The sequence below is a fragment of the Photorhabdus aegyptia genome, assembly GCF_000612035.1.
Lineage (GTDB): Bacteria > Pseudomonadota > Gammaproteobacteria > Enterobacterales > Enterobacteriaceae > Photorhabdus > Photorhabdus akhurstii.
Window position 1 is genome coordinate 1 of the sequence record NZ_JFGV01000002.1, and the last position, 57,671, is coordinate 57,671.

Consider the following 57,671-nt stretch of genomic DNA (forward strand, 5'->3'; position numbering starts at 1 on the left):
CCTTCTATATTTATAATCCCGCCACTCTTCTGGAATAATTCAGGTATATCCCAAGTCACATTTTTGAATGGATTATCAGATTGAATTTGTATTGGTTTAACTTCACCACCGTAACCACTAATTTCTAATACAGGAACCAGTAACCTAAAACGTTGCGGTTTTTTCAGATAATTCAAAATAATATTATTATTTCTTTCAACTAAGTCGTAACGATTTCCAGCCAAACTTCGTAGTGAAGAAACATTTTCTGGTGATAGTTGTTCTGATAACGGAACACCAAATCGATAGTTCACATTGAATGAAAATATGCCATCACTCTTTCCATCTTTCCCTAATTTATAGTCAACTCCCGCAGTGATCAGTGGAATCGGGGTATAATTTACCCCAATAGTTGCTGCATAGGGATCTTTTTGCCTATTGTCCTTTCCGAATAACGCAACATTATCACCAAAATATTGTTCATATTTTATTTTGGCGCCGAGTGACGGCATTGCAGGTAAATACATGTCGGCAATAAGGTCATAACCATTTGCAGGGCGCTCATAATAATTGGTTAAATCACGAGAGTTATGCCAATCACTCAAGCGAAAATATGCGTTAGCAGACATTTTTAGGTAGTTAGTCCACAATTCACCGCCCAGGCTAAATCGGCTGTTATTACCGGTTAAATCATTATCGTAAAAAGTGTTCGCCCCATACATCCAATTGTTTATGAATAAACGGGTTCCAATGCCTAAATTCACAGTGTCACGGCTATCTTTATGACGATATCCATATTGACTATAAATAAGCCAGTGATCTTTATCATCATAGAAAGGGACGAGTAAGTCTACAGAACTTTCATCCAAGCGCCCATGATGGTCAACATTTAAATTAATTTTAGCTGTACCAAACTGGGATAACCATTTCTGAGTATTATTTGTTATCTGATTATTTAACTTGTTGACAATATAATCTTGCGCCAATTTTTTTGGATCTTGATTTAATAATCCAAGGAATTCAGGGCCACGAGAGAGGATTAAAGGCGGGAGATTTTGATTATCATCTTTAGGATCATTTTCATGTAACTGGGGTATTTTTGGTTTTTCACCGCTATCGTTTTTTCCTATTACGCTTTTCTTTGATAAAAATTTACCACACCGCCTCTGCTCTGATCGCTTTTTCTCTTTATGAGTAACGTTTTCGTGTAATTTCTTACTAACCTGATTTTGCTTCATGGCGGATTCTGGGTAATCCTGACAATTTTCAACACCAATCAAAGAGTTTCCTAATTCAGGTAACGCAGTATAACTTTTCAGTGGCATAAACGCGGCAAATAAAAAACAGGCCATGAGTACACGCTTATTTACTTTATAACTTATTACGTTACGAAAAATACGATTGATGTTCATCAGTATTACCATAAAGTTTCCGCCGTTATATTCATTTATAGCTACTGAGCACATTAAATGACTTTTTATAGCTTTGTATAATGAAAATAAATTATCAGCCGATAACTATTAGTAATCACTTAGCAAAACCATCGTAAATTCTTATCCAATGTGACATTAAGTACCTACGCAATTTTCATCAAAACGTAAGAAAAAACCCGTTGTGCAAATAGTTCAACGGGTTTTCTGCTTATTTGTGATTATGAGTTAGCACTTAATTATTATGATTTTTCAGGCCGTTGAACTCTAACATTAATCACTCGGCCATCGGGGATATCACATAGTTCACCATCATGGTAATAAACGACTTCCCCGCCATCGCTAATACTCTTAACACGTTTATTTTGAGCAAATATCGGCGCATCTCTATTTTGACGATGATAGCATTCAATAGTTATATCGCCACTAGGCATATCTACTGATTCATTAACCCAAATCAGATTTAACCCGTTACTGTCTGCCGGAACAATGGTACCACCATGAATTCCCCATGCCCCATCTTTAGCAAAACCGTTGCAGCCGCTGATGCGATATTTCCCTGTCTCTATCCGCTCGACAGTCATACCCTCCGCTTCACGAGTTAGCTCATAAGTTCCGTCTGGATAAATACTTACTACGGGGCTGGATACTTTGAGATTGCCGTTAGTGTCAGCGATACAGTTATTATTCAGGATGGCAATAGGATTACCGTTATATTGCAATTTATCGCCGCCGATTGTCAATCTGCCGTATCTTTTTTCATTGCAAATATCAAAATCCTGTAATCCATCACCTGGAACCCCAATGTAGGCGGTTCTTTTTCCCCCCTCAAAAAACTGAAAATATGCGTGTCTACCCGCGTCATATGTTATATTAAAAACACCTCCAGCCCCCTTTAAATTTGCCGACCCGGCATTAATCCGCCCCTCAGGAGAAACAGAGAAAACCCGATTGTTATTAATATATGCAACCAACTCACCACCAATTGTTAATTTGCCAGATTTTTTTTCGTTACAAATATCAAAATCCGGTGAGCCGTCACTCGGGAATCCAACATAGGCCGTCCTTTTTGCTTCCTCAATAAACTGAAAATAGGCATGTTTACCCGTATCATGGGTTATGTTAAAAACCCCCGCATTCCCCCGTATATTCGCTGACGCGGCTTCAATCAGACCCGCAGGAGAAACAGAGAAAACCCGTTTGTCATTAATATCTATCGCATATCCGTAGGTATTAACACTACCACCACGCACAATACCGGCTTTAGCATAATTGTCATACCAATTGTAAAGTGTATACGAGACTATTGTACCCGCCGGTCTTCCACCAGATTCAGAAGCTAACACAACCGCATTACGTTCGTTTGGAATTGTCTCGACTTGTTTAAACCTAGCGTTCCCATTTATATTCGCTGACGCGGCTTCAATATGACCCGCAGGAGAAACAGAAAAAACCCGTTTGCCATTAATATCTATTGTATATCCGTAGGTATCGACGCTACCGCCACGCACAATCCCCGTTTTAATATAATTGTCATACCAGTTGTAAAGCGTAAACCCAACTATCTCATTTGCCGGTTTAGCCCCCTGTAAAGAAACTAACATCGTCGCATTACGTTCAGTGGGAAGCGTTTCAACCTGTTTAAATCTAAAATACTGTGGATAATTCCCCCCGTTGGCCGATACTGCATTTTTCGCCAATTCCACAGTTTCCGATAAGCCGAGGTTTTTCACAAATGCGTTTTTATCAGGAATATCTGCGCCATTTTGATTTTTTGCCAATCGGTTATTAGCATTATCATTTACATCAGAAACTAGCTTCTGAGTGACGGCGAGAGTATTACTATTACCTATTTTATCTGTGAGCTGAGTAACACCTTTTTGTGTTAATGAGGCATCTGGTACTTGTATTGCGATTTTTTGTTCTAACGCTTTATTTAATTGGACAATCAGTTTAGCTATATCCCCATCATCCAGAACATCATTGTCAGAATATGTCGCAATAAAATTAGCTACAACAGATGTTATTGTCGACGACTGACGTAATACCTTGTTGAGTAAATGAGTGGTAATATTTTCCGGGGGAAATCCTGTTTTTAAACTCGAGCTATCTTCATATCCTTCTTGACTGACTACATTGGCATTATTACTAATGGAAAAAGCTTTAAAATCGTTCTTGAGTTTCATATATTCTCCTCAAATTAAATAATATCAATTTATAATCAATAAGTTATTTCAATTATATTCTAGCCTAGAAGAAGAATAATGGAACATTCTTAAAACTTAGGTTGACAACTATTTTTTATAATTATTCCTTACAATTTCACATCCTAAAAATAACTTATTGTTCAATAACCATCAGTAATCACTTAAAGGAAAGAATAATCAAACTGAACTTTGTACTCGTCGTACCCGGCAGGTAAACTATCCTCCTTGTTGTTTTACTGCCAAAAGTGAAGAAAAATAGTGAGTAACATAAAATTAATCGTCGGTCTGGCTAATCCCGGTGCTGAATATGCTCAAACCAGACACAATGCCGGAGCCTGGTATGTTGACCTGCTCGCTCGGAGCCACAATCAATCACTGAAAGAAGAGAGTAAATTTTTCGGTTATACCGCCCGGATTAATATCTGCGGTCACGATGTTCGTCTGTTAGTCCCAACGACGTTTATGAATCTCAGTGGTAAATCTGTCGCTGCCCTCGCCTCATTCTACCGCATCCAACCGGATGAAATTCTGGTGGCCCATGATGAGCTCGATTTACCGCCAGGGGTGGCAAAAATGAAACTGGGCGGCAGTCATGGCGGTCATAATGGCTTGAAAGATATTCAGAATAAATTTGGCAATAATCCTAACTTTCACCGCTTACGTATCGGTATCGGCCATCCCGGCGACAAAAATAAGGTGATTGGCTTTGTGCTAGGCAAACCACCAGCCAGTGAACAAAAGCTGATCGATGATGCCATTGATGAAGCACTGCGTTGTACTGACATCCTGATGAAACAAGATATGGATAAGGCAATCAATCGCTTACATAGCTTCAAAGCCAGCGCTTGATGACATGAAGTTGATAAATCTTGTCTGTAAGATCGTGATAGCCCGCCATTCCGTGTATAATGGCGCCAATTTTTTTGACTCATCAAACAGGCTAACACAGCCTTTTGATTTATAAGTAATTTAAGGTGAAAATCATGGGATTCAAATGCGGTATCGTCGGCCTGCCTAACGTCGGAAAATCAACATTATTCAATGCGCTGACTAAAGCAGGTATCGAAGCAGCAAACTTCCCGTTCTGCACTATTGAACCCAATACCGGTGTCGTCCCTATGCCAGATCCACGGCTTGAACAACTGGCGGAAATTGTGAAACCTCAGCGAATCCTACCGACCACAATGGAATTCGTCGATATCGCGGGTCTGGTAAAAGGCGCATCAAAAGGTGAAGGTTTGGGCAACCAGTTTCTGACCAACATTCGTGAAACAGAAGCTATCGGCCATGTTGTGCGCTGTTTCGTCAACGACAACATCATTCACGTTTCCGGTCAAGTTGATCCTGCTGCGGATATTGAGATCATCAATACCGAACTAGCCCTTTCCGATCTGGACACCTGCGAACGAGCCATTCATCGTGTCCAGAAAAAAGCCAAAGGCGGCGATAAAGATGCTAAAGCAGAACTGGCAGTACTGGAAAAATGTCTGCCTCATCTGGAACAAGCGGGTATGTTGCGGGCGTTGGATCTCAGCACCGAAGAGAAAGCGGCTATTCGCTATCTGAGTTTCCTGACGCTGAAACCCACCATGTACATCGCTAACGTCAACGAAGAGGGTTTTGAAAATAACCCACATTTGGATGCTGTTCGTGCGATCGCAGAACAAGAGGGTTCGGTGGTCGTTCCGGTTTGTGCTGCGGTAGAAGCGGATATCGCCGAGCTGGAAGATGATGAACGCGAAGAGTTTATGGCTGAACTTGGGCTGGAAGAGCCAGGTTTAAATCGTGTTATCCGCGCTGGCTATCAGTTACTGAATCTGCAAACTTACTTCACTGCCGGCGTGAAAGAGGTTCGGGCATGGACCATCCCAGTTGGCGCCACCGCACCACAAGCAGCCGGTAAGATCCATACTGATTTCGAAAAAGGTTTTATCCGCGCACAAACCATCGCTTTTGAAGATTTCATCACTTACAAAGGTGAACAAGGTGCAAAAGAGGCCGGTAAAATGCGTTCAGAAGGTAAGGATTATATCGTTAAAGATGGCGATGTGATGAACTTCTTGTTTAATGTTTGATACTTTCTGCTGCTCCGCAACATCTCAACGTCTGACGGCGTTTCAGGAAACGCCGTCAACCTCAGAAAGAGTCCAAGATCAGGCAGCTTGACTCTCGGCGCCTGCACCGACGGCCCCTTACTTAATGAAGCCGGAGAATGGGGCACAATCTCCGGCCACAGTAGCGAGTTATTTATCAACGAGCGCCAGGAATCGTAAACAATGGTATTCGCCCTTCCATTCGCCAGTTACGCACAACACTCTGGCCGCTGTTTACGATTCGATAACGATATGAACCTGTCGCAGTCGGGAAAAAAGTACGAGTAACGGAACGTTGACCGTAGCTGGTAGTTTGGGAGACGACCTGCCACGATCCACCGACCATCCTTTCAATGAGGTGATTAATGGTGCTTGTAGGGTTATTGCCGGACAGATCCTCGAACGTGAAGGAAACCACTCCCAAGCAAGAAATAGAGAATGGACCATACACATCGCTAGACCCGTTAACTGCCACGCTTGCTCCACTGTTATGTACATTCATGTAAGCACAAGCGGCGGAAGCAATATTACTGGTACCCAACAACAGCAACACAAATAACGAGAAAAACAATTTTTTCATAATCAACTCCTTTCTTTATTAAGGTTTTATTAAGGTTTTCTTTCCATCTCCTTGCTCAGCTTTTCAACTGAGCTATCTAAATATATATTTTATTAAAGCAATAGAAACAAAAATATAAATTTTATTCTCTATCATTGATAGCGTTTTAGCAAATTAATATCAATCACGGTTATTATGAATAATCGTAAATAATTTTCTGCCATTATTTCATCCACATCATTATAGTGTGACGTGATGACCTACATTCATTATTTCATTTACGAGTAGCGTGAAAAATATAATATAGTCACGGATTGAATATAGAACTATTTATACCCGTCATCTTTCAAGTTGCCTCTTTGTTGGCTGCACATCTCATTCAAGAATAAAAAGACTCATAAAATTAACCCAATATTTTCAACAATGCATTCTGGTATGGCTGTATTCCCGTCACCATCCGGTGTTTCTGAAATTCAAAGATGTTTATTCCTTCGAAGGTTAAAAATATCCAACGTGCTGTAGGAGACTGAGGCTGCTGGTGTTTCATATCCGGGTAAAAGGCGGCGTTTTGTTTCAGTCCAGTGCGGATTTTATGTTCCAGAGCGGTAATAAGGCTTCTATGCTTGCTGATTTTTTCAAATAGTCTGTTGAGGATCATCGCGAGGAAGGCAGACCCATGAGAATCTGATATCATCGCAAGATGTCTCTGAAACTAATAAAAACCATTAAAATCCAATTAGTTGTGTGGATTTTTGTTTTTAATGAAAGCCGGTTTTGGTGTAGCAACGGCTAATCCGAGCCAGTTGATTTTTTATAGTTATAATTACTTTAAGTGACTATTTACAGACTTTTCTATTAGGCGTAGTATCTGATACCTGATGACTTTCTATACGATAGTTATCCGGCATGTAAGTCAGTTTAGTCACTTACTCTTTATTAAATTGTGTCGTTTTGGGTGGTTCTTCTCTCTCTAGTCAAAGTCAAACCAGCCGATGAACAATCATTTTCAATTTATCTAATGAAGGAGTCCCAGTAATACTTAAATCTTTACAAAACAATCTTTTAGTTCCTTTAGTACTAACAAAGAGGAAAGACCATGAAAAGTCACAAGAGGTTATCGTTATTCACGCTTTTACTGCTTACTACCAGCCCGGTAGCACTTGCGGCGCCAAACAATTGGCCCGGCACCAAAGTAGATCAACCAGCACCTAAAATCAAAGGGATGCCCAAAGCTCTGGAAAGAAATTTGGCTAACTTTGACGATCTTGATTTCCGTGTCTATACAGACCAAAGATGGTGGGATCTACATAAGAGCCATGCCATGAACATTATTGTTCACTACCCTGATGGTCATACTACTAAGGGTATTCGACAGCATCTTGACGATCTGAAGTATATGTGGACATTTGCTCCTGATAACCGAATCACAGAGCACCCGGTACGGTTTGGTACCGCTGATGCGGAATGGACCGCTGTTACGGGATTTACAGATGGAACATTTACGAAACCTATGGTTCTCCCAGATGGTAAGGTTATTAAACCTACAGGTAAGGCGTATCACCTCCCTATGGCGACACTCGGACACTGGAACAAACAAGGGGTTATGGATGAAGAGTATCTCTTCTGGGACGATTCTGTGCTTATGAAACAGATAGGTGTTAGTGATTGATTCAACTACTTCGTACGGACTTGCTTAAGAGCGAGTCCGTAAATGTTGCAATGTTATATGTTTGGGCCTGCCCCAATAGTGGTGGGGAGCATGATAACTTGTATGCGCAATTCTTTACAAAACCGGCTAGTCAGAAAAAACCGCCTATTTCCAATTGCATTATTCCTGTGGTTTTTCAGGCAGTTGCACTCGAACATTAATTACTCGACCATCGGGAATATCGCATAGCTCACCGTCATTGTAATAAATGACTTTTCCGTCATCGTTAATGCTCTTAACGCGCTTATTTTGCGCAAATATCGGCGCATCTCCATTTTGGCGATGATAACATTCGATGATTATATCACCGCTAGATGGATCTACCGACTCACAAACCCAAATTAGATTTAACCCGTTGCTGTCTGCCGGAACAATGGTACCACCATGAATTCCCCACTCCCCATCTTTAGCAAAACCATTGCAACCGCTGATACGATATTTCCCGGTCTCTATCCGTTCGACCGTCACCCCTTCCGCTTCGTGAGTTAACTGATAAGTTCCGTCTGGATGAATATCTACCACCGGGCTGGAAACTTTTAGGTTGCCATTAGTATCCGGCTTGGCGTTGCTTGTCGACCAGACTTTATACCACGGGTTCCATTTATTGATGTTACCGTCACCATTGTGCGTTCTATAGTATAATTCGCTCTTCGGCAAGTATGAGGAGTGAATCATCAGCTCATAACGCTTAAAGGTCCCATACCCTCCTGAAAATCTCATTCCTGGCCCATGTATACCTGGGCCATTTAGTCCTACTGGATAGCCAAAATATGTCGAATTCTGAGGAATGTTATCAAAATTATCGATTGTAGAAGCTGTATTAGTCCCAACAACAATCGGTTTTGTACTAATAACTTCTAAACCGAGATTTTCCACAAATGCTTTTTTATCGAGAATATCTGCACCATTTTGATCTTTCGCCAATCGGTTATTAGCATTATCATTTACATCAGAAACTAGCTTCTGCGTTACCGCAAGGGTATTACTATCGCCGGTTTTATCTGTGAGCTGAGTAACACCTTTTTGTGTTAATGAGGCATTTGGTACTTTGGTTGCAATTTTTTGTTCTAACGCTTCATTTAATTGGGCGGTGAGTTTAACAATATCCCCATCATCCAAAACATCGTTGCCGGAATATGTCGCGATAAAATTAGCCACAACAGATGCTATTGTGGAAGATTGACGTAATACCTTATTGAGCAAATGAACAGTAATATTATCCGGTGGAAATCCAGTCTTTAAATTTGGGCTTTGTTCATAGGCTTCTTGACTCACTACATTAGCATTATTACCAATAGAAAAAGATTTAAAATCATTTCTTGGACTCATACACCCTCCAAAATAAAATAATATTATTTTATAAATAACACATTTAACCACTGTAAAAACTATTTCCAACAATTCACTTCAATCATAGTCTAGCTTAGAAAAATAATAATGGAACATTCTTGCAACTTAAATTGACAATTATTTTTATAATTGATAGCAATAAAAAACAAAACCACCTAAAACCAGACATATATTAAAACCATTTTCATCCATTTCATCTCGAAAATATTTTTAATAACATTTACTTCCTCAGAATAAAAACAATAATTACCCACATAATAAACTCATATTATACTCTTAGATAATGTTCTTCACGGCAGAATAGATAAGACGAATATACAACGAAAATATTTTAACCAAGAAGTTAATATAATTGAATGTAATCTTTAATTGTAATTATTCGTTTTCTTATATTAACATAATAAGTACAAATAATTTCATCTATACTATAAAATAACTTTCTTTATTTAAAAATAACTCATTAGGTGTTTTGTACCCCAATGTCTTACGTTGGCAATCATTCAGTTTATTCATACGAATCTTATTTCCTGTCCTATTACCGATGAAAAATCTGCGCTCTTTGGAAGATACTGACAAATCAGTCCATTTGTGTTTTTATTCACTCTGCGTTCCCAAGAAGCATAAAGACGCCAAAATAAACTTGCGTTTCTATCGTAGGATTTTCACCAGTTCATACCGTTGCTTAGCTTCTAATTTATCCCATCATTGAGTATATTAAAGGATTATGAAACATTTCTTATGGACGATATGACATGGTTTCCGTTTATATGGATAAACAAGACAAAACCAAGCAGATAGCTGACTGGAAAGTTTGGTATAACGACAAGAACAATGAACTGATGCTTACCAGTTATTTTGCTTCCGGAAAGAAATATACTCTGCCAATGACGAGATGTGCGGTCATCCCCACAAAAGCCACGAAAGGAAATCTTCTAACAATAAATGGTCAGTCCATTATCACGGCTATTGAAAGTGCAGAAACCTACGGCAATAGGTTTACCGTCATCTATTATCCCGGAAGTCACAAACCTTATGTCATGAAAACGGATAAGATTGAGATTATTTCCGCAACGAACATCATGAATGAAGCAGTTTTTAACTATTTTATTGCTGTGGCAAAAGCACGTATCAACCATACCAAAGGAAATGACAAGCTCATTGCTGAAAACGTACTACGCCAAATGGAAAAAATCACTCCCCATCCTGATACGGCGCTACATGCTTATTGTTTTGGTAAAAATCAAACTCGGAAGCCGACTCAACATTTTATTTATCCCTTTGGCGTAAATGAAAGTCAGTTAAAAGCTGTTGAACACGCATTTTCCTCCCAGATCAGCATTATTGAGGGACCACCGGGAACAGGGAAAACGCAAACCATATTAAACATCATTGCCAATATTTTGTTAAATCAAAAGACAGTGGCTATATTGTCCAATAACAACTCTGCGGTAGAGAATGTATATGAAAAATTATCCAAAGTGGGACTAGGTTATCTGGTTGCCAAATTAGGGAGTTCCGATAATAGAAATCTGTTCTTTGAAACCGGGCAATCCTCCCTTACAGGACAAATTGAGCATACCACTGATATTCAGGCTATTAATTCAACACTAAACAAATTAAAATTGCATCTCAAAGCTCAAAATCAGATAGCACTTCTACAGGCACAAATCGATGAATTATCCATCGAAAAACAATATCTAAAGCAGTGGCAAAATGAAAATTTAACAACAAAGCCAAAAATATTAGAGAAATATAAGTTACCACCACAAAAAACAACCGACCTACTTGCTTATTTAAACTATCTTGCAATGCGGCGTATTTCTTTTGCAAACAGAATTCAGCTCTTACTTAACTTCAGAATAGTACGTACCAAATTTCTAAATGATTGGGAGAAACGTAAGGAGTTCATTTACTCTCTACAATTCTCCTATTATGAAAATATGTTGCATCAAAAAACAAAGCTACTAGATAAGTATAAGCAAGAGCTACGGAACCACAATTTTAAACAATTGTTGAACAATCTAACAGATAGTTCGATGAAGTATCTTAAAAACCATCTACGTCAGCACATTCACCACCAATCTACTTTCAGTGCACAAGATTATCGTAAAAGATTTAGTGAATTTACACGACGCTTTCCTATTATTAGCAGCAGTACGCACTCTATCATTAATTCTATCGCCAAAGGTGCTTTGCTCGACTATGTAATTATGGATGAAGCTTCACAACAGGACATTATTCCAGGTATTCTAGGTCTCGGCTGTGCTAGAAATATCATTATTGTCGGGGATAGAAAACAATTACCACATGTCCCAATGAAACTCCAAACTACACCACCAGTTGAATTTTACGACTGCGTAAAATATAGCCTCCTGGACTCTTTTATTGGGCTTTTTCAGAATAATATCCCCATCAATTTACTCAAAGAACACTACCGATGCCATCCAAAAATCATTCAATTCTGCAACAAACAGTTTTATGATAATCAACTCATCCCGATGACACATGACAACGGTGAAAAGGCATTATCACTAATTACCACCGCCAAAGGAAATCACACCAGAAACTTATCTAACCTGCGAGAGTTGGAGTCGCTAAATAAAATCGGATGGGAAGCAAACCATGATATAGGCTATATCGCTCCTTATAATAATCAGATCAACCTTTCTCAGGAGTACCTGCCGGAAGATATGATTAAGGCCACAACACATAAATTCCAAGGTCGAGAGTGTGATGAGATTATTTTCTCCACTGTTTTAGACAAGAAGTGGGATAGCCAAAAGAAAATTTCTTTCGTTGATGATCCTCATCTAATCAATGTGGCTGTATCCCGTGCTAAAAACAAATTTACGCTAGTAACCGGGGATAATGTCTTTACCAAGAACAATCAAAGTATTGCGGCTTTGATTCGCTATATCAGATATTACGCAGATGCCAAACAACTTCATGATAGCCCGGTCATTTCTGCCTTTGATCTGCTTTATGACGAATATGACAAATCATTAGAAAAACTGAATGCCAAGTTGCGTACAAGTGATTCCAGATTCAAATCGGAACAAATTGTTGCCCAACTGCTACGCGAGATCCTAGCTCAGGAAAGATTCAATTCAATTAAATATCATCAGCAGATTGACCTCATTCAGTTGGTTTCACTGAAAAACAACACATTTATTCCGCATGAATTGGAATTTATGAGAAATAGAGCCAGTTGTGATTTTGTGCTCTATTTCAAAATGGGGAAATTTCCTTTGGGAGTCATTGAGGTGGATGGTTATTATCATGATACTGCTCAACAATCTGAACGTGACAATGTAAAAAATGCCATTCTGATAAAGGCAGGCATTCCTTTATTAAGATTGAAAACCATCGAGAGCGATATTCAGCGTAAAATAGCTGCTTTTATCACTGGAATCCTCGAAACTCCTTCATAACAATCGCTTGAATACAAATATTACTTACTAAGTGGAGAAAACATCCGCGGTATTCAGATACATTTTTGCACTCATCCAAATTTAATTTAAAGCCTTCTGTTGATTCAGAAGGTTATTAAAATTACCGATAAAATTGGATTTTTATTTATCGCCAACTCCCATTAATTAATATAATATCTTAATGTTTTATCATTACCCCATCTTTCATCAAGATATACTGATATTAAATATAAGTTTAACAGTGATAACTCGCAAAAATAACAAAACCATTCCAAATAACAGAACCGATAATTACCTACACAATAAAACCACATTATATTCTTTAAGCAATGCCATACACCCAGCAACAGAATAAATAAGATGAACTATAAAACAAAAGAATTCCAACCAATAAGTTAATATAATTGATCGTAATTTTCACTTGTAATTATTTTCACCTAATAAATATGAATCAAAATAAATCGACAAATAATTAATAATAAAATGCATTATTAGAAAATAAAAAATAAATAGTAGAATAGTATAATGTAATATTATTCAATAAAAACCTCACAAATTTTATTGAAATAGACTTTACATACTACATTTTTACACTATTATTAAAAGATTAGATATATATTTTTATCCATTGATTAAGATGTTATCGGTTTTCAGGAGCATATGTTTATCACATAAACAAATCCATATGTTATTGATATAAAATAAATTATAGTTTCTGAACCCAGAACTCAGGTTGAATAAAAAATCAATTGCTTATCTAATAAATCCACAAAGGAAAGCAACCATGAAAGATATATTAAAAAATTCTGATCATAAAATTAAAGATATTCAGGAGTGGATAGAATACATTAAGCACAGAGGAGAAAAATATTCTAAAACGAAGCCATATTCAGATAACATTTTTATTCGTTTCCTAGAAATTGAGAATCTTTCTGATATACAAAGTCCAGCCAGTGTAGCAGCGACAAATACATACACACTATTCGCAAAGAAATCAGCCACATCAAATAAATATCCAGTCAGTGTCACTGAGGGGCTGCAAACTATCATCAATTTATGTCGAGTCGCATCAGGCTATGATCCATTGGAACCAGAAAGTGATGGCAATACGGAGAAATTTATAGCATTCACCGAAGAAATAGAAAAGGTTCCCTTTCTCTCTTTACTATGGGCAGACAAAAGTACGGTTACTCAACAAAGCCATGACACAGATGTCTTGATCGATTCTTTTATTAAAGTCTTTCAAGGATTATCTCCTCAAGATAAAATTACCATTAAGATTTATTTGAAAAAGTTGATTGATACCGCTTTATCATATGCCGATCAGAAGGAAAAAAAATCCAATCTAGTACAATATGCTCTGGCTAAAACCCCAAAGGGAGTGTCACTTTTACTCTATTCTTTTGTATTGACAATAAAGAAAGTAGATAACAAAGGTACGATTAAATTTACATCTCATTATAATCTTTGCCAGGCAGAATATAATCTCAGCCAGAAAATATGGGAAATGACAAGATCGGTATTGGAGAAAGAAGATAAGATAACCATAGAATATTTAATCGATTGTATGACAACCAAAACGAAAGCATAAACTGAAAGCTTTCTATAAGTAGATTAATTGATTTATATCAATGACATCATTACCAATATGTTCTGATATTATTCTCATTATAGTTATTCAATAAAACTATTAAACTCAATAAAAATACAATATATGAAAATATCACATAAACAACCATTTATCCGTGAGGAATAAGTTAAATTACATACCCTTAATATTTGATAGTGAAAAATATCCATCTATGGATATACTTAGTTTGCAAAAAAATATATCTAACATTCGTTAACAAAAATTTAAAACAAAAATTACCAAGCTAAAAAAGCAGTAATATTAAGTACATGATTATCGATTTATCTCACTGTTAATAATAGGGTTAAACATTGTTCCCTATTTTCAACAGTACCCTAACATTCAATCCCTAACTTAATAAATCTATTAAGGATAAAAATCATGGAACATATCTTAAATAATCCTGATTATGCAGTTAAAAAAGCCCAAGAATGGATAGAACATATTGAAAAAGGAGGAACAAGACTCCTTAACGATTGGGAACGCTCAGACAATATTATTATGGATTCTCCTGATGCTGGCGATTATTCCGATGTACAGAGCCCGGCTAATGGCGCAGCTACAGGAGATTATGCACAGCTTGCAAAAGACTCTTCTACATCATCTAAAAATCCGTTAAGCATTACCGAAGGCTTGCAAACTGTTATTAATATGTGCCGTGCAGTCTCAGGCTATAATCCTTTAGATCCTCAAGGCCAGGGTAATAAAAAGAATTTCTTCTCATTTACAGAAGAGTTATCTGGCGTTCCATTCCTTTCTTTGCTGTCAACAAGCGTACAAAATGTTATTCAAAAAAGTCATGATGCAGATGTTTTGATCAACTCTTTCCTGGAAAACTTCTTAGGATTATCTAGTCAAGAGAAAGAGCAGATGAAAACCCCTCTGAGACAATTAGCTATCGCAGCATTATCCTATGCAGGCAGGAGACAAACTCAATCCAATTTCGTTCAAAGTGTTCTTGCTACATCACCAAGAGGTGGCGTTTCATTCTTCTTATATTGGTCTGAGTTTTCAATCGTCGCTTACGAAGATGATAAAGGTCTTATCGAATTCAAATCTCATTACTTCCTGCCACAAGCAGAATATAACCTAAGATACGAATCATGGGTAAATGTAAGACCTGCATTCGAGAAAGCACAGAAGGTATCATTAGAAGATTGGATTGACAGTATGACCACTCGAAGAAAGAAAGGAAGTAATGTAAGAGCGCTTTGTATAGAATAATGTATACCTTATAGATTTCAAGATGCATCGCGACGGCAAGGGAGCGAATCCCCGGGAGCATAGATAACTATGTGACCGGGGTGAGTGAGTGCAGCCAACAAAGAGGCAACTTGAAAGATGACGGGTATGGTGAAATAACCTCAAAATGGTGTCGGCAAAAGCGTCGTGGACACCATAAGTTTCATAGATTCCCAATTTCTTTTGGAAAGTCGAACTGCTTGATTGAGAACGGTTACTTTTAAATACCGTTGCTTTCTCCATGAACTTCTCCTTGATAGGAATTAATATCAACCTGAGATCAGGCTATTTCAGCCAATAATGTATGGCAAATATTGCCTAATGTCTGCATAGCATGTTCCATTTTCTGATTCCAATCAAAAGAGGCATTCAGACGAAAGGCATGGTTAAACTGTTCGCTGGTACAAAACATACTCCCGGGTGCAATGCTGATCCCTTCTGCCAATGCCAGTTGATAAAGCCGCTGTGCACTGAACGGTGGCTCAAACTCTAACCAAAGAAAATAACCACCTTTAGGGCAATTCACTTTTACTGAAGCGGGCATATAGTCACCAATCGCTCGTAATATCAGGTGTTGACGTTGCTCCAATGTGCGACGAAGGCGGCGTAAGTGGTTGTCATACCCCCCCTCCGCAAGATAATCAGCAATTGCCAATTGCGTCGGCATGCTGGCAGAAACGGTACTCATCATTTGTAGCTGTTGGATTTTTTTGGCATGTTTTCCTGCCGCAACCCAACCTACCCGAAATCCCGGCGCCAGACATTTAGAAAACGAAGAGCAATGCATAAAGTTGTTTTCACTGTCCAACCCTTTCGCCGGTACAGGCCGTTGCTGCTCGAAATAGAGTTCACCATAAACATCATCTTCAATCAGCACCACCTGATTACGGTTCAGAATATTCACCAGCCGTAATTTACTGTCAGCGGACATCGTTCCCCCTAGCGGGTTCTGAAAGTGAGTCATTAACCAACAGGCTTTTATCGGGTATTTCTGAATCACCTCCTCCAGCGCATCCAAATCAATACCGTTTTGTGGATCAGTTTTGATGGCTACCGCTTTCAAACGCAAACGTTCAATGGCCTGTAAAGCACCGTAAAAAGCCGGTGATTCAATCACCACCCAATCACCCGGCTCCGTCACCGACTGTAAACTGAGACTCAGTGATTCCATCGCACCAGCGGTAATGACAATTTCATCAGGAGAGACATGAATACCATGCATTGCATAACGGCGCGATATGTTACGGCGTAACTTATCATTACCCGGCGGTAAATTAGCTAAAGCGCTATGCGGCGCTATTCGCCTGGCCGCGGCCGCTAACGCTTTGGAAAGTTTGGGTTGAATCAATAAGGATGGATCTGGAAATGCTGAACCAAACGGAATAATCGCAGGATCTTTACACGCCTGTAATACATCAAAAATAGAAGCGCTTATTTCTACGCTTTCACTTAAATGTAATCGTTTTCCCCCTTTTGCTGCGGCAAAGGGCTGCAAACGTTTAGCAACGTAATAACCCGATTGAGGCCGGGAAATGATCCATCCCTGGCTCTCTAATAATTGATAAGATTGAACAACGGTCATCAAACTTAAACCGGATAACTTCACTGATTCTCTCAGTGAAGGTAATCTATCTCCCACCAGCCAGGTACCATCTTCGATATGTTGAAGAATTTGCCTGGCAAATTGTTCATAACGCTTCATCAATTCAGACCTCTCCGCAAACTGTTATAGTTAATATACAGAAAACTGTCACTATTATAGTTATTTTTTTCATGCTTTACTTACCCGTATACATTTCCTGCCTTTATTCAAACTAAAAATAAGAGGTCACTATGTTTGGTTTAAGCGCCTTGGAACTGGCCAGAATTCAATTCGCGTTTACCGTCTCGTTTCACATTATCTTTCCGGCAATTACTATCGGGTTGGCCAGTTTTTTAGCGGTACTGGAAGGATTATGGCTGAAAACTCGGAATACCGATTACAAAGTGCTATATCATTTCTGGTCGAAAATTTTTGCCGTTAACTTCGGTATGGGCGTGGTTTCTGGTCTGGTTATGGCTTACCAGTTCGGCACCAACTGGAGTTTTTTCTCTGATTTTGCCGGTTCGATCACCGGCTCATTACTGACTTACGAAGTACTGACTGCGTTCTTTCTTGAAGCGGGCTTTCTCGGCGTTATGCTATTTGGCTGGAATCGTGTAGGTGAAAAGTTACATTTCTTCGCCACCTTGATGGTTGCGCTAGGTACTCTAATATCCACTTTTTGGATACTGGCCTCCAATAGCTGGATGCAAACCCCGCAAGGCCACGAAATTGTCAATAATCAGGTCGTCCCCGTCGACTGGTTGGCAGTGATATTTAATCCCTCCTTTCCATATCGCCTGGCACATATGTCTACTGCGGCCTTCCTCGCCTCAGCATTCTTTATTGCAGCTTCAGCGGCATGGCATTTATTAAAAGGCAATGACTCGACAGCAATGAAAAAAATGCTCTCCATGTCGATGTGGATGATCCTGATTATTGCGCCTTTACAGGCATTGATTGGCGATGCCCACGGTCTTAACACACTCAAGCATCAACCCGCCAAAGTCGCGGCAATGGAAGGCCACTGGGAAAATCTTCCCGGCGAAGCGACTCCGCTGATTCTGTTTGGTATCCCGGATATGGCACGGGAAGAGACACGTTATGCCGTCAAAATTCCTTATCTCGCCAGTCTGATTTTGACTCACAGTATAGATAAGCAAGTTCCCGCTCTTAAGGAGTTTCCACCGGAAGATAGACCAAACGCGCTTATGGTTTTCTGGTCATTCAGAGTGATGGTCGGCCTCGGTATGTTGATGATAGTTGCCGGTTTTTGGGGGCTTTGGTTGCGTTATAAGAAGCGACTTTATCAGTCAAAAGCCTTCTTGCGTTTTATATTCTTGATGGCGCCTTCCGGCCTGATCGCCATTCTTGCCGGTTGGTTTACTACCGAAATAGGCCGTCAACCGTGGGTAGTTTATGGTCTGCTACGCACCAAAGATGCGGTATCCGCACACGGTGAAATCCATATGAGCATCAGTTTGTTGCTTTTCATCGCGGTTTACAGCTCGGTATTTGGTGTGGGTTACGCCTACATGATGAAACTTATCCGCAAAGGTCCCAAAAAGGAGTTAAACAATGGGTATTGATCTGCCGTTAATCTGGTTCATCATCATCGTGTTCAGCATCATGATGTACATTGTCATGGATGGTTTTGATCTTGGAATTGGATTGCTCTATCCCACGGTTAAAAACGATAAGGATCGTGATTTAATGATGAACAGCATTGCGCCGGTGTGGGATGGTAACGAAACCTGGCTGGTGCTTGGCGGCGCAGGTTTATTCGGCGCTTTCCCTTTAGCTTATGCCGTTATACTTGATGCATTAACAATTCCCCTGACATTAATGCTACTTGGCTTGATCTTCCGTGGCGTCGCCTTTGAATTTCGTTTCAAAAGCGCGCCTGAGCACCGTCATATCTGGGACAAAGCCTTTATCAGCGGCTCTGTGATTGCGACGTTTGTTCAAGGCGTGGTAGTAGGCGCCTTTATTCAAGGGTTCCCAGTGGAAAACCGAGCTTACGCCGGCGGCTATTTTGATTGGTTTTCGCCCTTCCCCCTATTTTGTGGTTTTGGGCTGGTAGTTGCTTATGCATTGTTAGGCTGTGGCTGGCTAATCATGAAAACCGAAGGTCATCTACAACAAGAGATGTACCGCGTCGCCCGTCCGCTCATCTTTCTGATGCTGGCAGTTATCGCCATTATCAGTTTATGGACGCCATTTATTCATCCGGCAATAGCTGAACGTTGGTTCACCCTGCCTAACCTATTGTTTTTCCTCCCTGTACCACTGTTGGTGGTTTGGTCCGGCTGGAAGCTACTGTATTCAATCAAACGCAAAACCCATTACACACCGTTTCTATCAGCGCTGTTGTTAGTTTTCCTTGGCTATAGTGGATTAGGCATCAGTATCTGGCCTAACTTGATCCCACCAACAATCAGCTATGAAGCTGCGGCAGCGCCACAGCAAAGTTTAGGTTTTATGCTGGTCGGCGCCCTACTTATCATTCCAGTGATCTTGGTTTACACCTATTGGAGCTACTACGTTTTTCGGGGGAAAGTTAACCATGAACAAGGCTACCACTAATCAAAACACTCCACGCCCTTCTGTATGGAAACGGATAGGCTGGATGGCAATGATCTGGTTATGCAGTGTGATGGCTCTTTTTGCTGTTTCCACACTATTTCGCCTTTTAATGACAGCAGCCGGTATGAAATTGAAGTAATTATTAACACTATTTAATAAATTGAGCTAAAGTTTTCATCAGTATTGCAGAACGGAATCTTAGCCTGATGAAAACAAGTTCAAATAACACCATCTTCAAAAATCAAAAACTGTTTGTAATCAACTCCATTATAAATTTATTTTTACTTTTTATACTGTTGCTGATTAATAAACCGTCGATTCCAGATTTAATCTTACCGTTATTGATAATGTTAAGCATTACAAATGTCTACTTCCTGATAAAAGTGGTACATAATTCTGCTCCTGTTAAAGAATGGCAACATGCAAGATACAAAGCAGAAATTAACGCCCTGAAACAAAAAAATGGCTATTTGGATTTTCTCTGTCAAAGCCATTTCAAACTGCAAAATTGTAAACTGCTACCTGAAAAGCTTCAGGAGATTTTTTCCCACCTCAATCGCCTGATCCCTTTCTGTGAAGCCAAAATCATCTTTTATCCATCGCAACAAGAATATTCCTTCCGTAATCCTCATCAATGCCCCTACTTTGACGTGCCGCTTATTACGAGATGGAATTTAGATGACAATATTGATAACTATGGAACACTCTGGATAAAAACACACAGAAATAGTGATCTTACCCCCGATGAAAAAAGTCTGGTTCAAGATGTGGTAACTTTAATGACAAATAAACTATTACGGGAAAATCAGCTCCAATGCCAACATCAGAGTGTGCTGGCCGCAGAGAGAGCCGCTATTTCCCGTGAACTCCACGATTCCATTGCTCAATCCCTCTCTTTCCTTAAGATTCAAGTTAATTGCCTATATATCGGCAGTGATAATTTACCCAAGCAAAGTTTAACTTCGCTAAATATGATTAAAGATGAGTTGAATATTGCCTATCGCCAGCTAAGAGAATTACTGGCAACTTTCAGGAATGAACAACCTCAATGTAATCTACAAGAATCTTTACAGGACTTGATTAATGAATTTAACCACCGTCTAGGCTTCAACATTGAATTCAATTACCGCCTGACACATCAGCACATTCCTGACAGTTACAGCAAGCATTTGATACAAATCATTAGGGAATGTTTAAACAACTGTTATAAGCACGCCGATGCCAATTGGATCAGTGTCCGCATTTACCCTATTGATGACAAAATTATTACAGTTGTTAGTGATAACGGTCAGGGTATCAATCTGGACTCCGCTAATAAAAACAAATTTGGCATGGCTATTATGCAAGATAGAGTTTCTATCCTGGGTGGACAATTACAGATAAAGAATCGAAAACATGGCGGTACAGAGGTAGAAATTCAATTTTCACTGGATTGAAAAAGACAGATAAATCCCATTACCGACAGCAGCACAGTTTATTGAATGATAATAATTATCATTTATGTTAATTGCTGTTACACTAACTTTGGTTTTATCAGATAATAACCTTAGGTAAATTTTCCAGAGGAATTTTACGTGACTAATAGCACAATTGAAGAAAAAAATATTTACCGTCCTGCACCACCAAGGCTTGTTCAGGTAAAAAACATTTTCGATGTGACGCCTAATATGCGCAGCATTACTTTCACCAGCGAGTGTCTGGATAGTTACCCCACTGAATGTGAAGGCGGGCACCTAAAGATATTCTTACCGCTTCCGGGGCAGACCAAACCGGTATTACCGACTTTATCGCCAGAAGGCCCAATATGGCCAGCGAGTGAACTGCGTCCAATTGTCCGTACTTACTCGGTTCGCGCCATCCGCACCGAACAAAAAGAGATCGATATTGAGTTCGCATTACACCACAATGGTGGCCCGGCAGTGGAATTTGCTTATAGCGCTAAAATCGGTGACTGGATCGGTATCACTAATCCCGGCGGCCCAGATCCATTATTGCCAAAAGTCAGCCACTACTATATGGCTGGCGACCCAAGTTCCCTGCCTGCTATTGCCGCGCTCTTGGAAACAGTAAAACCAGACGCGACTGGACAGGTCATTATTCGTATCGAAAGTGAACGAGATATTCAGGAATTAAAAAAGCCGGCTGGAATAGCGGTTCACTGGATCACGGGTGATATTGAAATAACTGACACAATCGTATCTGAATTCAAATCCTGGTCATTACCAACAGAAGATGTCACTTTCTGGCTTGCCGGTGAAGATAAGCTGGTAAAAGAAATTCGTCGCTATATTCGCCGAGAAAAAGGCTATGAACGCCACCAGCTATATGCCATTCCTTACTGGAGACATGGCTTTGATGAGGAAGGTTATCATGTCCTGCGTCATGAAGTGATGGATAGCGACGATTAAGAACCTTATATATTTATATTCGCTTGATCCCCTCTCCTACTAAAATTCGTGGGTGAGGGAATCAACAATACAGATATTATCCGCAACATCACTTAAAACGAGGTTTTTAAAATCGAAGAAATGCGATTGACGATAATTCAATTTCTCTTGAGTTTGTAACATTTTGTTACAAATTTATTTTTTCGTGAATTAAAAAAATGAAAATTTTCCTTGCTATTTACTGATGATTTAATAATCAATCTGAGCTTCGCTTAAGAGAAGGGAACCTCAGGTTAAATAGGACCGAGTTGCTTTACCCGATCAGATCCTCTGACGATCTCAGTATAACTGAAATCCTTTGGAGCCTTTTTGAGTTGGGTGATCCAGTGCAAGCCCTCTATATCATCAGACAACAAAATGTACTGTCTTTCAGTGGGTATGAATCCCACCCGGAACTAAAGAAGTCTCTCCTGATAGCTGCTTACTTATCAGAGGCGGACCACCTCCTCGAGCAGCACCTTCTCTTCTGTCAGCAAACGGGCATGTTCACCCACGATTTCACGCAGTACCGCCAATTCAGCTTCCAGTCAAGCCACGCGGTCAACTGCTGCGGGGAATAAAATATAAAAATTCATGATGGATGCTTGATGAGATGTAACTTATAAGAGACAATAAGTATAAGTCATTGTGATGAGGGCAGCTGAATGCCTTATACAACACTACGTTATCAGGACGGTAACAAAAAAGTTCCTTATACTGAATGGATAAGAAAACTTAGAAAAAAAGATCCCCGCGCTGCCGCTAAGGTTGACACTCAAGTATCCCGCGCATGTGCCGGAAATTTCGGGGATCACAAATTTGAAAGGGATGGTGTCTGGGCATTACGAATTGATTACGGGCAAGGCCACCGCGTTTATTATTCGATGGAAGCTGGACAAATAATCCTTTTACTCATCGGAGGTAACAAAGGCTCACAACAAACGGATATAGACAAAGCCGTTAATTACCTTAAAGATTTTCATGTGAGGATAAAAAATGACAGATAAAATCAAAATGAAAGTAGCCTGCGAAGCAGGTGACTCTAATATCCCAGCTTCAATCGATCACGATACTGCAATGATTGAAGAGTTGCGCGCCGATCCTGCATACGCTGAAATCTATTTACAGACGGCGTTAGAAGACATTTACGAGCCGGGTGGCGTTGGTGCGTTCCTTATTGCATTACGCCAGATCATTGAGGCTCGTGGCGGCGTTGGTGAGATAGCCAAAAAATCCGGTCTTGCCCGACAGCATATTTACCGCGCGTTATCCGCTAATGGCAACCCGACATTGAGCACTATTACTGAAATAACACGTGCAGCGGGAGTTAGATTAACCCCGGTCCACTATTCCTAATATGGTGCTGGTTTATTAGCGCCGATTTGTGGGGGGTTCATTCCTCAGCCCCACAAATCGGCCTAGTACTACAGCCGTAGATGTTGTGTAATAATACGCCAAGTTTTCACGCTAACATAGCGAAAGATTCGATGCAAATACCGTTGACCCTGTGGACACAGGAGCTGCATACATTACACGCCCGTTTAGCTCCCCTGTTTAAGCGCTCCGAACCACATTACTGGAAAATAAAGTAGCGCCACTAAGGTCATATCACCAGTTTATCCATATCCAGAATTAAACAATAAAGGTAAGGATTTAAAATAGACGGAATAATCAAGGATTACGCCGTGAGGCGCTGTTACAAAAGTCCTCAACGGCGTATTTCCACAATTTATTCACAATAAGCCAATAACGTTTTCTGGCACAATTGAGAACGAACGCAATCCTCTTGATTAAAATGGATAACACTGACGATTTCATCATCTGAAAATCTTTCCAGTGCATCACGCAATCCTGATACGACGCCAACCGGCAAATCGCATTGACTTATATCACCATTTACAATCACCGTAACATTTTCCCCAAGCCGGGTCAGAAACATTTTCATTTGATTAACAGTGACATTCTGGGCTTCATCCAGAATCACAAATGCGTTTTCAAATGTTCTGCCCCGCATATAGGCAAAAGGAGCAATTTCAACTTTGCCAATTTCAGGCCGTAAGCAATATTGCAGAAATGATGCTCCCATGCGTTTTAATAAAACGTCATAAACTGGGCGGAAATAGGGCGCAAATTTTTCAGCCATATCTCCGGGCAAAAAACCGAGATCTTCATCCGCCTGTAATACAGGGCGGGTGACGATGATCCTATCAATTTCCTTATTAATCAACGCATCCGCAGCCATTGCGGCACTGATAAACGTCTTACCGCAGCCCGCCTCCCCACTGGCAATAATCAATTTTTTATAGTTTATTGCACGCATATAACGCCATTGCGTTTCAGTCCGTGGCAAAATTTCCGAAGTATCCCGGTTATCACGTGCCATACCAATAGCTTCTACGCCACCGAGTTGTACCAGAGAGGTTACATTATCATCCTGATAACATTGATGATGACGCAAATCCCTTTTCATCATCCGTTTTGCCTCTCGACGTGATTTAATCACTGCTTTCTGTCTACTCATAGCAGTATCACCTTATCGTTGTTTTCACCCATCCGGTGTCATATCACCGATACAATAACTACATTCAAATAGATAGGTGCCTCTTTTCCGCTTATTTAGCCCCATAGAAAAACGGTGGTAGAATCGTCACATATATTAATGACTCTGATATTCCCAAGTTCGCATATCATCGGAATATCAATCATTAACATCACTCACCATTATTTCTATCTAATGAAAACTAACGAATCATTATGACAGTATAATGACAATTTCTAAGTTATAGCAAACAAGCTAGGAACTCTCGATTAAAAATAATCGACAGTATCGCTTATTTAACTTTGCGAGAAATTTAATTCATTGAATAATATGACTTAATATTTATAATGATAAGTATTCATTAATCTAAGCTAATGACTTAACATCATAGTAGCCATTATTGATTTGGCTACTATTGGTATTGATACATTCAGTTACCATCCGGCAAAGAAGTTACTATCTGAAAGTACTCTTCTCCACCAAATGGCAACAATATTATTATTGATGACAACAGAGCAAATAGTTAATTATCTGTTTTATTAAGTACCCTTACAGTTTCCAGCCAATCGAAAACCCGCATTTTTTGCTTCCGTTTCTGTTTTAAAATAGACCGCGTTCTTCTCTTGCATCACCTTATAACCTGAACAATGAGAAAAATGATAGATTTTGCTGTTGTTATTCCCTTTAATTAATCCTGTGGAGGATGCATCAGGTAACACCCGTTGTCTCTGGATATCTGTTTGACTATTTCTCTGCCCTTTTCTCTGCTCAGTTTTGGGAATGCCCGCAGCGGAGTTTTTATGCCACAATTGCCATTTCTGTTCACCGGTAACAAAAGGGTTATGATGCCCCATAATACCGGCAATTCGATTATCTCTCTCCCGCTCCCATTTACTCGGTGGATATTGACGATCCCAAGCGATAAATAATTGCTGTTGTTGACGGGACATGGAAAGATTGTAACGATCGTGCATATAAAAATTTATCCGAGCGACCTGTCCTTTTACTTCATTTCTAGGCTCGAACGTGCGAGATTTAAAATCGACTTTACTGGAACAATGGCCATAATCATTCGGCATATTTTTCGGTAACATTCCATAACCAAAATTACTACGATCGCCATTAACCTCACCAATTGATGGAGCTAAATTATGCATATCAGACTCCATCGCCCTGAAAACAGGATCGGAAGAGACACAATTTTTCCTTCCTCCATTTTGCCAACATTGCCGCTGATGACCAAAAACCCAGGCAGGAACAATATGTTCCCATTCAATTCGTTCAGCTCGATTCTGTTGTGACCTGACTTGATAACCACACGAAGAAAGAATTGCGCGTCCACCGCTCTTACCTGTCCATTGCCAATCGCAACCACAATAAAATGTCCCTTCCCCTGACTTAAATTGATCATGGTAAATGCGTTTACGCAATTCAACTTTAGCTTGTTCAAAGGTGGTCGGAGCGGCAAAAGAAGATAAAGGAGCAATTAAGCTGAAACACCCAATATGGATTGCCCAAAAAATAACTTTACGTTTCAATGATAAACCCTACTTATGCAAAAATATCATTCTGATTTTACTCTTTTATATTGCCTCATAATCGACCTATAAGACAAATATTATTTCTTTGCATTTCTTCTTAGCTTCTCTTTTAAAAAGAAAGGCTATTCGATGAACAAGTTGAGATATCACAAGATGGCAGTTATTCCATTATTGTGGAATGATTAATCGGGTATGATGAGATCGATATATAAACCATATGTTTTAAAAACAAGCGGTTATATCACTCACCACCGACATGAAAAAATAGAGAATGATGTTCAACATCGGCTTAAGATACAGGGCCGATATATGGCCCCGTCTTACTGCAATTTACTACCAGAAGCATTTATTACCTAGAAGCGCAGGTACTCTCCATTTCTTCCTGTAATTTCTTGCGATTCAAGTTCCAGAGTGAATCTTCTGGCATTTGGACCCGAATATCTAAGCGACAGGAATCGGGAATATCACAAGGCTCTCCATCTTGATAGAAGATCTTGTTGCCATTGTCATCAATAGATTTGAGTCGCCAATTTTGAAATCTCTCCGGTAAATGCGCATGTTGGCGATGGAAAGTCTCAATAATAATAGAACCGTCAGGCTGGACGTGATCATCAACAAAAATCAGTTCGAGATTATTGTTGTCGCAAGGAACGGAAATCCCCCCATTAACACCCCAACCACCATCAGCGTTATAGCCCAAGATATTTGATATACGATATATGCCGGTTCTCTCTTTTATTACTTCTGCACCTTCGGATTCATCATTAGTCGAGAATGTGCCATCAGGGGAGATTTCTATTACCGGGGAGGCAGTCTTGAGATATCCGTTGGTATCTGGTGTAGCGTTCTTATCGTCCCAAAACTTACGTGTAACTTGTCTTTTGCTATCGCTATTTATGCTATCTGTACGATATGTACTGCCTTCATGCATGAAAACCAGCCTGTGGCTCCATACACCATCTACGCCTTCACTTGATAAACCATTTACATTACTAAATCTTAACTGAACTCCATACCAATCAGATGGCAGCCCATATTTAGTAAGAAATGGCGCGGTGGGTCCATACCCGGCACAACCATCGTATAGATTTTCCGATCCATACAAACGAGCAAAACCCATTGAATGCATTGCATCATTAATTGATACTGCGCCTACATCCCCCGCAGTCAAATTAATATCTCCAGTCAACGCCTTACCATTTATTTTCCGGCTATCAGGTACCTTAGTATTAATACTTTCAAGTAATGAATTAACTATTTCTTTAATCAACTTTTGCGTCACTGCCAATGTATCACTATCACCAATCACATCGGTAAGTTGAACAATACCTTTTTGTGTTAGTGAAGCATTGGGAATTCCTGTTATCGCTTTCTGTTCTAAAGCTTTATTTAACTGCACGGTGAGTTTAGTTACATTACCATCATCTAAAACATCCTCACCAGTTTGTGTCGCAATAAAATCAGCGACAACCGATGTTATTGTTGACGCTTGACGTAATATCTTATTTAATATGTGATTATCAATGTATTGCCTGTCTGGAAACCCACGCGGTAAATTCGGATCTGTTTCGTAGCCTTGTTGACTGGGTACATTAGCGCCATTACCAATAGCAAAAGCTTTAAAATCATTTTTACTCATATACCTTCCCCAAATTAAATAATGTTTATTTATAGTCAAAAATATTCAACATCTTAAAATATCCTTATTGACCTCCATCCACTTTTAGCGAAAATAAATTTAAAATCGATAACCAGATTAACTTTACGAATCAGAATTCATTTTCATGTGGACTTTTATACGAATTTTTCAATCAAAGCACCGATTAAAAAACCAGTACTTTGTCAATATCTGAGGATTATAAGACTTTAATGATATTATTCTTGCGGCTGTTCAGGCCAATTAATATCTGGCGCCGATGAAACATCAACCCGACGCAGTAATACCAAATATTTTTTCCAATCTAGCAATAAAGTTTTTTCCGCTTCTGATGCCATTTCAGTTTCAACCGCATATTGCAATATAGTGATGGCTTCATCGGCTTGCCGACGAGAAATAGCACGTTGTTGTTCTGCCTGTTCAATTTGACTGACTTTTAGAGCTTCAAAGTCCGTTACCCATTTTTCACCATCCCATTGATCAAAATCGGTGGACGGTTGCTCGAATGTTAATGTTTCTGGTAATTCACCCAGTGCAGCCACTTCTTCTTGTGCACCCGCTTGCGTGTTGTAAGCTATTTTTCCACGGTGGTCAGGGACAATTTCCCAATAACTTCCGTCCTCACTGCGACGCACAGCCATATCATCAGAATCGGGCAGGTCTGGCGCGTCTAAATAAGAGTGCGCTGACACACCTACACCTTCCGCAACATATTCTAAATCAGAGCCAGAGAATTCTCTCGAATAGGGATTAACATGATAAACTTTTATCCAGCCGGCTTGAATTGCTAATCCGTCTTCACCTAATACAGCGGTTTTAGTATCTAAAATATTTTCTTGTGTCATTATTACTCTACCTTTACGATATTATTCTGCTTTTACGATATAGTTAAATGCGATATTACGGGGGCGATTTTCATTCGCAGTAGGTACAACGCGAGAAGCATCGATTCCCAATTCACTAAATCGATCCTGGGCCATAGATTCATATGTAGTACCGACATTAAAATGACTGTTGGGGTCGGTTCCCGAAGTATAAAAAGCACCACCGGCGGTACTGAACATACGTGATGAAATTCCAACAGTTCGTCCGCTTACACTACCAATAATGTTCCTAATAGCATCCCTCTGATGAGTTAAAATTCCACGACCATTATCAACACCACGCCCATCATCCCAGCCACGAATAAACTCGCCTCTTAAATCAGGTAATCTGCCGTCAGGATAAGCTTCTGCTAACTTAGGATACTGTGATCGACTAAAAGCGGAACCATTACAAGTGAAATAACCGGAAGGTGGATGGGGCAACGGCCAAGGAATAGGAGAGCCAACAGGGGTGCTGGAAATATTTGAAACTTTCTGCTCTAAAGCTTTATCTAAAGCGCTATTGAATCGCACAGTAAGCTTAGCTATATCACCATCATCCAGTACATCCTCACCAGATTGTGTCGCAATAAAATTAGCCACAACAGATGATATTGTTGAGGTTTGGCGCAATACCTTATTTAATACATGAGTAGAAACATTCTCAGGTGGAAATCCCGTTCTTAGATTCTGACTTTCTTCATATTTTTCTTGACTCACTACATTAGCATTATCACTAACAGAAAAGGCTTTAAAATCATTTTTTTGGCTCATATACCCCTCTTATATTCAATAATATCATCCAGCAATCAATATATTAAATAATCGTACAAATAGCCTCTCTCAATTGACGCTAATTATAGTCTAGTTCAGGAAAATAATAATGAAATTTATTTTATAGCTTATAGGGTTAATTATTTTTGTATAATTGGCAGTAATAAATCATCCAACACATTGCAATAAAATACACCCAGATTTATTTGCATTTGTCATCTGTTACCTTATCTTTGCCATTTATAACTGCAAATCTTCATGATAATGTTTCCTACCTTTATTAAAACAGATGAAAAAATAACAACGATAAAAAAGACCACACTACAGCGTGGCCTTAAGCAAGGTAACTCACCAATAAAAATTATTGTTTTTCAGCGAAAAATAATCTGTAAATTCCCCCTCCAACAATCCCACCAATAATCGGCATCACCCAGAAAAACCATAACTGCTCTAAAGCCCAGGTATTCTGGAATATAGCAACAGCCGTGCTTCGTGCTGGATTGACTGATGTGTTGGTAATAGGAATGCTAATCAAATTAATTAAAACCAGCGCCAAGCCGATTGCTAATGGTGCAAAACCCGGAGGTGCTCGTCTATCTGTCACGCCAATAATGACAATTAAGAAAATAGCCGTTAAAACAATTTCAGCCACAATAGCTGATTGAAGTGAGAATCCACCCGGTGAATGCTCGCCAAAACCATTTGATGCAAAGCCACTCGTAGTCGCATCAAAACCTACCTGCCCACTGGCAATAACATATAATACTGCCGCGGCAAGAATGCCACCGATAACTTGAGAAATAATGTAAGGAATAATTTCTACTGCCTTGAAACGACCACCAGCCCAAAGACCAATTGTTACAGCGGGGTTAAAATGCCCGCCAGAAATATGCCCAACAGCATATATCATCGTTAATACTGTTAAACCAAATGCCAAAGATACACCGACAAAACCAATCCCTAATTCAGGAAATGCAGCAGAGAATACAACACTACCACATCCCCCAAAAACCAAAACAAAAGTTCCAAGCAATTCAGCTGCTAATTTTCTTAACATGTTTTGTCCTCATCCAGTTATCAAAACGAGTCACCTTGCTGAAATTAACTATAGCCAATAAATTAAAATCATGCTTATTTTTACTATAACCGTATAAGCCACTGATTTTTGTGGTATCTTTGCCTGATATTCACTTCAAACCGTGATTTAAAGCAACATCTATCCTGTACAGATCAACTTTTCGGTGAAAAATGGATAACTTAAAATCAATTATCGCCAAAATAAGTTCAATATTCTGTTTTAACAATAGAAAAATCCGATGCAAAATACCTGCACCGGATTATCACGTCAGTATTGAATAACATAATACCTATTAAGCAACGAGTACTATGTGAAAACTGGTTTTTTCACTGCTGAACAAGTCATTCATCTGACTACCAAAACTGAAATATTTGCATATCCGACAATCCCTGAAGCGTTTGAACCTAATAAATGGGTGGAAATATTAGGTCGCCGGGAACCAATAACAATTAAATCTGCTTTAATCTCATCTGCTGTCGATAATACTTTATCCCTCGGTGATCCAAAGGCTACGGAGAAAGAGACTCGCTCTTTTGGCAAGTCTATTTTCTCAGCCACTTTTGACAATTCCTCTTCTGATCTTGCAATAGATTTCTTGGCAAAAGAGTTGAGCAAGTCATATTGGTAACTATAACTAATTGAAAATCTTGATATATCAGGAACGGCATGGAAAAGATGTATATTAGCATCAGATAACTTCGCCAAATACTCTGCATGTGCAATCGCTTTATCGGTCAATTCATCTTCTGAAATATCTACCGGTACTAAAATCGTTTTGTACATACGCACTCCTATATTTATATACCAAACCTAACTACTTTAATGAGTATATAAAATATTCCATTATTTGTTGTGAGTTGTTTAACTAAATCAAATAAATTACGGTATAGCTCTATTTTCAATCACTCAGAGTCAAGATGCCACTTATGCAATATTCGATGAATGAAAGGCGTTACAACAAGCCCCAAGGTAATAAAGAACACACTTCCCAAAAATACCCCATATATCGCAATGAAATATTTACCGGATAAGTTATCTAGCAAGCCATCCGAAGATGGCCAGCCAATCTCTCCCATTACGTTTCAATTACCTTATCTGATAACCAAAACAGATGTTGTCGAATATTTAACAACACCAGATGCATTAGATCCTAGCAAATGCGTTGTAATATTGGGCCTTCTAGAGCCAATAACAATAAGATCAGCATTAATTTCTGTCGCTGCTGCTGTTATTTCATCTCTTGGCGACCCAAATGCAATGGAATAGGATAACCTGTCATCAGGAAAATCGATGGTATCAAGCAGCGTTTTCAAATCATCTTCGGCTTTAATTGTCGCTTTATCCTTAATTTCATCATATCCCAACGAATATGCATTAACAATTGCTGATGAAATTGGCAGTACATGAAGAATATGGAGCCTCGCACCTGTTTTTTTCGCCAAAGACAGTGCATGCTTAACCGCTTTACTCGTTAGTTCATCTTCTGAAATATCTACCGGTACTAAAATAGTTTTGTACATACGCACGCTCCTATATTTACATACCACATTTACATACCACATTTACATACCAAACCAGACTACTACATTTAGTATACTCTATATCCTGTTAATTACTATGAGTTATTCAACTATACTCGTCGTCTTTCAAGTTGCTTCTTTGTTGGCTGCACTCACTCACCCCGGTCACATAGTTATCTATGCTCCCGGGGATTCGCTCCCTTGCCGCCGCGATGCATCTTGAAATCCATTGGGTATATATAGATGCAATGATAAAAATCAATAAAATCACTTATATTTCATATCGATATAAAGACATCACCCATACCATTCACATAGAATTAACATTTATAAAAGTAAAAACTAATCATTATCATAACAATGAATCTATTATTATTTGTCATCAATGATGATTACATTATTTATCTGCAAAAGAAAAAGTTAATTGATACCTTTTTTCAATATATCATTCTGTATATAACGATAAAATAACAATTATAATTTAAAGATTTTTCACAAATCATTCTCCTTAGCGCCCCTTTCTCTATAACCAGACAATTAATATCGTTTTTAATTTATTTACATTATATCTTTAGTTTCATGCAGTTATACTAATTTAATGCATATAATAATATTTTTTTCCGAAAAAATATTATGAAAAAACGTTGGTCATTTCAGCACATAGCAAAAGTGGGATGTACAGGGGCAATAACATTAACCCCTGAAACCTACCTCACTGCCGATATAACGCTTTTATTTGATGAACCGTATTTTCAAATATCTTAGCCTGTTTTTCATCTCCCATTTCTGCAATAACACGCTCCAAATTCAGTACAACTTTCCCTGCATGAGCTTGCCCCATAGTTTTAAGAATGGAAGCCAACAGAACTTTCAAACATGTCACCTCTGTTGCCAGAGTTTCAGTATCGGATGAAGGAATTAAAACAATTTTATTCATAGTCGTTACCCGTTTACGTATTAATTACGTTATGAAAATAATAATTATACCACATAATTCATCCCCTATTTTTATACATTTTCCAAATAGATCTACGCCAAAAAGCGTTAAATTATTGTTAAAACCATTTATTTTATAAATATTTATTTAGTTATTAATTTCATCATAATCAGAATAGGCAGAATATTCCCATTACAAATAAACAGTACTTGTCATCGTATAAAATAATTCTCTTTTGTCTTTGGAAGAGATAAGTATAATATTCACATTCCTGATGAACTTTTAGGATAATTTATCTATTCTATTGTTTTATATAATCTTTACTAAAAGTCAAAAAATAGACAATTGAAGTTAACTCTTTTGAAACAAATTCAATACACAAGCAATGTCAATGAAGCTCATGTATGAGCATAGAGCCAGTTGGAGATACTTTTTTGATAAATGTTTTGTTAGTCGATGATCACGAGCTGATCAGGGTTGGTGTAAAACGTATTCTTGATGACGTAAAAGGGATAACAGTAACAGGAGAAGCTAACTGTGGTGAAGAAGCGATAAAGTGGTGCCGGGCTAATAAAGTAGATATCGTGTTAATGGATATGAACATGCCAGGCATGGGCGGCCTGGAGGCAACAAAAAGAATCCTGCGTTATTGTCCCGATGTCCGAGTCATCATGTTGACTATCTATACTGAAAATCCTTTGCCAATGAAGGTGATGCAGGCCGGCGCCAGAGGATATCTCAGTAAAGCTTCTACCCCTCAGGACATGATTAATGCAATTCGCGCAGTTAATGCCGGCCAGCGTTATATCGCTCCCGATATTGCTCAACAGATGGCCCTTAGCCAAATTAGTCCACAGAAAGACAATCCATTAAGTTGTCTGTCTGATCGTGAATTACAGATTATGCTGATGATCACGAAAGGACAAAAAGTGAGTGATATCTCCGAACAACTTAATCTTAGCCCAAAAACCGTCAATAGCTATCGCTACCGAATGTTTAGTAAACTCAATATCAGCGGCGATGTAGAATTAACACATATGGCAATACGTTATGGGCTATTTGACACAGAGAGTCTATTAAATAGTGACGGAACAATTTGATTCAAAAACATTTTTACAAACAGTAACCAGTCAGCCTGGTGTTTATCGTATGTATGACGCCTCAGGTACGGTTATTTATGTTGGTAAAGCCAAAGATTTAAAAAAACGGCTTGCCAGTTACTTTCGTACGCAGGTCGCCAATCGTAAAACCGAATCTCTGGTTAAAAATATTGTTCAAATAGATGTTACTGTCACGCATACCGAAACAGAAGCACTGCTATTGGAGCATAATTACATTAAGCTCTATCAGCCCCGATATAACGTTTTACTGCGAGATGACAAATCCTACCCTTACATTTTTCTCAGCGCGGATAAACATCCACGGCTGGCAATGCATCGGGGAGCTAAACATTCTAAAGGTGAATATTTCGGCCCGTTTCCAAATACTCATGCAGTACGAGAATCATTAATCTTACTGCAAAAACTTTTTCCTATCCGACAATGTGAGGATAGTGTCTACCGCAATCGCTCGCGGCCATGCCTGCAATATCAAATTGGCCGCTGCCTTGGGCCTTGCGTTAACGGGCTGGTAAGTGAAGAAGAGTATCAGCAACAAGTTGATTATATTCGCCTGTTCCTTTTAGGCAAAGATCAGCAAGTTTTAACCAGATTAATTAACCGAATGGAACAAGCCAGCCAGCAACTGAAATTTGAAGATGCTGCAAGATATCGTGATCAAATCCAGGCCGTTCGTCAGGTCACTGAAAGACAATTTGTTTCAGGAACAGACGATGACCTGGATGTTATCAGTGTTGCCTTTGAAGCGGGTATGGCTTGTCTACACGTACTGTTTATACGTCAAGGCAAAGTACTGGGCAGCCGGAGTTATTACCCTAAAGTCCCGACAGGGACAAAGCTTGATGAGATTGTACAAACATTCCTTGGCCAATTTTATTTACAGGGCAGCCAGAATCGGACTTTGCCCTCAGAAATTTTGCTGGATTTTACTCTGCCGGAAAAAGATATTTTGTCTGATTCTTTATCTGAAATATCCGGGCGGAAAATTCATATTCAAACCCGCCCTCGTGGAGACAAAGCCCGTTATCTGAAACTTGCTCGCACAAATGCAACCACCGCCCTAACTACCCGCTTATCGCAACAATCAACCATTCATCAAAGATTAGACTCTCTCGCCAAATTGGTTAAGCTGGCAAAAATTCAGAGAATGGAATGTTTTGATATTAGTCACACTATGGGGGAACAAACTGTTGCATCCTGTGTCGTTTTTGATAGCAATGGCCCACTACGTTCCGAATATCGGCGCTATAATATCAGTGGTATTACTCCCGGTGATGATTACGCTGCCATGAATCAAGTATTACGCCGTCGATATGGAAAAGCATTAGATGAGTCAAAAATTCCCGACATTATTTTCATCGATGGAGGTAAAGGGCAATTAGCTCAGGCAATAGATGTCTTTCAATCTCTTGATGTTGGATGGGATAAAACGCGCCCTCAATTGATAGGCGTTGCCAAAGGCAGTGATCGCAAAGCTGGGCTTGAAACACTATTTTTCACGACGGAGGATAAAGGTATCGCATTACCGCCGGACTCTCCCACTCTGCATGTAATTCAACATATTCGTGACGAATCACATAATCATGCAATAACCGGGCACCGCCAGCGCAGAGCTAAAGTTAGAAACACCAGTACACTGGAATCTATTGAAGGAGTCGGCCCCAAACGCCGACAAATGTTACTGAAATATATGGGAGGTTTGCAGCCTTTACGCAACGCAAGTGTCGAAGAGATCGCAAAAGTACCGACTATTTCTTATGCATTAGCAGAAAAAATTTATAATGCATTGAAACACTAAGTACATTGATGCACCATACTTATAAATTCCACTATAGCCAGATAGTTAAGAAGCACTATGCAATTAAATATACCAACATGGCTCACTCTATTTCGTATCGCCCTGATCCCATTTTTTGTCCTGGCATTCTATTTGCCATTTACATGGGCGCCGATGGTTTGTGCCACAATTTTTATTGTCGCTGCGGCGACAGACTGGTTTGACGGCTTTCTCGCCCGCCTTTGGAAACAGACAACCCGCTTTGGCGCATTTCTTGATCCTGTCGCGGACAAAATCATGGTTGCTGCCGCATTAGTCTTAGTTTCCGAGCATTATCATACGTGGTGGATAACCCTCCCCGCAGCAACCATGATAGCGCGTGAAATTATCATCTCTTCTCTCAGAGAATGGATGGCCGAATTAGGCAAACGCAGTAGTATTGCCGTTTCTTGGATGGGTAAGGTAAAAACGACAGCGCAGATGGCGGCGTTAGTTGCTTTATTATGGCGCCCTAATTTTGAATTCGAATTGGGCGGATTCATATTACTTTATGTTGCTACGGTGATGACATTTTGGTCAATGTTTCAATATGTAAACGCGGCCTGGTCTGATTTGCGTGAAGCTTGATCGAAGTGACGTAAAAACCATCGAACAAACACAGAGTAACAATAATTGTATTGACTCGATACGTGAAGTAAGTAGAATGCAACGCATCGAACGGCACATGAGATTTACGAAAACAAATAAGTAAATCAGCCAGTTCAAAGTGGTGCGGGAATAGCTCAGTTGGTAGAGCACAACCTTGCCAAGGTTGGGGTCGCGAGTTCGAGTCTCGTTTCCCGCTCCAAGTTACTGGTTAGGATTATGGCAAGTAACTAAAGATAGAAAGAGATAGAAAGGCGCGTTGGCAGAGTGGCCATGCAGCGGATTGCAAATCCGTCAACCTCGGTTCGACTCCGGGACGCGCCTCCAGATTCAGCCCAGGTGGTGAAATCGGTAGACACAAGGGATTTAAAATCCCTCGGCTGTAAGGCTGTGCGGGTTCAAGTCCCGCCCTGGGCACCAAATAAAAACTTGCTGTAAAACAGTGAGTTGGGGAAAAGAAAAGGCCACCGCAAGGTGGCTTTTTTGCATTGTGCGATGGCCTGAAAATGATGAAGTGGCAGCACTATATAAATATACACTATCTATTTCAGGCAATCTCTTCCCCCTCAAAACATCATCAGAAAAATATTTTTCACATAAAAAAAGCACACCTGAACGAATCATGACATGCTTTTTATGATCATTTATTCATCAAATCTAATCAATAAAGGCATAACGGTTTCTGATCATTAGTAGGATGCAGCTATTCATTCACGATACCCTTTCACTATATTTTTTATTTCGGCTGTTCTGGCCATTCAATGTCGGAAACCAGCGAAATATTTACTCTATTGAGCATTATCCTGTATTTTTTCCATTCCAACAGAGCAGCTTTCTCTGCTTCGGTAGCGATATCTAAATCAGCAGCATCTTGCAGTAATGCAATGGATTCATTCGCGTGTCGCAACAAAGTCATACGCTGCCGCTCCGCTTGTTCAATCTGATCTGCTTTTAGAGCTGCATTATCAGTGACCCATTGTGTGCCATCCCACTTATCAAAATCGGTGGTAGGTTGCTTAAAGGTCTGAGTTTCAGGTAATTCACCCAGTTCAGTAATTTCCTGTTGAGTTCGTGTTAACGTATCGTAAGCGATTTTTCCGCGATAATCAGGTACTATTTCCCAACGCTTACCATCTTCACTTCGACAAACAGCCAGGTCATCAGAATCGGGAAAATCTGGTGCATCTAAATAAGAATGCGCTGACAAACTGACGCCGAGCATAACATATTCAATATCAGCGTTAGTAAATTCTCTTGTTATTTGATTAGTATGATAAACTTTTATCCAGCCGGGTTGAATTGCTAATCCGTCTTCACCCAATACGGCAGCTTCATGTTGCTCTAAAAAGTTTTTTTGTTCTGTCATTACGCTGCATGCTGCTGCTCTCACTATGTAGTTAAATGCTATGTTACGGGGCCTTGATACCCCTATAAATGCGGAATTCGCAGTCCAGTCTGTCTGAGCTTTATAATATACAGTTCTTACCGAAATATTGTTATTTTGGGGAATATCCCACTGCAATTTTTTGCGCTCATTGAGTGAAGGGGTAATAATAAAATGACTGGCCCGATCAGCATTCTGTATCAAATAAGCCCCTTCCTGCCACGACAATATTGAACGCGATGGATCTACATTTCTACCACTGTCCCAGCCACGGATAAACTCTCCCCTTAGATCCGGTAATCTACCGTCAGGATAAGCTTCTGCTAACTTTGGGTACTGCAATTTATTGAAAAATGCACCGTTACAAACGAGATAATTGATAGGTGGATAGGGTAACGGCCACGGAATGGGAGAACCCACAGGTATATTAATTTCTTCACGTAACGAACTTATTATTTCCTGAGCAAGCTTTTGTGTAACAGCCAATGTATTACTATTGCCAATCACATTTGTAAGCTGAACAATACCTTTTTGTGTTAATGAAGCATCGGGAACCTTTGTTGCCATTTTTTGTTCCAGCGCTCCATTTAATTGGGCGTTGAGTTTCTCTATATTTCCATCATCCAGAACATCATTGCCAGAGTGTGTGGCGATAAAATTAGCGACTACAGAGGATATCGTGGAAGACTGACGTAATGCCTTATTTAGCATATCAGTGGTAATACCATCTCGTGGAAACCCAGTCTGCAAATTCTGATTTTCTTCATATTTTTCTTGGCTAATTACATTAGCATTATTACTAATAGAAAAAGCCTTAAAATCACTTTTCTGACTCATGTACTTCCTCCTTAAAAAAATAATATTTTTTATAATCAACATATTTAATTACTGTAAAAACAATCCGCCTGTAAATCATTAAAATTAAAGTCTAGTTCAGAAAGAGGAGTAATACAGCATTCCTATTTATTAGGAGATTGACTATTTTTATATCATTAGCAGCAATAAGCAATTCAATATCTTAAAATCGGAAATATATCCAAACCATTTATATTTAATATCTGGAAACTATTTTTTTCCTATTCCTTCTATCTCTCCTGCAATTCCTTCTGTTTTAAATTCCAAACTGAATCTTCCGACATTCGGACACGAATATCTAAGTAACAGTATTCTGGAATGTCACAGGAATCCCTATCCTCATAAAACACACATTCATTGTTCTCATCGACACACTTGAGCCGCCAGTTCTGAAAATGGATTGGCAAGTGAGAATGTTGGTTTTTTAAGCTACCTGTGCGGCAGTACACCAATGAATTGACGATAACCATGCTAACGCCAGTTTCTAAGCTGCCTGTGCGGCAGTACACGGTGCGACGGTAATGTGGCGCTCACCAGCAAATTTCTAAGCTGCCTGTACGGCAGTTCACGGGGGTTTTAGGTTCTGTGACTGGTTCAAAAGTTTCTAAGCTGCCTGTACGGCAGTTCACTGTTACATATTAACTCCAACCCACTGACTATCAAAGAATATATTTATAAAAAGCCCAAAAGACCCTTTTTTACAAAAGAGATAACATTTAATTCAGAATCAATAAGTTACGATTGACTGCTAAAAAAGGGTTAAAAATTAGGTTCGGGAATGCGCAAGTTTTTAAGTTACCATTGACGCAATTTTCTTAGCTAGCGACTACGTTTCAAGAAATCTTCCATCTTATTCCATTCATCACTCAGCGGAATCGATTTCTTCCCATCCGGTGATACAAGGTAATAACGGCTGTAAGATCTGAATTTTACCTTATACAGATGCTCCTCTGTAATAATATATCCTTCATATCGGCCTGACTTTTCAATATCAAATCCATCGTTATATATGAATTTTCCTGCCAGGGAAAATCCCTATAAAACATTGATAACCGTTCACCAATAACTGTTATCGAAAAAATAAGTATTACCGACTATCATTGACCATTCAGAAAAAATATCATGATTAAATAATTTCTCTAAAAAATAATATTTAAAAATATATTTTCATTTATTTAAAATTTTTCGGTTAAAGAATAAATAATTTAATTATTAGTATATTTTTTCTTTAAAAACAAATTGTTTCTCTATGCCATAGAATAAATCTATTTTAAGTGAAATTATTACTCAAATTATTTAGATAATCTCTTAAGTAATCAGCAAGGATTTACTATGCGAAATATAAAAAGTAAACTGAGCAGTATCACTTTAACCTTAAGTTAAATTAAGAATAAAAATAGAGTCATTTAAAAACATAAATTATATTTGATAATATTAGAATATGAATAACAATACCTCCACCAAGATAAAACATACTTTGAAACGATGCCAAGTCATCTTACTAAAAACTCACTCATTCGGAAGCTACCGCAAGAGAAATAACCCCCCTCTTCTACACCTTATCAATATTGATCACTTAGGGTCGCAAAGTATTATAAACCTATCATCAGCTATATAGGCATTAATCATGAAAGAAATTAATGGAACATATGTTTCACCACAAATAATAAACACGATGGAAGCAAGCAATGAGCCGTGGGGAATCAAAGATAAAAATTCACGCTTTATTTATGGTAACCTGGCCTTAAAATCTGTTCAAAACATTCCAATGTCATTTAATTATGAAGGATTTTTTGATGACGAACTTCCCTGGAGTGGATCGGAGTTTGCAAAAGAATTTATTGATCATGATAAAATTGTAATGACAAAAGGAGAAAGAGTTTGTTCACTCGAAACCTATACATATGGAAAAGAAAAAATCCTATCGTCTTACTTCCAAGAGAAATTACCACTGTATAACGATGCAAAGGAATGCATAGGCATATTTTTTCATGGATGGAAAGCCAAAGATTTTTCATTAATTAATCTATATCAATATTATAATGATCTACCCACATCTATTATATTCCAACCACCAACAGATACTTTTACCCAACGTGAATGGGATATTATTTTCTTCTTTTTGCAAAAATACACCAGAAAACAGATTGGAAAAATATTAAATATTGCTTATCGTACAGTTGAATCCCATATGACCAATATATATTACAAGATAGGTGTCAACTCCAGTCAGCAACTGGAAGAATATTGTCTCATCAATAATTTTGAACGCTATGTACCGGAAAGGTTTTTACTATCTTAATAACACTATTTCCTATTTTTAGTCACAAAAAACATGATTACATAGTTTATCTCTGCCAGTATGATGTAATCCCATTATCAATGGATAATGATATTATCTCAAATTATACTGGCAGCATTTTCATATATAAAAACATTAGTTACACAAACACTTAACGTTTAACGCTTATTTTATTTCTAAGATAAATAATCATTTTCTGTTATATTCCATCACATTTAAAGATTACCTATTAAATGAAAATAAATTTCATTAACAGAAATAATCGGCCTTTTCTCTCTATAATAAAATACTGTTATTTTAAACACCATAAGTAAATCATTTAAATAATTACTTGAATAGTTAAATGATATTATACCAACTAAAAAATACAATCAAAACAATACCGTTGTTGAACTAATTTACCTGTACAAGAAAGTAATAATCTCCCGGGAAAAGTGATTATCCCCCCCCTCCCGATTCTCTACCAATATCGACATTTTTCTAAAAATTACGATATTTTGAGATTTTCAACTGATAGATTACCCTCATCTATTGTAGAAAATGCCGTTAATTATATTAAGAAGATTCACCCCAAATAACATCTACAATGACATATACAATTAAACTATTCTCGTAATAAAAATATCCATGATAATTATTTTCTGGAAAAGTCTGTCATTGCGGGTAATAAAGTATTAAACTGACAGTATGATTCAAACATATCACAAATTAAACACAAATAAGGTAAAAAGGAATAATAAGATGAGTAATCACATAACTATATCATCTCAAATTATTAACACACTAGCCACAAGCAATGATCCTTGGGGAATCAAAGATAAAAACTCATGCTTTATCTACGGCAATATGGCATTAAAATCTCTCCAAAATTTTTCAAATTCATTTGAATTTGAGGGGTTTTATGAAAATGAACTTCCTTGGGATAGTGCTAAATTTGCGGAAGAATTTATTAATCATGACAAAAAAGTAATAGAAAAACAGCAGAGAATATGCTCAATCGAAACCCATGTATTTGGCAGAGAGCAAATTTCATCATCTTATTTTTTCGAAAAATTACCTTTTTACCATAAAGATGGAGATTGCATCGGAGTCATATATCATGGTTGGAAAGCGCAAAATTATTCATTAGCCTATTTACATCAATACCATGATAAACTACCCGCGTCAATTATGCTCCAGCCTCCAACCGATCTTTTTACTCAACGTGAATGGGATATCATTTTCCTCTTTTTACAGAAAAATACCAGAAAACAGATTGGACGGATACTGAATCTAGCCTATCGCACTGTTGAATCTTATATGACTCGGATATACCGCAAAATAGGTATTAATTCTAGCCAACAACTGGAAGAGTATTGCCAAACCTATAATTTTAATCACTATATACCGGAAAAGTTTTTATTGTCTTAGATTACGTATTTATTCCCGGATTTTACATACTGTTCTTATCCATTATTAATGGCGAAAATAACCAGCCCTGTTGGAATATTTTTATTTAAAAATATAATAGTTATATTAAATAATTTTTAAAGGCTATATATGAACCCATCAGGGCCTAAAAAATCCCCCTTATTACCATTCAGTTAAAAAACACATAGGATAGATATTCATAACGATAGTTTGTAAGAGAGAAGGCATTCTGTTTTATTTATACAAATGCTGAATCTATTAAAGCCAATAGGTTACCTAAAAAATTTAGTATCATTGGGTATATTGAAGAATAACTATCTATATCAGGTAATTATTTCTTACACCAAACAAATCGATCATCAGCAAGTTAATATAAATTTTATTACCTGTTTCCTTACGGATAAATAATCTATTAATTACATGTTAATATTACATCTCAGCAATATTTGTCACTATTTTTAGTATAAAGTCAAATTTTAAGGCCAGAAGAAGAGGTCTCCAAGAAAAAGTTTTCTTCTCTATATATTGATTACCAACGTACCTCCGAAGTAGGTAACAATATCACTAACATAACTCACTCCAATAAATCATAATCAAACTTCATACTAGCCGGAATACGAAAATCCAACAACACATATAGCTCAGTCCGGCCAATGTCTTTTTTGAGCCTTTTTCTCGGTGGAAAGTTTCCGTACTGGCATCGGTTTTACCCCGCCGGAGGGATTTGGCAAATACCGGTATCGATGGAGGCGGTACCTGTGTCACCGAAGGAAGAGCGGGCCGAATTGTTGACACTCCCTTCATCGGTGATGAGAAATTTTGTGTCGCGCTATATAAGCAGGCGTTACCGCTTGATGACGGGGCTGTTCCTGCTTCTCGTAACTATCCATAATCGAATTGATAAACCGGGCCCGGCAAGGACAAGTACTGACATTATCCAGTGTGCCAGCTAATCGTTGCACCGTATCAAACATATCTGATATGCCACCGGCAATAATATATACCCGTTATCTTTCAAGTTGCCTCTTTGTTGGCTTCACTCGCTCACCCCGGTCACATAGTTTGGGGGATTCACTCCCTTGCCGCCGCGATGCATCTTGAAATCCATAGGGTATAAGTGCCGGGATGTTTACCACAGGTGGTTTTGTCACCAACGAGCAGATAATACCCTATTGCCATCTATTCACTGCCCCATTGATTAATCGCATGAAGCGTGGGTTTAGTCGAAATTATCACCATATTATTACCACTTAAGCATTAAAACGTGATCAATAATGCAATAAATTTGAGTTAAAAAATATAAGAATATTCTGAAATTGATGAAAATCAGGTCAATTTTTTGCTTCTGACGTTACTTCATTGGTACCGTCAAACCAGAAAATCATTGATAAAAACCGCGAGAAATAGGGTAAGAACATGATAGCAACAAACATCTAAGTGGAACTTGAAATACAACTTTATATCTTGAGCTATACCATTTTAAGTAAGTTTTTTATTTCATTATTCTTCAAAAATTTAATTTCATAGAATTTACCTAACCTTAATTTTATTTAAGAATAACCATTATCAGCATCAGACAAATTCAGACACAGTTTTTAGGCTAAAAACTTCATATAGTTGATTATTCTGACAATTTAAAAATATATTTTACCGAATTACAATGACCAGTATATGCCGTTTAAAAAGCATTCTTTAATTGATCGAATATTATTCCGATTAAATGCCATTTTTTCGCCGTTATTCTGCTCCAAAGATAACACCTTCTTTTTCATTCTCTTACCGATTATGGTTATAACAACCATTCCCTCATGCTTTGGTTAATGACAGAAAGTTTTTGACCTACATCACTTAATTACTTATGACTCAAAAATATTATTCATTAATTTTACTGTTTAGTAAACAAACTAAAATGTTTTTATACAAAATAGTACTTTACGTTATATTTATTCATATAAAAAATCACATCATATAACAATAAAAGGTTTAATTGATAAATATATGTATTTTGACGAGCAAGTTATTATATTCTATTATATTACCAAGGCATTTTAAGTATAATTAGTTAGCAAACATGTAAGATAACAATTGAAATACTCGTTCAGGAGTCACCAATGCAGCATATAAAAAACAGACCTAATAATATCACCCCACAATTAATTCATATGTGGGAAAACAGTGATGAACCTTGGGGAGCTAAAGATCTCCAATCAAAATTCATTTATGCCAATTCCGCCTTTTATCAACTACTCAATTTGCCGGAAGATTTTGATATTACCGGGCTTTCAACAGGTGAATTACCCTCACCTATTGCAGAATATGAAAAAGAGTGCCACCGTCAGGATCAAAAAGTTATTCAAACAATGCAACGCGTTAGCTCACTAGAAACGCATCCATTTGAAGAACACAAGATTAAACAAATCTATCTTTGTAATAAATATCCACTTTGTGATGAAGATGGCAATTGTATTGGGATCACTTTTCATATGTGCAAAACCCAAAACTTTTCTACTGCTTACTACTATGACAAAACGCCTCCAGCAACGTTGAAATTTATCGCTCCTAATGACAAATTGACGCAAACTGAATGGGAAGTTCTCTTTCTAACTCTGCGCTCATTAGATGAAGAGGAAATCGGTGAAGAGTTAATGATCAGTACCGAAGATGTGGTTAATCATATTCAATCAATTTACCAAAAATTTAATTTGCCACTACATGCAGAATTAAAAGATTTCTGTAGAGAAAATAAACTTGATGTTTATGTTCCAGCAAGATTCGTCACTATTGGTAGTTTAGAGTTAAATTGATTATAAGATTAACGATCTAATTTTAAGGCTAGAGAAAAAAGGGGTAATAATATGGACAGTAAATTAATTGTTTCATCCCAAGTTATTAATACAATGGAGCAGAGTAATAATCCCTGGGCAATAAAGGATAAAAACTCATGTTTTATTTATGCCAATCAGGCATGTAAGCATGTTCAAAACATTTCAAGCTCTTTTGACTACGAAGGAGTTTACGACGATGAACTTCCTTGGGGTGGGGCCGAATTTGCTAAAGAATATATCGTTCATGATCAAAAGGTGATGGAAAAAGAAGAAAGAATATGTTTGCTCTTAACACATAGATTTGGGAAAGAACAACTTCTTTCGTCTTATTTTTTTGAAAAATACCCTCTTTACCATGAAGACGGAAGTTGTATAGGAACGATATTTCATGGTTGGCAAGCCCAAGATTTCTCATTCACTCGCCTATTTCATGGAAAACTTCCGGCGTCTATATTATTTCAACCACCAACCGATCTCTTTACGCAACGGGAATGGGATGTTATTTTCCTGATGTTACAAAAGTATACCAGTAAGCAAATCGGTAGAATGTTAAATCTTTCCTATCGTACGGTTGAAACTCATATTTCACGCATATATAAACGCATTGGAGTTCACTCTAGTCGTCAATTGGAAGATTATTGTCGCACCAATGATTATGATCTCTATGTACCAGAAAGGTTTGTGCATCCAGAAAGCAGAATGTTTCTTTAATTATTAAATTACAAAGGATTTTTACTGATATGAAAAAGAACTATGCAGTGTCACCTCAGATTATGAATACAATAGAAATAAGCAATGAACCGCGGGGAATACAGGATAGTTCTTTAAGATTTATCTACAGTAATCAGCAACAAAAAATTTTATTCACAACTTTAAATAATCATTTAATTATAAATGACTTTATGGGCATTAACTGCCTTGAAATGGCATTGAATTTGCCAAAGAGTTTGTTATCTACACTAAAATTATCATAATCACAGGAATGATACGATGAGCAGAACAACAATGATTTCACCTCAAATCATTAATACAATGGAACAAAGCAACGATCCCTGGGGAATAAAAGATGAGAATTCATGCCTTATTTATGTTAATCTGGCATTAAAATCTCTTCATAATGTTTCAAGTTCTTTTAACTATGAAGGGCTTTTCGATGATGAAATTCCTTGGAATGGTGCTGAATTTGCTAAAGAACACGTGACTCAAGATAGAATAGTAATGGAAGAAAAAGAAAGAATATGTTCACTCGAAACACATCTATTTGGAAAAGAACAAATTCTGTCATCCTATTTTTGTGAAAAATATCCTCTTTACCACGAAGACGGAAGCTGTATTGGAACGATATTTCATGGTTGGCAAGCCCAAGATTTCTCATTCACTCGCCTATTTCATGGAAAACTTCCGGCGTCTATATTATTTCAACCACCTATCGATCTCTTTACGCAACGGGAATGGGATGTTATTTTCCTGATGTTACAAAAGTATACCAGTAAGCAAATCGGTAGAATGTTAAATCTTTCCTATCGTACGGTTGAAACTCATATTTCACGCATATATAAACGCATTGGTGTTCACTCCAGTCGTCAATTGGAAGATTATTGTCGCACCAATGATTATGATCTCTATGTACCAGAAAGGTTTGTGCATCCAGAAAGCAGAATGTTTCTTTAACTCTTAAATTACAAAGGATTTTTACTGATATGAAAAAGAACTATGCAGTGTCATCTCAGATTATGAATACAATAGAAATGAACCGAGGGGAATACAGGATAGTTCTTCATATTTTATCTACGATAATTCAGCTACAAAGAAATTTATTCGTAACTTTAAACAATCATTTGATTATGAAGAATTTTATGATCATGAACTACCTTCAGGTCTGGGATAGTCGTGAGTTAAATTGATTATAAGGCCAAACATCAATAATCGAATTTTAAAGCTAGAAAAAAAGGAATAATAACATGGACAATAAACTAATTATTTCACCTCAAATCATTAATACAATGGAACAAAGTAATGATCCTTGGGGAATAAAAGATGAGAATTCATGCTTTATTTATGCCAATCAGGCATGTAAACGCATGCTCAATATTTCATGTTCTTTTGACTTTGAAGGGCTTTATGATCATGAATTACCTTGGGTTGGGGCCGAATTTGCCAAAGAATACATTGCTCATGATCAAAAGGTTATGGAAAAAGAAAAAAGAGTATGTTCCCTTGAAACTAATACCTATGGAAAAAACCAAATTCTATCATCTTACTTTTTTGAAAAGCTACCTATTTACCATGATGATAACTGTATGGGAATTATATATCATGGTTGGCAAGCTCAGGATTTCTCACTTACCCGGCTATTTCGTGGAAAATTACCAGCAAATATTATGTTCCAGCCACCGATCGATCTCTTTACTCAACGGGAATGGGACGTTATTTTTCTCCTGTTACAAAAGTATACCAGCAAGCAAATCGGTAGAATATTAAATATCTCCTATCGAACTGTTGAAACCCATATCTCACGAATATATAAAAGAGTGGATGTTAACTCTTGTTATCAGTTAGAAGAATATTGCCGCACAAATGATTATGATCTCTATGTACCAGAAAGGTTTGTGCATCCAAAAATCAGAATATTTTCTTAATTATTAGATTAGAAGGAGTGATCACTAATATGAAAAAGAACTATGCAATATTACCTCAGATTATTAACACAATGGAAGTGAGCAACGAACTGTGGGGAATACCGGATAGTTCTTCGAACTTTATCTACGATAATTCAGCTACAAAGAAATTCACTCGTGATTTTAAACAACCATTTTATTATAAAGGGTTTTATAATCACGCATTATCCTATATCATGGGATAGTCGTAAGTTAAAGTGATTATAATATCAGACATCAATAATCGAATTTTAAGGTAAAGAAGAGGAATAATACTATGAATAGCAAAATGATTTCATCACAAGTTATTAACACCATGCAGCAAAGTAATGAGCCTTGGGCAATCAAAGACAAAAACTCATGTTGGATTTTTGGTAATTTAGCATTTAGACAAATCCAAGATCTCCCAAATTTATTTGATTACGAAGGAAAATATGATAGTGAACTTCCCTGGAACGGGGCTGAATTTGCAAAAGAATTCGTTATTCACGATAAAAATGTTATGAAACAAGAGAAAAGAATATGTTCACTTGAAACACATACCTATGGGAAAGATAAATTCCTATCATCTTATTTTTCGGAAAAATATCCAATCTATAATGATGAAAACGAATGTATCGGTATCTTTCTCCATGCATGGAAAGCCCAAGATTTTTCATTCACCCGGCTATTTCATGGAAAACTGCCGGCATCTATATTATTTCAACCACCAACTGATCTCTTTACCCAACGGGAATGGGATGTTATTTTCCTCATGTTACAAAAGTATACCAGTAAGCAAATCGGTAGAATGTTAAATCTTTCCTATCGTACGATTGAAACCCATATCTCACGCATATATAAACGCATTGGTGTTCACTCTAGTCGTCAATTGGAAGATTATTGTCGCACGAATGATTATGATCTTTATGTACCAGAAAGGTTTGTACATCCAGAAAGCAGAATGTTTCTTTAACGCTTAGATTATAAAGGAGCTTTTACTAATATGAAAAAGAACTATGTAATATCACCGCAGATTATTAACACAATAAAAATGAACAATGAACTGAGGGGAATACAGGATAGTTCTTCTAATTTTATCTACAGCAATTTAGCCACAAAAAAATCCATTCGTAGTTTTAAACAACTATTTTATTACGAAAGATTTTATGATCATTAATTACCCTAGATTATGGGGTAGTTGTGAGTTAAATTGATTATAAGATCAAACATCAATAATCGAATTTTAAAGCTAGAGAAAAGGAGTAATAACATGGGCAATAAACTAATTATTTCACCTCAAATTATTAATACAATGGATCAAAGTAATGCTCCCTGGGCGATAAAGGATAAAAACTCATGTCACATTTATGTCAATCAGGCATGCAAACATCTTCTCAATATTTCATGTTCTTTTGACTTTGAAGGGCTTTATGATCATGAATTACCCTGGGATGGAGCCGAATTTGCCAAAGAATACATAGCTCATGATCAAAAAGTGATGGAAAAGGAAGAAAGAGTATGTTTGTTTCTAACACATACTTTTGGGAAAGAACAAATTCTTTCATCTTATTTTTTCGAAAAATATCCTCTTTATCATGAAGATGGAAGTTGTATGGGAACGATATATCATGGTTGGCCAGCTCAGGATTTCTCATTCACCCGGCTATTTCATGGAAAATTGCCAGCCAATATTATGTTCCAACCACCGACCAATCTCTTTACCCAACGGGAATGGGATGTTATTTTCCTCATGCTACAAAAGTATACCAGCAAGCAAATTGGTAGAATGTTAAATCTTTCCTATCGTACGGTTAAAACCCATATCTCACGCATATATAAACGCATTGGTATTCACTCTAGTCGTCAATTAGAAGAGTATTGTCGCGCGAATGATTATGATCTCTATGTACCAGAAAGGTTTGTGCATCGAGAAAGCAGAATGTTTCTTTAACTATTAGATTACAGAGGAACTTTTACTGATATGAAAAAGAACTATATAATATCACCTCAAATCATTAACACATTAGAACAAAGTAATGAACCCTGGGGAATAAAAGATAAAAATTCATGCTTTATTTATGCCAATCAAGCTAATTATCGCGTTCAAAATATTTCACGTACTTTTGATTATGAGGGCCTTTATGACTATGATCTTCCTTGGGATGGCGCAGAATTTGCTGAAAAATACATGGCCAATGATAAAATAGTAATGGAAAGAGAAGAGCGAATATGTTCGCTTGTAACACATAAATTTTTTAAAGAACAAATTCTGTCGTCTTACTTCTTTGAAAAATACCCTCTCTATCATGAAGACGGAAGCTGTATTGGAACGATATTTCATGGTTGGCAAGTTCAGGATTTCTCATTTACCCGGCTATTTCGTGGAAAATTGCCAGCAAATATTGTGTTCCAACCTCCGACCGATCTCTTTACTCAACGAGAATGGGATGTTATTTTCCTTTTTTTACAAAAATATAGCAAAAAACAAATCGGTATAATATTAAATATTTCCTACCGTACGGTTGAAAATCATATCTTACGCATATACCAAAGAATTGGAGTTCATTCCAGTTATCAATTGGAAGAATACTGTCGCACCAATGATTATGATCTCTATGTGCCAAAAAGATTTGTGCATCCAGAAACCAGAATGTTTCCTTAATCATTAGATCAAAAGGAGCTCTACTAATATGAAAAAGAACTATGTCATCTCACCTCAGGTTATTAACACAATGAAGCAAAGTAATGAGCCCTGGGGAATCAAGGATAAAAACTCATGCTTTATTTATGTCAATCAAGCATGTAAGCATGCACAAAATATTTCAAGCTCTCTTGACTATGAAGGACTTTATGATTATGACCTTCCTTGGGATGGGGCCGAATTTGCTAAAGAACACGTGATTCAAGATAAAATAGTGATAGAAAAAGAAGAAAGAATATGTTCACTTGAAACACATCTATTTGGAAAAGAACAAATTTTATCATCCTATTTTTGTGAAAAATATCCACTTTACCATGAAGATGGAAGCTGTATAGGAACGATATTTCATGGTTGGCAAGCGCAGGATTTCTCATTCACCCGGCTATTTCGTGGAAAACTGCCAGCATCTATTATATTCCAGCCACCGACCGATCTCTTTACCCAACGGGAATGGGATGTTATTTTCCTTTTTTTACAAAAATATAACATCAAGCAAATCGGTAAAATGTTAAATATTTCCTATCGTACGGTTGAAAATCATATCTCACGCATATACCAAAGAATTGGAGTTCATTCCAGTTATCAATTGGAAGAATACTGTCGCACAAATGATTATGATCTCTATGTGCCAAAAAGATTTGTGCATCGAGAAAGCAGAATGTTTCCTTAACCATTAAATTAAAAAGAGTTCTACTACTATGAAAAAGAACTATGTCATCTCACCTCAGATTATTAATACAATGGAGAAAAGTAATGAACCCTGGGGGATAAAAGACAAGAACTCATGCTTTATTTATGCCAATCAAGCATGTAAACATGTTCAAAATATTTCAATCTCTTTTGACTATGAGGGGCTTTATGATTATGACCTTCCCTGGGATGGAGCCGAATTTGCTAAAGAATTCATGATTCACGACAGAATGGTGATGGAGAAAGAAGAAAGGATGCGTTCGCTTATAACACATGTACATGGAAAAGAACAAATTCTTTCATCTTATTTTTTTGAAAAATATCCTTTTTATCATGAAGACGGAAGCTGTATAGGAACAATATATCATGGTTGGCAAGCGCAGGATTTCTCATTCACCCGGCTATTTCGTGGAAAATTGCCAGCCAATATTATGTTCCAGCCACCGACCGATCTCTTTACCCAACGGGAATGGGATGTTATTTTCCTTTTTTTACAAAAATATAACAGCAAGCAAATCGGTAGAATATTAAACATTTCTTATCGTACGGTTGAAAATCATATCTCACGCATATACCAAAGAATTGGAGTTCATTCCAGTTATCAATTGGAAGAGTATTGTCGCACCAATGATTATGATCTCTATGTACCAGAAAGATTTGTACATCCAGAAAGCAGAATGTTTCTTTAACCATTAGATTAATAGGAGTTCTACTAATATGAAAAAGAACTTTGTCATTTCACCTCAGGTTATTAACACGATGGAGCAAAGTAATGATCCGTGGGGAATAAAGGATGAAAATACACGCTATATTTATGTCAATCAGGCATGTAAGCGTCTTCAAAATATTTCAAGTTCTTTTGATTATGAGGGGCTTTATGAATATGAATTGCCCTGGGATGGAGCTGAATTTGCCAAAGAATACATGGCTCATGATAAAAAAGTTGTAGAGCAAGAAAAAAAAATATGTTCACTTGAGACACATGTACATGGAAAAGAACAAATTCTATCATCCTACTTTTTTGCAAAATATCCTCTTTATCATGAAAACGGGAGCTGTATGGGCATTATATATCATGGCTGGCAAGCACAAGATTTCTCATTTACCCGGTTATTTCGTGGAAAACTGCCAGCATCTATTATGTTCCAACCACCGACTGATCTCTTTACGCAACGGGAATGGGATGTTATTTTCCTTTTTTTACAAAAATATAACAGCAAGCAAATTGGTAGAATATTAAACATTTCTTATCGTACGGTTGAAAATCATATCTCACGCATATACCAAAGAATTGGAGTTCATTCCAGTTATCAATTAGAAGAATACTGTCGCACCAATGATTATGATCTCTATGTACCAGAAAGATTTGTACATCCAGAAAGCAGAATGTTTCTTTAACTCTTAGATTACAAAGGAATTTTACTGATATGAAAAAGAACTATGCAATATCACCTCAGGTTATTAATACGATGGAGATAAGTAATGAACCGTGGGGAATAAAAGATAAAAACTCATGCTTCATTTATGCTAATCGAGCATGTAATCGTGTTCAAAATATTTCACGTTCCTTTGACTATGAGGGCCTTTATGACTACGATCTTCCGTGGGATGGTGCCGAATTTTCTGAAGCGTATATGGCCAATGATAAAATAGTGATGGAAAGAGAAGAACGAACATGTTCGCTTGTAACTCATAAATTTTTTAAAGAACAAATTCTGTCGTCTTACTTCTTTGAAAAATACCCTTTTTATCATGAAGACGGAAGCTGTATAGGAACGATATATCATGGTTGGCAAGTTCAGGATTTCTCATTCACCCGATTATTTCGTGGAAAATTGCCAGCCAATATTATGTTCCAACCACCGGTCGATCTCTTTACCCAACGGGAATGGGATATTATTTTCCTCCTGTTGCAAAAGTATACCAGTAAGCAAATCGGTAGAATGTTAAATATTTCCTATCGTACGGTTGAAAGCCATATCTCACGTATATACAAACGGATTGGTGTCCACTCTAGTTACCAATTGGAAGAGTATTGCCGCACCAATGATTATGATCTCTATGTACCAGAAAGATTTGTACATCCAGAAAGTAGAACGTTTCCTTAATTCTTTAGATTAAAAGGTGTCGCCACTAATATGAATAAGAACTATGCAGTATCACCTCAGATTATTAACATAGCAGAAATAAGCAGTGAACCGTGGGGAATACAGAATAGTTCTTCATATTTTATCTATGATAATTCAGCCACAAAGGAATTTATTCGTAAATTTAAACAACCATTTGGTTATGGAAAAATTTATAATCATGCGTTACCCTAGATTATGGGATGGTCATGAGTTGAATTGATTATAAGAACAAAGAGCAAACATCAAGAACCGAACTTTAAGGATAGAGAAAAGAGAAATAATAACATGGATAATAAACTAATTACTTCACCTCAAGTTATTAATACTATGCAGCAAAGTAATGAACCTTGGGCAATCAAAGACAAAAACTCATGTTGGATTTTTTGTAATTCGGCACTTAGACAAATGCAAAATATCCCAGACTTATTTGATTATGAAGGGAAATATGATAGTGAACTCCCCTGGAATGGTGCTGAATTTGCAAAAAAATTCGTTATTCACGATAAAAGTGTTATGAAACAAGGGGAAAGAATATGCTCACTTGAAACACATACATATGGAAAAGATAAATTTCCATCATCTTATTTTTCGGAAAAATATCCAATCTATAATGATAAAAACGAATGTATCGGTATCTTTATTCATGGCTGGCAAGCCCAAGATTTCTCATTCACCCAGCTATTTGATGGAAAGCTGCCGGCATCTATTATGTTCCAGCCACCGACCGATCTCTTTACTCAACGGGAATGGGATGTTATTTTCTTCATGCTACAAAAGTATACTAGTAAACAAATCGGTAGAATGTTAAGTATTTCCCACCGTACTGTTGAAACCCATATTGCACGAATATATGAAAGAATTGGTGTTCACTCTAGTCACCAATTGGAGGAGTATTGTCACACCAATGATTATGATCTCTATATGCCAAAATGTTTTGTTCATCCAAAAAGCAGAATGTTTCTTTAACCCCCAGATTATAAAGGAAATTTTATTAATATGACGAAGAACAGTGCAATATCACCTCAAGTTATTAATACAATGGCGATAAGCAATGAACCGTGGGGAATAAAGGATAGTTCTTCAAACTTTATCTACGGTAATTCAGCCACAAAGAAATTTATCCACAATTTTAAAGAGTCATTTGATTATGAAGGGCTTGATGATCATGAGCTGCCCTGGGATGGCGCTGAGTTCGCCAAGGAGTTTATTATCCACGATAAAAATGTCATGGCTAAAGGTGAAAGAGTCTGTTCACTCGAAACCCATGTCTTTGGACAAGAGCAAACTCTATCATCCTATTTCTGTGAAAAATTGCCTCTTTATCATAACAATGGTAATTGTATGGGAATTATGTATCATATGTGGCAAGCCAAGGAGTATTCATTGACCTACCTATATCAATATTATGATAAATTACCGCCATCCATTCTGCTCCAACCGCCCTCTGATCTTTTTACTCAACGGGAGTGGGATATTATCTTTCTCTTCTTACAGAAGCAATCTAGAAAGCAGATCGGCAAAATATTGAATATCGCCTATCGTGAGGTTGAAGAACATATGGTAAGGATATATCGTAAAGTCGGGATTCACTCTAGCCAGCAGTTGGCAGAATATTGTCGCGCCAATAATTTTAATCATTACATCCCAGAGAGGTTTTTATTGTCTTAGATTACGTATTATTTCCCAGTTGCTACACACTACCTTTGTTAATTATTTATTGATAAAATATACGGCCCTATGGAAATAGGCTTTTTTCAATGGAACATGTCCATTCAATAGTTTAAAAAAGCAATAATTATCTTAAAGGATATTTATGAATAAATCAGGATTAGAAAAAGCCCCTTTTATTACTCGTCAATTTACACATGTATGGGACAGAAGCCCTGAACCGTGGTTTGTAAAGGATAAAGAATCCCGTTTTATTTATACAAATACCAAGTTCATTAAAGTAATTAAGTTACCGGAAAACTTTAATATTATAGGTCATACCATTGGAGAATTACCAACACCTGTTAATGGTTTTGCTCATCATTTTAGAGAACATGACCGTAGGGTCTTAGAATGTATGCAACGAGTATGTTCTGTCGGAACTTATCCCCAAGGTAATGGTCGACCGCCTAAATCCTATTTTTGTGAGAAATACCCATTGATGGGGGAAGATAATCAATGTATCGGCATTATTTCCCATGCCAGAGAAATAGAACACTTCACCGTGTCCCATTATATCAAGAATAGTACTCCAATATCCGCCGCCCCCAGACCACCTAATGATTTGCTAAACGATAAAGAGTGGATGGTTGTTTTTCTATTTTGCTGCGGTATGAATAATAATGATACGGCCCTTGAAATGAATGTTACATGTCATACTGTGGAAAAACATTTTGAAAGTATTTACGAAAAATTATCTGTGAACTCAGTGACAGAGTTACGATCACTTTGTAAAGAAAATGGCTATGACCTCTATATGCCACCACGGTATTTTCTGTCCATAGGCCATTTTATATTATAAGTGATTTATTTTACTATTAATTATTACTCACATCATTTATTAATTTTTTTAATAATTAGGAATACAATTAATGATATTGCCAAATTTTACATTAATTCAGGATCGATAAGCCTTGATATCGATTTCCCCATATTCAGAAAATATTGAACATATTTTGGATGACAGACGTTATATACCGCCGATTGCGGCGGATGCTACTGCATCCAGAATAATCTTCTGCCTATTTCTTTAGCCTTTTATTACCGCAAGGCGACGGTCTGTGCACAGCTTTGACTCAGCAGCCTTATCACCGTCTCAGCACCGCTTCGATTGGGATTTATCCTTATCATCCGTTTCTCTAACGTGGGATTAGACTGACGGAATGTACCGGACAACCGGTAAAACAACGGTGGAATATCAAATTTCGATTCGGCGCCTACCGGATAAGGCAGTGCACCAAGCTGATGAGCAACATGAAGTACTTGTTCGGCAATCTCATCATAAAACTCCACCAGCAATACTTTCGATTGTGCACTGGCGATAAACGCCCGTTTTACCTGTGGAATAACTCCCTGATTAAGCCGGACTACTAATGTTTCACTCACCTGAGCCTGCACAGCATGCATCACCGGGGCAAATACCAATCCACGCAATACTTCCAATGCCTGAAATCCCTGTATCTGACTGCCACCGGAATACATACTACGCCGGATGCGCTCTACTGCCGCTTGTTGGCCTACCACAACACCGACACCTTGCGGGCCAAACAGTTTAAAGCTGGAGAAGGCCGATAATGCAGCCCCCCATTCACAACCGATATGTTCCACTTTCATGGCTGCATAGTTATCGTCAACCAGAACCGGTAATGATGCGGCATTCAGCAGTGATATAACCTCTGCCAAATCATAAGCATCATCAATTTTCTGTCGCGTGTGTTGTACCAACCCCGCCACCGGCGAATGTTGCAAAATCACAGCTCGTATTTGTTCGGGTTGATTGAAATCAGCCCGTACCAAATGCAACCCCATCTGCTCGGCAGTAACCGCTGTCGAGGGATATAACGGCGCATCATGAACCAACAGACTATCGCCAGCGTTAAGTAATGCCGCCAACCCACAACGTATTGCGCCAGTTCCCGCCCCTTGCACTAACACAGCAGCTTCGGCGGAAAAGAAATCTGCGATAACCTGTTCGACACGTTGTGTCACTTGTGGCCGATTCAATCCCGGCACCAACCCTAAATCTCCGGTGGTGAGAAAATCCGCACCGGGAAAATGGCGGCAAATAATATCAACTAAACGAAACTGTTTGTGCTGCGCCTGTTCCATGCTCAGACTGGGTAATGGATAGGTGTTCAATATCTGTTCTCTCGTGTTCTTTCGCACTTCCCCCTCTATTTTTATCATCACAAAATAAAGGGGGAAATCTACTCAATTAACTGATGCCCACCAGATAGATGACGTTGGCCAATACACCAACCACAATCGTTGCAATAGGCCCAATCGCCATTTCAACCAAAGGACGTTTAGCCGTACGGTTGAGTAAATAAATGCCCGCCACCACCATGAAGCCCATG

Annotated in this window: 53 protein-coding genes, 3 tRNA genes and 2 pseudogenes (1 of these 58 running past the window's edge); 38 read left to right on the forward strand and 20 right to left on the reverse strand. The window is 38.0% G+C overall.

Annotated elements, in window-relative coordinates; translation table 11 throughout:
* Both BA1DRAFT_RS00845 and BA1DRAFT_RS00850 read right to left on the reverse strand, forming a co-directional pair.
* On the reverse strand, positions 1–1,391 hold a 1,391-nt coding region (locus BA1DRAFT_RS00845), incomplete at its 3' end, for an inverse autotransporter beta domain-containing protein (protein WP_235200936.1).
* A 260-nt stretch (positions 1,392–1,651) separates the two neighbouring features.
* The gene (locus BA1DRAFT_RS00850; RefSeq protein WP_036775380.1) at positions 1,652–3,595 is read right to left on the reverse strand and encodes a phage tail protein; all 1,944 of its coding nucleotides are present in this window, start codon (positions 3,593–3,595) and stop codon (positions 1,652–1,654) included.
* Between the two features lie 279 nt (positions 3,596–3,874).
* Here BA1DRAFT_RS00850 and pth point away from each other — a divergent pair, with 279 nt between their 5' ends.
* A complete protein-coding gene (pth, locus tag BA1DRAFT_RS00855) occupies positions 3,875–4,465 on the forward strand; it encodes an aminoacyl-tRNA hydrolase (protein WP_036775381.1) in 591 nt (196 codons plus the stop codon).
* A 134-nt stretch (positions 4,466–4,599) separates the two neighbouring features.
* Positions 4,600–5,691 carry a redox-regulated ATPase YchF gene (ychF, locus tag BA1DRAFT_RS00860; protein WP_036775382.1) on the forward strand — a complete coding sequence of 364 codons (1,092 nt, stop codon included), beginning with the start codon at positions 4,600–4,602 and terminating at the stop codon, positions 5,689–5,691.
* 175 nt (positions 5,692–5,866) lie between these two features.
* On the opposite strand, the gene BA1DRAFT_RS00865 is transcribed toward ychF, so the two are convergent.
* A complete protein-coding gene (locus BA1DRAFT_RS00865; protein ID WP_036775383.1) occupies positions 5,867–6,289 on the reverse strand; it encodes a hypothetical protein in 423 nt (140 codons plus the stop codon).
* Positions 6,290–6,671: 382 nt separating this feature from the next.
* Positions 6,672–6,872 (reverse strand): annotated as a pseudogene (locus BA1DRAFT_RS00870) (IS1634 family transposase); the annotation flags it as partial.
* Between the two features lie 492 nt (positions 6,873–7,364).
* On the opposite strand from BA1DRAFT_RS00870, the gene BA1DRAFT_RS00875 reads away from it, so the two are divergent.
* Positions 7,365–7,937, forward strand: coding sequence for a nuclear transport factor 2 family protein (locus BA1DRAFT_RS00875; protein WP_036775385.1), 573 nt, complete (start codon positions 7,365–7,367; stop codon positions 7,935–7,937).
* A 159-nt stretch (positions 7,938–8,096) separates the two neighbouring features.
* Here BA1DRAFT_RS00875 and BA1DRAFT_RS00880 read toward each other — a convergent pair whose 3' ends face one another.
* Positions 8,097–9,305: a phage tail protein gene (locus BA1DRAFT_RS00880; protein WP_036775386.1), complete on the reverse strand. Its 1,209-nt coding sequence runs from the start codon at positions 9,303–9,305 to the stop codon at positions 8,097–8,099.
* A 773-nt stretch (positions 9,306–10,078) separates the two neighbouring features.
* On the opposite strand from BA1DRAFT_RS00880, the gene BA1DRAFT_RS00885 reads away from it, so the two are divergent.
* The 3 genes from BA1DRAFT_RS00885 to BA1DRAFT_RS00895 all read left to right on the forward strand — a co-directional run bounded on the left by BA1DRAFT_RS00885 (position 10,079) and on the right by BA1DRAFT_RS00895 (position 15,611).
* Positions 10,079–12,757, forward strand: coding sequence for an AAA domain-containing protein (locus BA1DRAFT_RS00885; protein WP_036775388.1), 2,679 nt, complete (start codon positions 10,079–10,081; stop codon positions 12,755–12,757).
* A gap of 784 nt (positions 12,758–13,541) precedes the next feature.
* Complete coding sequence (locus BA1DRAFT_RS00890) at positions 13,542–14,348, forward strand: hypothetical protein (RefSeq protein ID WP_036775389.1); 807 nt, start codon at positions 13,542–13,544, stop codon at positions 14,346–14,348.
* Positions 14,349–14,768: 420 nt separating this feature from the next.
* On the forward strand, positions 14,769–15,611 hold the full coding sequence (locus BA1DRAFT_RS00895; protein WP_036775390.1) for a hypothetical protein: 843 nt from the start codon (positions 14,769–14,771) through the stop codon (positions 15,609–15,611).
* Positions 15,612–15,909: 298 nt separating this feature from the next.
* Here BA1DRAFT_RS00895 and BA1DRAFT_RS00900 read toward each other — a convergent pair whose 3' ends face one another.
* Positions 15,910–17,331 (reverse strand): aminotransferase-like domain-containing protein, encoded by a 1,422-nt coding sequence (locus BA1DRAFT_RS00900; RefSeq protein WP_036775391.1) that lies wholly within the window; start codon positions 17,329–17,331, stop codon positions 15,910–15,912.
* Between the two features lie 131 nt (positions 17,332–17,462).
* Here BA1DRAFT_RS00900 and BA1DRAFT_RS00905 point away from each other — a divergent pair, with 131 nt between their 5' ends.
* The 7 genes from BA1DRAFT_RS00905 (at position 17,463) to BA1DRAFT_RS00930 (ending at position 23,579) form a co-directional block, all read left to right on the forward strand.
* The gene (locus BA1DRAFT_RS00905; RefSeq protein WP_036775392.1) at positions 17,463–18,800 is read left to right on the forward strand and encodes a cytochrome ubiquinol oxidase subunit I; all 1,338 of its coding nucleotides are present in this window, start codon (positions 17,463–17,465) and stop codon (positions 18,798–18,800) included.
* Positions 18,790–19,797, forward strand: a complete 1,008-nt coding sequence (gene cydB, locus BA1DRAFT_RS00910) for a cytochrome d ubiquinol oxidase subunit II (RefSeq protein ID WP_036775393.1) — start codon at positions 18,790–18,792, stop codon at positions 19,795–19,797. The genes BA1DRAFT_RS00905 and cydB overlap by 11 nt, the downstream gene beginning before the upstream one ends.
* A complete protein-coding gene (locus tag BA1DRAFT_RS21570) occupies positions 19,778–19,936 on the forward strand; it encodes a DUF2474 domain-containing protein (RefSeq protein WP_071824106.1) in 159 nt (52 codons plus the stop codon). The genes cydB and BA1DRAFT_RS21570 overlap by 20 nt, the downstream gene beginning before the upstream one ends.
* Positions 19,937–20,144: 208 nt before the next feature.
* Positions 20,145–21,233, forward strand: coding sequence for a histidine kinase (locus tag BA1DRAFT_RS00915; protein WP_235200937.1), 1,089 nt, complete (start codon positions 20,145–20,147; stop codon positions 21,231–21,233).
* Positions 21,234–21,371: 138 nt separating this feature from the next.
* The gene (locus tag BA1DRAFT_RS00920) at positions 21,372–22,205 is read left to right on the forward strand and encodes a siderophore-interacting protein (protein WP_036775396.1); all 834 of its coding nucleotides are present in this window, start codon (positions 21,372–21,374) and stop codon (positions 22,203–22,205) included.
* A 683-nt stretch (positions 22,206–22,888) separates the two neighbouring features.
* Positions 22,889–23,230 carry a type II toxin-antitoxin system RelE/ParE family toxin gene (locus tag BA1DRAFT_RS00925; RefSeq protein ID WP_036775397.1) on the forward strand — a complete coding sequence of 114 codons (342 nt, stop codon included), beginning with the start codon at positions 22,889–22,891 and terminating at the stop codon, positions 23,228–23,230.
* A gap of 7 nt (positions 23,231–23,237) precedes the next feature.
* Positions 23,238–23,579, forward strand: coding sequence for an addiction module antidote protein (locus BA1DRAFT_RS00930; protein ID WP_088776107.1), 342 nt, complete (start codon positions 23,238–23,240; stop codon positions 23,577–23,579).
* A 373-nt stretch (positions 23,580–23,952) separates the two neighbouring features.
* On the opposite strand, the gene phoH is transcribed toward BA1DRAFT_RS00930, so the two are convergent.
* The 9 genes from phoH to BA1DRAFT_RS00975 form a co-directional block, all read right to left on the reverse strand.
* Entirely contained in the window at positions 23,953–24,744 is a 792-nt protein-coding gene (gene phoH, locus BA1DRAFT_RS00935) for a phosphate starvation-inducible protein PhoH (protein ID WP_036775400.1), read from the reverse strand.
* A 557-nt stretch (positions 24,745–25,301) separates the two neighbouring features.
* Positions 25,302–26,300, reverse strand: coding sequence for an endonuclease (locus BA1DRAFT_RS00940; protein ID WP_036775402.1), 999 nt, complete (start codon positions 26,298–26,300; stop codon positions 25,302–25,304).
* A gap of 352 nt (positions 26,301–26,652) precedes the next feature.
* Positions 26,653–27,942 carry a phage tail protein gene (locus tag BA1DRAFT_RS00945; protein ID WP_036775403.1) on the reverse strand — a complete coding sequence of 430 codons (1,290 nt, stop codon included), beginning with the start codon at positions 27,940–27,942 and terminating at the stop codon, positions 26,653–26,655.
* A gap of 236 nt (positions 27,943–28,178) precedes the next feature.
* Entirely contained in the window at positions 28,179–28,805 is a 627-nt protein-coding gene (locus tag BA1DRAFT_RS00950; RefSeq protein ID WP_036775405.1) for a tail fiber assembly protein, read from the reverse strand.
* Between the two features lie 21 nt (positions 28,806–28,826).
* The gene (locus tag BA1DRAFT_RS00955) at positions 28,827–29,597 is read right to left on the reverse strand and encodes a phage tail protein (protein ID WP_036775407.1); all 771 of its coding nucleotides are present in this window, start codon (positions 29,595–29,597) and stop codon (positions 28,827–28,829) included.
* A 361-nt stretch (positions 29,598–29,958) separates the two neighbouring features.
* Positions 29,959–30,654, reverse strand: coding sequence for an aquaporin Z (aqpZ, locus tag BA1DRAFT_RS00960; protein ID WP_036775408.1), 696 nt, complete (start codon positions 30,652–30,654; stop codon positions 29,959–29,961).
* A gap of 366 nt (positions 30,655–31,020) precedes the next feature.
* Positions 31,021–31,458, reverse strand: coding sequence for a universal stress protein (locus BA1DRAFT_RS00965; protein ID WP_036775410.1), 438 nt, complete (start codon positions 31,456–31,458; stop codon positions 31,021–31,023).
* Between the two features lie 308 nt (positions 31,459–31,766).
* Positions 31,767–32,195 (reverse strand): universal stress protein, encoded by a 429-nt coding sequence (locus tag BA1DRAFT_RS00970; RefSeq protein ID WP_036775411.1) that lies wholly within the window; start codon positions 32,193–32,195, stop codon positions 31,767–31,769.
* Between the two features lie 712 nt (positions 32,196–32,907).
* The gene (locus BA1DRAFT_RS00975; protein ID WP_036775413.1) at positions 32,908–33,132 is read right to left on the reverse strand and encodes a DUF2594 family protein; all 225 of its coding nucleotides are present in this window, start codon (positions 33,130–33,132) and stop codon (positions 32,908–32,910) included.
* A 434-nt stretch (positions 33,133–33,566) separates the two neighbouring features.
* On the opposite strand from BA1DRAFT_RS00975, the gene uvrY reads away from it, so the two are divergent.
* From uvrY to BA1DRAFT_RS01005, 6 genes are all read left to right on the forward strand, one after another.
* Complete coding sequence (gene uvrY / locus BA1DRAFT_RS00980; protein ID WP_036775516.1) at positions 33,567–34,232, forward strand: UvrY/SirA/GacA family response regulator transcription factor; 666 nt, start codon at positions 33,567–33,569, stop codon at positions 34,230–34,232.
* Positions 34,216–36,048, forward strand: coding sequence for an excinuclease ABC subunit UvrC (uvrC, locus tag BA1DRAFT_RS00985; RefSeq protein WP_036775415.1), 1,833 nt, complete (start codon positions 34,216–34,218; stop codon positions 36,046–36,048). The genes uvrY and uvrC overlap by 17 nt, the downstream gene beginning before the upstream one ends.
* Before the next feature lie 57 nt (positions 36,049–36,105).
* Positions 36,106–36,654, forward strand: coding sequence for a CDP-diacylglycerol--glycerol-3-phosphate 3-phosphatidyltransferase (gene pgsA / locus BA1DRAFT_RS00990; protein WP_036775416.1), 549 nt, complete (start codon positions 36,106–36,108; stop codon positions 36,652–36,654).
* Between the two features lie 144 nt (positions 36,655–36,798).
* A tRNA-Gly gene (locus BA1DRAFT_RS00995) sits at positions 36,799–36,874 on the forward strand.
* A gap of 51 nt (positions 36,875–36,925) precedes the next feature.
* A tRNA-Cys gene (locus BA1DRAFT_RS01000) sits at positions 36,926–36,999 on the forward strand.
* A gap of 6 nt (positions 37,000–37,005) precedes the next feature.
* Positions 37,006–37,092, forward strand: a tRNA-Leu gene (locus tag BA1DRAFT_RS01005).
* Between the two features lie 316 nt (positions 37,093–37,408).
* Here BA1DRAFT_RS01005 and BA1DRAFT_RS01010 read toward each other — a convergent pair.
* Positions 37,409–38,038: a tail fiber assembly protein gene (locus BA1DRAFT_RS01010; protein ID WP_036775517.1), complete on the reverse strand. Its 630-nt coding sequence runs from the start codon at positions 38,036–38,038 to the stop codon at positions 37,409–37,411.
* Positions 38,039–38,262: 224 nt separating this feature from the next.
* A pseudogene (locus BA1DRAFT_RS01015) lies at positions 38,263–38,893 on the reverse strand (tail fiber protein); the annotation flags it as partial.
* Between the two features lie 1,645 nt (positions 38,894–40,538).
* Between BA1DRAFT_RS01015 and BA1DRAFT_RS01020 the strand changes: the two are divergent.
* The gene (locus BA1DRAFT_RS01020; protein ID WP_036775417.1) at positions 40,539–41,213 is read left to right on the forward strand and encodes a LuxR C-terminal-related transcriptional regulator; all 675 of its coding nucleotides are present in this window, start codon (positions 40,539–40,541) and stop codon (positions 41,211–41,213) included.
* 741 nt (positions 41,214–41,954) lie between these two features.
* Entirely contained in the window at positions 41,955–42,623 is a 669-nt protein-coding gene (locus tag BA1DRAFT_RS01025) for a LuxR C-terminal-related transcriptional regulator (RefSeq protein WP_036775420.1), read from the forward strand.
* A 574-nt stretch (positions 42,624–43,197) separates the two neighbouring features.
* On the opposite strand, the gene BA1DRAFT_RS24555 is transcribed toward BA1DRAFT_RS01025, so the two are convergent.
* A complete protein-coding gene (locus BA1DRAFT_RS24555; protein ID WP_420865114.1) occupies positions 43,198–43,278 on the reverse strand; it encodes a hypothetical protein in 81 nt (26 codons plus the stop codon).
* 69 nt (positions 43,279–43,347) lie between these two features.
* On the opposite strand from BA1DRAFT_RS24555, the gene BA1DRAFT_RS24480 reads away from it, so the two are divergent.
* From BA1DRAFT_RS24480 to BA1DRAFT_RS01115, 17 genes are all read left to right on the forward strand, one after another.
* Positions 43,348–43,515: a hypothetical protein gene (locus BA1DRAFT_RS24480; protein WP_160169974.1), complete on the forward strand. Its 168-nt coding sequence runs from the start codon at positions 43,348–43,350 to the stop codon at positions 43,513–43,515.
* Positions 43,516–44,734: 1,219 nt separating this feature from the next.
* A complete protein-coding gene (locus BA1DRAFT_RS01030) occupies positions 44,735–45,427 on the forward strand; it encodes a helix-turn-helix transcriptional regulator (RefSeq protein ID WP_036775421.1) in 693 nt (230 codons plus the stop codon).
* 51 nt (positions 45,428–45,478) lie between these two features.
* Positions 45,479–46,159 (forward strand): helix-turn-helix transcriptional regulator, encoded by a 681-nt coding sequence (locus tag BA1DRAFT_RS01035; protein ID WP_036775422.1) that lies wholly within the window; start codon positions 45,479–45,481, stop codon positions 46,157–46,159.
* 29 nt (positions 46,160–46,188) lie between these two features.
* The gene (locus tag BA1DRAFT_RS01040) at positions 46,189–46,422 is read left to right on the forward strand and encodes a hypothetical protein (RefSeq protein ID WP_051560612.1); all 234 of its coding nucleotides are present in this window, start codon (positions 46,189–46,191) and stop codon (positions 46,420–46,422) included.
* Positions 46,423–46,438: 16 nt separating this feature from the next.
* Positions 46,439–47,119 (forward strand): helix-turn-helix transcriptional regulator, encoded by a 681-nt coding sequence (locus tag BA1DRAFT_RS01045; protein ID WP_036775425.1) that lies wholly within the window; start codon positions 46,439–46,441, stop codon positions 47,117–47,119.
* 290 nt (positions 47,120–47,409) lie between these two features.
* The gene (locus tag BA1DRAFT_RS01055; protein WP_036775428.1) at positions 47,410–48,087 is read left to right on the forward strand and encodes a PAS and helix-turn-helix domain-containing protein; all 678 of its coding nucleotides are present in this window, start codon (positions 47,410–47,412) and stop codon (positions 48,085–48,087) included.
* Between the two features lie 295 nt (positions 48,088–48,382).
* On the forward strand, positions 48,383–49,060 hold the full coding sequence (locus BA1DRAFT_RS01065) for a helix-turn-helix transcriptional regulator (protein ID WP_036775433.1): 678 nt from the start codon (positions 48,383–48,385) through the stop codon (positions 49,058–49,060).
* Between the two features lie 297 nt (positions 49,061–49,357).
* Positions 49,358–50,038: a helix-turn-helix transcriptional regulator gene (locus tag BA1DRAFT_RS01070; protein WP_036775435.1), complete on the forward strand. Its 681-nt coding sequence runs from the start codon at positions 49,358–49,360 to the stop codon at positions 50,036–50,038.
* Positions 50,039–50,068: 30 nt separating this feature from the next.
* The gene (locus BA1DRAFT_RS01075) at positions 50,069–50,749 is read left to right on the forward strand and encodes a helix-turn-helix transcriptional regulator (RefSeq protein ID WP_036775437.1); all 681 of its coding nucleotides are present in this window, start codon (positions 50,069–50,071) and stop codon (positions 50,747–50,749) included.
* A 28-nt stretch (positions 50,750–50,777) separates the two neighbouring features.
* The gene (locus BA1DRAFT_RS01080; RefSeq protein ID WP_036775439.1) at positions 50,778–51,458 is read left to right on the forward strand and encodes a helix-turn-helix transcriptional regulator; all 681 of its coding nucleotides are present in this window, start codon (positions 50,778–50,780) and stop codon (positions 51,456–51,458) included.
* 28 nt (positions 51,459–51,486) lie between these two features.
* Positions 51,487–52,167 carry a helix-turn-helix transcriptional regulator gene (locus BA1DRAFT_RS01085; RefSeq protein WP_036775441.1) on the forward strand — a complete coding sequence of 227 codons (681 nt, stop codon included), beginning with the start codon at positions 51,487–51,489 and terminating at the stop codon, positions 52,165–52,167.
* Between the two features lie 28 nt (positions 52,168–52,195).
* Positions 52,196–52,876, forward strand: coding sequence for a helix-turn-helix transcriptional regulator (locus tag BA1DRAFT_RS01090; protein WP_036775442.1), 681 nt, complete (start codon positions 52,196–52,198; stop codon positions 52,874–52,876).
* A 29-nt stretch (positions 52,877–52,905) separates the two neighbouring features.
* A complete protein-coding gene (locus tag BA1DRAFT_RS01095; RefSeq protein ID WP_036775445.1) occupies positions 52,906–53,586 on the forward strand; it encodes a helix-turn-helix transcriptional regulator in 681 nt (226 codons plus the stop codon).
* Positions 53,587–53,616: 30 nt separating this feature from the next.
* Positions 53,617–53,799: a hypothetical protein gene (locus tag BA1DRAFT_RS01100; protein WP_036775446.1), complete on the forward strand. Its 183-nt coding sequence runs from the start codon at positions 53,617–53,619 to the stop codon at positions 53,797–53,799.
* Between the two features lie 93 nt (positions 53,800–53,892).
* Positions 53,893–54,573, forward strand: coding sequence for a LuxR C-terminal-related transcriptional regulator (locus tag BA1DRAFT_RS01105; RefSeq protein ID WP_036775447.1), 681 nt, complete (start codon positions 53,893–53,895; stop codon positions 54,571–54,573).
* 30 nt (positions 54,574–54,603) lie between these two features.
* The gene (locus BA1DRAFT_RS01110) at positions 54,604–55,275 is read left to right on the forward strand and encodes a helix-turn-helix transcriptional regulator (protein WP_036775449.1); all 672 of its coding nucleotides are present in this window, start codon (positions 54,604–54,606) and stop codon (positions 55,273–55,275) included.
* 145 nt (positions 55,276–55,420) lie between these two features.
* Positions 55,421–56,116: a helix-turn-helix transcriptional regulator gene (locus BA1DRAFT_RS01115; protein WP_036775450.1), complete on the forward strand. Its 696-nt coding sequence runs from the start codon at positions 55,421–55,423 to the stop codon at positions 56,114–56,116.
* A gap of 239 nt (positions 56,117–56,355) precedes the next feature.
* On the opposite strand, the gene BA1DRAFT_RS01120 is transcribed toward BA1DRAFT_RS01115, so the two are convergent.
* Complete coding sequence (locus BA1DRAFT_RS01120; protein WP_036775520.1) at positions 56,356–57,453, reverse strand: aminotransferase class V-fold PLP-dependent enzyme; 1,098 nt, start codon at positions 57,451–57,453, stop codon at positions 56,356–56,358.
* 76 nt (positions 57,454–57,529) lie between these two features.
* A protein-coding gene (locus BA1DRAFT_RS01125) for a YhfT family protein (protein ID WP_036775451.1) crosses the window boundary here: on the reverse strand, positions 57,530–57,671 show its 3' end. Its footprint extends 1,214 nt past the window's final position; only the last 142 of its 1,356 coding nucleotides appear in the window; its start codon lies beyond the right edge, outside the window; it ends in the stop codon at positions 57,530–57,532.

Excerpts from the sequence above, each read along its gene's own strand:
- BA1DRAFT_RS00850 (WP_036775380.1), bottom strand. The coding sequence starts at position 3,595 with ATGAAACTCAAGAACGATTTTAAAGCTTTTTCCATTAGTAATAATGCC.
- ychF (WP_036775382.1), top strand. The coding sequence starts at position 4,600 with ATGGGATTCAAATGCGGTATCGTCGGCCTGCCTAACGTCGGAAAATCA.
- BA1DRAFT_RS00865 (WP_036775383.1), bottom strand. The coding sequence starts at position 6,289 with ATGAAAAAATTGTTTTTCTCGTTATTTGTGTTGCTGTTGTTGGGTACC.
- BA1DRAFT_RS00875 (WP_036775385.1), top strand. The coding sequence starts at position 7,365 with ATGAAAAGTCACAAGAGGTTATCGTTATTCACGCTTTTACTGCTTACT.
- BA1DRAFT_RS00880 (WP_036775386.1), bottom strand. The coding sequence starts at position 9,305 with ATGAGTCCAAGAAATGATTTTAAATCTTTTTCTATTGGTAATAATGCT.
- BA1DRAFT_RS00885 (WP_036775388.1), top strand. The coding sequence starts at position 10,079 with ATGGTTTCCGTTTATATGGATAAACAAGACAAAACCAAGCAGATAGCT.
- BA1DRAFT_RS00890 (WP_036775389.1), top strand. The coding sequence starts at position 13,542 with ATGAAAGATATATTAAAAAATTCTGATCATAAAATTAAAGATATTCAG.
- BA1DRAFT_RS00895 (WP_036775390.1), top strand. The coding sequence starts at position 14,769 with ATGGAACATATCTTAAATAATCCTGATTATGCAGTTAAAAAAGCCCAA.
- BA1DRAFT_RS00900 (WP_036775391.1), bottom strand. The coding sequence starts at position 17,331 with ATGAAGCGTTATGAACAATTTGCCAGGCAAATTCTTCAACATATCGAA.
- BA1DRAFT_RS00905 (WP_036775392.1), top strand. The coding sequence starts at position 17,463 with ATGTTTGGTTTAAGCGCCTTGGAACTGGCCAGAATTCAATTCGCGTTT.
- cydB (WP_036775393.1), top strand. The coding sequence starts at position 18,790 with ATGGGTATTGATCTGCCGTTAATCTGGTTCATCATCATCGTGTTCAGC.
- BA1DRAFT_RS21570 (WP_071824106.1), top strand. The coding sequence starts at position 19,778 with ATGAACAAGGCTACCACTAATCAAAACACTCCACGCCCTTCTGTATGG.
- BA1DRAFT_RS00915 (WP_235200937.1), top strand. The coding sequence starts at position 20,145 with ATGTTAAGCATTACAAATGTCTACTTCCTGATAAAAGTGGTACATAAT.
- BA1DRAFT_RS00925 (WP_036775397.1), top strand. The coding sequence starts at position 22,889 with ATGCCTTATACAACACTACGTTATCAGGACGGTAACAAAAAAGTTCCT.
- BA1DRAFT_RS00930 (WP_088776107.1), top strand. The coding sequence starts at position 23,238 with ATGAAAGTAGCCTGCGAAGCAGGTGACTCTAATATCCCAGCTTCAATC.
- phoH (WP_036775400.1), bottom strand. The coding sequence starts at position 24,744 with ATGAGTAGACAGAAAGCAGTGATTAAATCACGTCGAGAGGCAAAACGG.
- BA1DRAFT_RS00945 (WP_036775403.1), bottom strand. The coding sequence starts at position 27,942 with ATGAGTAAAAATGATTTTAAAGCTTTTGCTATTGGTAATGGCGCTAAT.
- BA1DRAFT_RS00950 (WP_036775405.1), bottom strand. The coding sequence starts at position 28,805 with ATGACACAAGAAAATATTTTAGATACTAAAACCGCTGTATTAGGTGAA.
- BA1DRAFT_RS00955 (WP_036775407.1), bottom strand. The coding sequence starts at position 29,597 with ATGAGCCAAAAAAATGATTTTAAAGCCTTTTCTGTTAGTGATAATGCT.
- aqpZ (WP_036775408.1), bottom strand. The coding sequence starts at position 30,654 with ATGTTAAGAAAATTAGCAGCTGAATTGCTTGGAACTTTTGTTTTGGTT.
- BA1DRAFT_RS00965 (WP_036775410.1), bottom strand. The coding sequence starts at position 31,458 with ATGTACAAAACGATTTTAGTACCGGTAGATATTTCAGAAGATGAATTG.
- BA1DRAFT_RS00970 (WP_036775411.1), bottom strand. The coding sequence starts at position 32,195 with ATGTACAAAACTATTTTAGTACCGGTAGATATTTCAGAAGATGAACTA.
- BA1DRAFT_RS00975 (WP_036775413.1), bottom strand. The coding sequence starts at position 33,132 with ATGAATAAAATTGTTTTAATTCCTTCATCCGATACTGAAACTCTGGCA.
- pgsA (WP_036775416.1), top strand. The coding sequence starts at position 36,106 with ATGCAATTAAATATACCAACATGGCTCACTCTATTTCGTATCGCCCTG.
- BA1DRAFT_RS01010 (WP_036775517.1), bottom strand. The coding sequence starts at position 38,038 with ATGACAGAACAAAAAAACTTTTTAGAGCAACATGAAGCTGCCGTATTG.
- BA1DRAFT_RS01020 (WP_036775417.1), top strand. The coding sequence starts at position 40,539 with ATGAAAGAAATTAATGGAACATATGTTTCACCACAAATAATAAACACG.
- BA1DRAFT_RS01025 (WP_036775420.1), top strand. The coding sequence starts at position 41,955 with ATGAGTAATCACATAACTATATCATCTCAAATTATTAACACACTAGCC.
- BA1DRAFT_RS01030 (WP_036775421.1), top strand. The coding sequence starts at position 44,735 with ATGCAGCATATAAAAAACAGACCTAATAATATCACCCCACAATTAATT.
- BA1DRAFT_RS01035 (WP_036775422.1), top strand. The coding sequence starts at position 45,479 with ATGGACAGTAAATTAATTGTTTCATCCCAAGTTATTAATACAATGGAG.
- BA1DRAFT_RS01040 (WP_051560612.1), top strand. The coding sequence starts at position 46,189 with ATGAAAAAGAACTATGCAGTGTCACCTCAGATTATGAATACAATAGAA.
- BA1DRAFT_RS01045 (WP_036775425.1), top strand. The coding sequence starts at position 46,439 with ATGAGCAGAACAACAATGATTTCACCTCAAATCATTAATACAATGGAA.
- BA1DRAFT_RS01055 (WP_036775428.1), top strand. The coding sequence starts at position 47,410 with ATGGACAATAAACTAATTATTTCACCTCAAATCATTAATACAATGGAA.
- BA1DRAFT_RS01065 (WP_036775433.1), top strand. The coding sequence starts at position 48,383 with ATGAATAGCAAAATGATTTCATCACAAGTTATTAACACCATGCAGCAA.
- BA1DRAFT_RS01070 (WP_036775435.1), top strand. The coding sequence starts at position 49,358 with ATGGGCAATAAACTAATTATTTCACCTCAAATTATTAATACAATGGAT.
- BA1DRAFT_RS01075 (WP_036775437.1), top strand. The coding sequence starts at position 50,069 with ATGAAAAAGAACTATATAATATCACCTCAAATCATTAACACATTAGAA.
- BA1DRAFT_RS01080 (WP_036775439.1), top strand. The coding sequence starts at position 50,778 with ATGAAAAAGAACTATGTCATCTCACCTCAGGTTATTAACACAATGAAG.
- BA1DRAFT_RS01085 (WP_036775441.1), top strand. The coding sequence starts at position 51,487 with ATGAAAAAGAACTATGTCATCTCACCTCAGATTATTAATACAATGGAG.
- BA1DRAFT_RS01090 (WP_036775442.1), top strand. The coding sequence starts at position 52,196 with ATGAAAAAGAACTTTGTCATTTCACCTCAGGTTATTAACACGATGGAG.
- BA1DRAFT_RS01095 (WP_036775445.1), top strand. The coding sequence starts at position 52,906 with ATGAAAAAGAACTATGCAATATCACCTCAGGTTATTAATACGATGGAG.
- BA1DRAFT_RS01100 (WP_036775446.1), top strand. The coding sequence starts at position 53,617 with ATGAATAAGAACTATGCAGTATCACCTCAGATTATTAACATAGCAGAA.
- BA1DRAFT_RS01105 (WP_036775447.1), top strand. The coding sequence starts at position 53,893 with ATGGATAATAAACTAATTACTTCACCTCAAGTTATTAATACTATGCAG.
- BA1DRAFT_RS01110 (WP_036775449.1), top strand. The coding sequence starts at position 54,604 with ATGACGAAGAACAGTGCAATATCACCTCAAGTTATTAATACAATGGCG.
- BA1DRAFT_RS01115 (WP_036775450.1), top strand. The coding sequence starts at position 55,421 with ATGAATAAATCAGGATTAGAAAAAGCCCCTTTTATTACTCGTCAATTT.